The 56,216-nt window shown below is 70.0% G+C and carries 54 protein-coding genes and 1 tRNA gene (1 of these 55 running past the window's edge); 26 read left to right on the top strand and 29 right to left on the bottom strand.

Going from position 1 to position 56,216, the window contains the following annotated elements:
• The 5 genes in view from VFW71_07715 to VFW71_07695 are tightly spaced (at most 39 nt apart) and all read left to right on the top strand, a layout consistent with a single transcriptional unit that may run on beyond the window.
• Nucleotides 1-607 carry the 3' portion of a hypothetical protein gene (locus VFW71_07715; protein ID HEU5002648.1) on the top strand. It extends 212 nt beyond the left edge of the window, so only the last 607 of its 819 coding nucleotides appear in the window; its start codon lies beyond the left edge, outside the window; the stop codon is at nt 605-607.
• On the top strand, nt 570-1,550 hold the full coding sequence (locus tag VFW71_07710; GenBank protein ID HEU5002647.1) for a DUF4129 domain-containing protein: 981 nt from the start codon (nt 570-572) through the stop codon (nt 1,548-1,550). Before VFW71_07715 ends, VFW71_07710 begins: the two co-directional genes overlap by 38 nt.
• On the top strand, nt 1,547-2,650 hold the full coding sequence (locus tag VFW71_07705; protein HEU5002646.1) for a DUF4350 domain-containing protein: 1,104 nt from the start codon (nt 1,547-1,549) through the stop codon (nt 2,648-2,650). Before VFW71_07710 ends, VFW71_07705 begins: the two co-directional genes overlap by 4 nt.
• Nucleotides 2,651-2,689: 39 nt before the next feature.
• Nucleotides 2,690-3,646 (top strand): MoxR family ATPase, encoded by a 957-nt coding sequence (locus VFW71_07700; GenBank protein HEU5002645.1) that lies wholly within the window; start codon nt 2,690-2,692, stop codon nt 3,644-3,646.
• Nucleotides 3,643-5,001, top strand: coding sequence for a DUF58 domain-containing protein (locus VFW71_07695; protein HEU5002644.1), 1,359 nt, complete (start codon nt 3,643-3,645; stop codon nt 4,999-5,001). The genes VFW71_07700 and VFW71_07695 overlap by 4 nt, the downstream gene beginning before the upstream one ends.
• Here VFW71_07695 and VFW71_07690 read toward each other — a convergent pair.
• Complete coding sequence (locus VFW71_07690; protein ID HEU5002643.1) at nt 4,979-5,986, bottom strand: stage II sporulation protein M; 1,008 nt, start codon at nt 5,984-5,986, stop codon at nt 4,979-4,981. The two genes, VFW71_07695 and VFW71_07690, sit on opposite strands and share 23 nt — an antisense overlap.
• A gap of 112 nt (nt 5,987-6,098) precedes the next feature.
• Between VFW71_07690 and VFW71_07685 the strand changes: the two genes are divergently transcribed.
• Complete coding sequence (locus VFW71_07685) at nt 6,099-7,463, top strand: RDD family protein (protein ID HEU5002642.1); 1,365 nt, start codon at nt 6,099-6,101, stop codon at nt 7,461-7,463.
• A gap of 144 nt (nt 7,464-7,607) precedes the next feature.
• On the opposite strand, the gene VFW71_07680 is transcribed toward VFW71_07685, so the two are convergent.
• The 6 genes from VFW71_07680 to VFW71_07655 all read right to left on the bottom strand — a co-directional run bounded on the left by VFW71_07680 (nt 7,608) and on the right by VFW71_07655 (nt 12,149).
• Nucleotides 7,608-7,853, bottom strand: a complete 246-nt coding sequence (locus VFW71_07680) for a zinc ribbon domain-containing protein (protein ID HEU5002641.1) — start codon at nt 7,851-7,853, stop codon at nt 7,608-7,610.
• Nucleotides 7,854-7,865: 12 nt separating this feature from the next.
• The gene (locus tag VFW71_07675; protein HEU5002640.1) at nt 7,866-8,477 is read right to left on the bottom strand and encodes a hypothetical protein; all 612 of its coding nucleotides are present in this window, start codon (nt 8,475-8,477) and stop codon (nt 7,866-7,868) included.
• Nucleotides 8,478-8,570: 93 nt separating this feature from the next.
• The gene (locus tag VFW71_07670) at nt 8,571-9,077 is read right to left on the bottom strand and encodes a DUF4395 domain-containing protein (protein ID HEU5002639.1); all 507 of its coding nucleotides are present in this window, start codon (nt 9,075-9,077) and stop codon (nt 8,571-8,573) included.
• Between the two features lie 99 nt (nt 9,078-9,176).
• Nucleotides 9,177-9,998: a PIG-L family deacetylase gene (locus tag VFW71_07665; GenBank protein ID HEU5002638.1), complete on the bottom strand. Its 822-nt coding sequence runs from the start codon at nt 9,996-9,998 to the stop codon at nt 9,177-9,179.
• Nucleotides 9,999-10,113: 115 nt separating this feature from the next.
• Complete coding sequence (locus VFW71_07660) at nt 10,114-11,700, bottom strand: hypothetical protein (GenBank protein HEU5002637.1); 1,587 nt, start codon at nt 11,698-11,700, stop codon at nt 10,114-10,116.
• Nucleotides 11,697-12,149 (bottom strand): TadE/TadG family type IV pilus assembly protein, encoded by a 453-nt coding sequence (locus VFW71_07655; protein ID HEU5002636.1) that lies wholly within the window; start codon nt 12,147-12,149, stop codon nt 11,697-11,699. Before VFW71_07655 ends, VFW71_07660 begins: the two co-directional genes overlap by 4 nt.
• Before the next feature lie 304 nt (nt 12,150-12,453).
• Here VFW71_07655 and VFW71_07650 point away from each other — a divergent pair, with 304 nt between their 5' ends.
• Both VFW71_07650 and VFW71_07645 read left to right on the top strand, forming a co-directional pair.
• Nucleotides 12,454-12,918 (top strand): nitroreductase family deazaflavin-dependent oxidoreductase, encoded by a 465-nt coding sequence (locus VFW71_07650; protein HEU5002635.1) that lies wholly within the window; start codon nt 12,454-12,456, stop codon nt 12,916-12,918.
• Nucleotides 12,919-12,936: 18 nt separating this feature from the next.
• On the top strand, nt 12,937-13,488 hold the full coding sequence (locus VFW71_07645; protein ID HEU5002634.1) for a TetR family transcriptional regulator: 552 nt from the start codon (nt 12,937-12,939) through the stop codon (nt 13,486-13,488).
• Between the two features lie 169 nt (nt 13,489-13,657).
• Here VFW71_07645 and VFW71_07640 read toward each other — a convergent pair whose 3' ends face one another.
• The gene (locus VFW71_07640; GenBank protein ID HEU5002633.1) at nt 13,658-14,776 is read right to left on the bottom strand and encodes an SEC-C metal-binding domain-containing protein; all 1,119 of its coding nucleotides are present in this window, start codon (nt 14,774-14,776) and stop codon (nt 13,658-13,660) included.
• 1,236 nt (nt 14,777-16,012) lie between these two features.
• Here VFW71_07640 and VFW71_07635 point away from each other — a divergent pair.
• The 3 genes from VFW71_07635 (at nt 16,013) to VFW71_07625 (ending at nt 17,892) form a co-directional block, all read left to right on the top strand.
• Nucleotides 16,013-16,543 carry a septal ring lytic transglycosylase RlpA family protein gene (locus tag VFW71_07635; GenBank protein ID HEU5002632.1) on the top strand — a complete coding sequence of 177 codons (531 nt, stop codon included), beginning with the start codon at nt 16,013-16,015 and terminating at the stop codon, nt 16,541-16,543.
• Nucleotides 16,544-16,720: 177 nt separating this feature from the next.
• A complete protein-coding gene (locus tag VFW71_07630; protein ID HEU5002631.1) occupies nt 16,721-16,897 on the top strand; it encodes a hypothetical protein in 177 nt (58 codons plus the stop codon).
• Complete coding sequence (locus VFW71_07625; protein ID HEU5002630.1) at nt 16,894-17,892, top strand: methyltransferase; 999 nt, start codon at nt 16,894-16,896, stop codon at nt 17,890-17,892. The genes VFW71_07630 and VFW71_07625 overlap by 4 nt, the downstream gene beginning before the upstream one ends.
• Here VFW71_07625 and VFW71_07620 read toward each other — a convergent pair.
• From VFW71_07620 to VFW71_07585, 8 genes are all read right to left on the bottom strand, one after another.
• A complete protein-coding gene (locus tag VFW71_07620; GenBank protein ID HEU5002629.1) occupies nt 17,829-18,944 on the bottom strand; it encodes a PHB depolymerase family esterase in 1,116 nt (371 codons plus the stop codon). The genes VFW71_07625 and VFW71_07620 overlap by 64 nt on opposite strands.
• Before the next feature lie 30 nt (nt 18,945-18,974).
• Nucleotides 18,975-19,385 (bottom strand): VOC family protein, encoded by a 411-nt coding sequence (locus VFW71_07615; protein ID HEU5002628.1) that lies wholly within the window; start codon nt 19,383-19,385, stop codon nt 18,975-18,977.
• 59 nt (nt 19,386-19,444) lie between these two features.
• Entirely contained in the window at nt 19,445-20,215 is a 771-nt protein-coding gene (locus VFW71_07610; protein HEU5002627.1) for a hypothetical protein, read from the bottom strand.
• A gap of 145 nt (nt 20,216-20,360) precedes the next feature.
• Nucleotides 20,361-21,152, bottom strand: coding sequence for an ABC transporter permease (locus tag VFW71_07605; protein ID HEU5002626.1), 792 nt, complete (start codon nt 21,150-21,152; stop codon nt 20,361-20,363).
• On the bottom strand, nt 21,149-22,120 hold the full coding sequence (locus VFW71_07600; protein HEU5002625.1) for an ATP-binding cassette domain-containing protein: 972 nt from the start codon (nt 22,118-22,120) through the stop codon (nt 21,149-21,151). The genes VFW71_07605 and VFW71_07600 overlap by 4 nt, the downstream gene beginning before the upstream one ends.
• A complete protein-coding gene (locus VFW71_07595) occupies nt 22,117-22,989 on the bottom strand; it encodes a DUF4097 family beta strand repeat-containing protein (GenBank protein ID HEU5002624.1) in 873 nt (290 codons plus the stop codon). Before VFW71_07595 ends, VFW71_07600 begins: the two co-directional genes overlap by 4 nt.
• Before the next feature lie 66 nt (nt 22,990-23,055).
• Nucleotides 23,056-23,580, bottom strand: coding sequence for a YlcI/YnfO family protein (locus tag VFW71_07590; GenBank protein ID HEU5002623.1), 525 nt, complete (start codon nt 23,578-23,580; stop codon nt 23,056-23,058).
• A 75-nt stretch (nt 23,581-23,655) separates the two neighbouring features.
• Nucleotides 23,656-25,224: a glycosyltransferase family 39 protein gene (locus tag VFW71_07585; GenBank protein HEU5002622.1), complete on the bottom strand. Its 1,569-nt coding sequence runs from the start codon at nt 25,222-25,224 to the stop codon at nt 23,656-23,658.
• An 18-nt stretch (nt 25,225-25,242) separates the two neighbouring features.
• Between VFW71_07585 and VFW71_07580 the strand changes: the two genes are divergently transcribed.
• Nucleotides 25,243-26,850, top strand: coding sequence for an HD domain-containing phosphohydrolase (locus VFW71_07580; protein HEU5002621.1), 1,608 nt, complete (start codon nt 25,243-25,245; stop codon nt 26,848-26,850).
• A gap of 113 nt (nt 26,851-26,963) precedes the next feature.
• The gene (locus VFW71_07575) at nt 26,964-27,380 is read left to right on the top strand and encodes an ester cyclase (GenBank protein HEU5002620.1); all 417 of its coding nucleotides are present in this window, start codon (nt 26,964-26,966) and stop codon (nt 27,378-27,380) included.
• 119 nt (nt 27,381-27,499) lie between these two features.
• Here VFW71_07575 and VFW71_07570 read toward each other — a convergent pair whose 3' ends face one another.
• The 4 genes from VFW71_07570 to VFW71_07555 all read right to left on the bottom strand — a co-directional run bounded on the left by VFW71_07570 (nt 27,500) and on the right by VFW71_07555 (nt 31,226).
• Complete coding sequence (locus VFW71_07570) at nt 27,500-28,390, bottom strand: hypothetical protein (GenBank protein HEU5002619.1); 891 nt, start codon at nt 28,388-28,390, stop codon at nt 27,500-27,502.
• Nucleotides 28,391-28,814: 424 nt separating this feature from the next.
• On the bottom strand, nt 28,815-29,096 hold the full coding sequence (locus VFW71_07565) for a type II toxin-antitoxin system Phd/YefM family antitoxin (GenBank protein ID HEU5002618.1): 282 nt from the start codon (nt 29,094-29,096) through the stop codon (nt 28,815-28,817).
• 211 nt (nt 29,097-29,307) lie between these two features.
• The gene (locus tag VFW71_07560) at nt 29,308-29,949 is read right to left on the bottom strand and encodes a DUF4276 family protein (protein HEU5002617.1); all 642 of its coding nucleotides are present in this window, start codon (nt 29,947-29,949) and stop codon (nt 29,308-29,310) included.
• Entirely contained in the window at nt 29,946-31,226 is a 1,281-nt protein-coding gene (locus tag VFW71_07555; GenBank protein HEU5002616.1) for an AAA family ATPase, read from the bottom strand. Before VFW71_07555 ends, VFW71_07560 begins: the two co-directional genes overlap by 4 nt.
• Before the next feature lie 411 nt (nt 31,227-31,637).
• Here VFW71_07555 and VFW71_07550 point away from each other — a divergent pair, with 411 nt between their 5' ends.
• Together VFW71_07550 and VFW71_07545 are read left to right on the top strand one after the other, a co-directional pair.
• Nucleotides 31,638-31,862, top strand: a complete 225-nt coding sequence (locus VFW71_07550; GenBank protein HEU5002615.1) for a helix-turn-helix domain-containing protein — start codon at nt 31,638-31,640, stop codon at nt 31,860-31,862.
• Between the two features lie 380 nt (nt 31,863-32,242).
• Nucleotides 32,243-32,389, top strand: coding sequence for a hypothetical protein (locus tag VFW71_07545; GenBank protein ID HEU5002614.1), 147 nt, complete (start codon nt 32,243-32,245; stop codon nt 32,387-32,389).
• A 117-nt stretch (nt 32,390-32,506) separates the two neighbouring features.
• Here the strand turns inward: VFW71_07545 and VFW71_07540 are convergent, their stop codons facing one another.
• Nucleotides 32,507-33,616, bottom strand: a complete 1,110-nt coding sequence (locus VFW71_07540; GenBank protein HEU5002613.1) for an IS630 family transposase — start codon at nt 33,614-33,616, stop codon at nt 32,507-32,509.
• Between the two features lie 47 nt (nt 33,617-33,663).
• On the opposite strand from VFW71_07540, the gene VFW71_07535 reads away from it, so the two are divergent.
• Nucleotides 33,664-34,584 carry a hypothetical protein gene (locus VFW71_07535; GenBank protein ID HEU5002612.1) on the top strand — a complete coding sequence of 307 codons (921 nt, stop codon included), beginning with the start codon at nt 33,664-33,666 and terminating at the stop codon, nt 34,582-34,584.
• Between the two features lie 219 nt (nt 34,585-34,803).
• Nucleotides 34,804-36,504 carry an IS1634 family transposase gene (locus tag VFW71_07530; GenBank protein HEU5002611.1) on the top strand — a complete coding sequence of 567 codons (1,701 nt, stop codon included), beginning with the start codon at nt 34,804-34,806 and terminating at the stop codon, nt 36,502-36,504.
• A 318-nt stretch (nt 36,505-36,822) separates the two neighbouring features.
• On the opposite strand, the gene VFW71_07525 is transcribed toward VFW71_07530, so the two are convergent.
• The 5 genes from VFW71_07525 to VFW71_07505 are packed head-to-tail and all read right to left on the bottom strand — an operon-like array spanning nt 36,823 to nt 41,222.
• Complete coding sequence (locus VFW71_07525) at nt 36,823-37,896, bottom strand: LCP family protein (protein HEU5002610.1); 1,074 nt, start codon at nt 37,894-37,896, stop codon at nt 36,823-36,825.
• On the bottom strand, nt 37,893-38,606 hold the full coding sequence (locus VFW71_07520) for a hypothetical protein (GenBank protein ID HEU5002609.1): 714 nt from the start codon (nt 38,604-38,606) through the stop codon (nt 37,893-37,895). The genes VFW71_07525 and VFW71_07520 overlap by 4 nt, the downstream gene beginning before the upstream one ends.
• 50 nt (nt 38,607-38,656) lie before the next feature.
• Nucleotides 38,657-40,183, bottom strand: coding sequence for a non-homologous end-joining DNA ligase (ligD, locus tag VFW71_07515; protein HEU5002608.1), 1,527 nt, complete (start codon nt 40,181-40,183; stop codon nt 38,657-38,659).
• A complete protein-coding gene (locus VFW71_07510) occupies nt 40,184-40,696 on the bottom strand; it encodes a hypothetical protein (protein HEU5002607.1) in 513 nt (170 codons plus the stop codon).
• A gap of 4 nt (nt 40,697-40,700) precedes the next feature.
• Nucleotides 40,701-41,222, bottom strand: a complete 522-nt coding sequence (locus VFW71_07505) for a cytidine deaminase (GenBank protein ID HEU5002606.1) — start codon at nt 41,220-41,222, stop codon at nt 40,701-40,703.
• 112 nt (nt 41,223-41,334) lie between these two features.
• Here VFW71_07505 and VFW71_07500 point away from each other — a divergent pair, with 112 nt between their 5' ends.
• Both VFW71_07500 and VFW71_07495 read left to right on the top strand, forming a co-directional pair.
• A complete protein-coding gene (locus tag VFW71_07500) occupies nt 41,335-45,666 on the top strand; it encodes a DEAD/DEAH box helicase (protein HEU5002605.1) in 4,332 nt (1,443 codons plus the stop codon).
• A gap of 22 nt (nt 45,667-45,688) precedes the next feature.
• Entirely contained in the window at nt 45,689-46,534 is an 846-nt protein-coding gene (locus VFW71_07495; GenBank protein ID HEU5002604.1) for a DNA-formamidopyrimidine glycosylase family protein, read from the top strand.
• Between the two features lie 629 nt (nt 46,535-47,163).
• Here VFW71_07495 and VFW71_07490 read toward each other — a convergent pair.
• The 3 genes from VFW71_07490 to VFW71_07480 all read right to left on the bottom strand — a co-directional run bounded on the left by VFW71_07490 (nt 47,164) and on the right by VFW71_07480 (nt 51,589).
• Nucleotides 47,164-48,165 (bottom strand): IS110 family transposase, encoded by a 1,002-nt coding sequence (locus VFW71_07490; GenBank protein HEU5002603.1) that lies wholly within the window; start codon nt 48,163-48,165, stop codon nt 47,164-47,166.
• A 129-nt stretch (nt 48,166-48,294) separates the two neighbouring features.
• Nucleotides 48,295-50,637: a penicillin acylase family protein gene (locus tag VFW71_07485; GenBank protein ID HEU5002602.1), complete on the bottom strand. Its 2,343-nt coding sequence runs from the start codon at nt 50,635-50,637 to the stop codon at nt 48,295-48,297.
• Nucleotides 50,638-50,704: 67 nt separating this feature from the next.
• Nucleotides 50,705-51,589 (bottom strand): NAD(P)-dependent oxidoreductase, encoded by an 885-nt coding sequence (locus VFW71_07480; GenBank protein HEU5002601.1) that lies wholly within the window; start codon nt 51,587-51,589, stop codon nt 50,705-50,707.
• 65 nt (nt 51,590-51,654) lie between these two features.
• Between VFW71_07480 and VFW71_07475 the strand changes: the two genes are divergently transcribed.
• The 7 genes from VFW71_07475 to VFW71_07445 all read left to right on the top strand — a co-directional run bounded on the left by VFW71_07475 (nt 51,655) and on the right by VFW71_07445 (nt 56,081).
• Nucleotides 51,655-52,056, top strand: a complete 402-nt coding sequence (locus VFW71_07475) for a response regulator (GenBank protein ID HEU5002600.1) — start codon at nt 51,655-51,657, stop codon at nt 52,054-52,056.
• A gap of 149 nt (nt 52,057-52,205) precedes the next feature.
• Entirely contained in the window at nt 52,206-53,378 is a 1,173-nt protein-coding gene (locus VFW71_07470; protein ID HEU5002599.1) for a hypothetical protein, read from the top strand.
• A gap of 33 nt (nt 53,379-53,411) precedes the next feature.
• Nucleotides 53,412-53,488, top strand: a tRNA-Leu gene (locus tag VFW71_07465).
• Nucleotide 53,489: 1 nt separating this feature from the next.
• Nucleotides 53,490-53,801, top strand: a complete 312-nt coding sequence (locus tag VFW71_07460; protein HEU5002598.1) for a hypothetical protein — start codon at nt 53,490-53,492, stop codon at nt 53,799-53,801.
• 338 nt (nt 53,802-54,139) lie between these two features.
• Complete coding sequence (locus VFW71_07455) at nt 54,140-54,574, top strand: hypothetical protein (protein HEU5002597.1); 435 nt, start codon at nt 54,140-54,142, stop codon at nt 54,572-54,574.
• A 653-nt stretch (nt 54,575-55,227) separates the two neighbouring features.
• Nucleotides 55,228-55,470 (top strand): helix-turn-helix transcriptional regulator, encoded by a 243-nt coding sequence (locus tag VFW71_07450; protein HEU5002596.1) that lies wholly within the window; start codon nt 55,228-55,230, stop codon nt 55,468-55,470.
• A gap of 125 nt (nt 55,471-55,595) precedes the next feature.
• Nucleotides 55,596-56,081, top strand: a complete 486-nt coding sequence (locus VFW71_07445; GenBank protein ID HEU5002595.1) for a helix-turn-helix domain-containing protein — start codon at nt 55,596-55,598, stop codon at nt 56,079-56,081.
• Nucleotides 56,082-56,216: the final 135 nt, after the last annotated feature.

The following is a 56,216-nucleotide window of genomic DNA, read 5'->3' as shown; positions in this document are numbered from 1 at the left end:
CGCCGCCAACCTCGGCCCGGTGCTGAGCATCACGTTCGCGTTCATCCTCATCCAGTACATCGTGGTGACGCCCTTCCTGACCGCAGCGGTGGCGAGGGCGTCGGCCGACCTGTACCTGAACCGCCCGGTCAGCGTGCGCGACATCTACCGGGCGGCGATGAAGCGCTTCTGGCCCATCCTGGGAGCCCTGATCCTGGTGGGCCTGGCGTCGCTGGGAGGGTTCTTCCTCCTCATCGTGCCCGGCATCATCTTCGCCGTGCGCCTGGTCATTGCCCCCGTGCCGGTGATCCTCGAGGGGGCCGGGCCGGGCCGGGCCCTCCGCAGGTCCTGGAACTTGTCCAGAGGCAACTTCTGGCGCATGGTGGGCCTCGGCCTGCTGGTCGGGATCCTGGAGGAGATCGTCGCCGGCATCGTGAGCATCATCCCGGGGATCGTCGCCCACTTCGCAGGCCCGGTCGGGTGGGTGATCAGCGGGGCAGGAGCCGCCGCCGGGGTCATCCTGGTGACGCCCTTCCACACCATCGCCCTCGTCCTGCTCTACTTCGATCTCCGCATCCGCAAGGAAGGCTTTGACCTCACCATCCTCGCCCAGCAGCTCGGCGGTTAAGCCGGCCAGCCGGCGGATCGCCGCCGGCATCGCCGGGCTCCTGTGTGCCCTCGGGGCGCTGCTCGGCGCACCGGCGGCTGCCGCCCCGCCCGTGATCTCGCTGGCCACGTGGACGCTACGGCTGGATTCCGCCCGCCAGCAGGCAGATGCCGCCGCCGCCCACCCCTCCCGGGGAGCGATGGACGCGGTGCGGGACACGCTGGGGCTGCCGCTGCAGGTGGCCACCGGAGGCCACAGGGTGGGCGTCGCCGGGGACCCCGAGCTGAAGAACCTCTCGGGGCGCACCGCCCAGGACTTCCGGGATGCCTCGGACCAGCTGGCGGCCATGGAGGACGCCGCCCGCCAGGCGGCCACCGCCCAGCAGCCCAACCCGAAAGTACTCAGCCGGGAGTTGGCGCTCGCCTACCGGGGCATCGCCACCCGCCCCAGCTTCTGGGCCCGGGTCCGCCACGACGTCTGGGTGGTACTGCTCACCATCTTCGAGCGCATCGGGTCGCTGGTGTCGGCTATCCCGCTGCCCTCCTGGCTGCTCGCGCTGATCGCCGTGCTGGTCGCCGGGCTGGTCGTGGTGATCCTGATCCGGCGGGCACGCATGGTGGTCCCGGAACGGGCGGTACCGCTCCCGGGCACCCGGCGCAGCAAGCAGCCGGACTGGGACCGCATGGCCGACGAGGCGCTCGCCCGGGGGGACCTGGAGGCGGCCGTCCGGGCGCGCTACCGGGCGTTGCTGGCGGCGCTGGCCGCCCGGGGCGTCGTCCCGGCTGCCCAGAGCCTGACCGCCGGGGAGTGCCGGCGGGCGGTGTCCAGCGGCATGCCCGACCTGTTCCCGGCGGTGGCCCGCGCCACCCAGGTCTTCGAGTCGGCGATCTACGGGCACACCCCCGTCGAACGGTCGGAGGTCGAGGCCCTCCGGGAGGCCACCCAGCAGGTGCGCGCGGCATGAGCCTGACCAGGAACGGGGCGCGGCGCTGGGGGTGGTGGGTGGCGGTCGCCGCCGTCGTGGTGGGGGCCGTGGTGCTGGCCGGGCCCGGCCCCTCGGCGGACTCGGGACCCCAGGGCACGCTGGCCCTGCGCCGGCTCCTGGCGGGCATGGGCCTGACCGTGCGCACCGCCAATCGCCCGCCCGCGGGGGGCGGGATCTTCGTGCTGCTCGCCGACCTCCGCACCGGCGCCCAGGCCCACAATCTTCTCGGCTGGGTGCAGGACGGCGGGACCCTGGTGGTCGCCGACCCGGGGTCCACGACCCTCGGCCAGGCCGGCCTCGGGCCCACCGCCCGGGTGGGCCACTACTCGTTCGGGCCACCCAAGGTGGCCCCCGGCTGCATCACGCCGGAGACCGCCGGGATCCGGTCGATCGCCGTCGACCCAGCCGATTTCGCCCTGGAAGCAGCACCCGGGGCCGTGGCCTGCTTCCCGATCAGCGGGGGCGCCTTCGAGCTGGCCCAGCCCCTCGGCCAGGGCCGCCTGATCGCCCTGGGCGGGTTCTCGCCCTTCACCAACGCCCTGCTCGACAACGCCAGCAACGCCGCCTTCGCCGTCGAGCTCTTCGGATCGGCTCCCGGGCCGGTCGTGTTCGGGCCGCCCTTCCCGCCGGGCGCCCCGCCGCCGCCCAGCCTCTGGCACCTGCTCCCGCTGTGGGCCAAGGCGCTGGTGTTCCAGGTGGTGCTGGCGCTCGTCGCCTTCGCCGCGGTGTCCTCCCGACGCTTCGGGGCGCCGGCGGTGGAGCGGCTGCCCTCGCCGGTGCCCGCCAGTGAGCTGGTGGAGGCGGTGGGGCGCCTGTACCGCTCCTCCCGGGCGGTCGGCTTCGCGGGCGACACCCTCAGGTCCTTCACGGTGCGCCGTATCCAGCGCCGGTTCGGGGCCGGGCGGGGGGCGCCCGACGTCGAGGCGCTCGCCGCCCAGGTGAGCGGGGCCGCCGGGATGGATCTCGACACGGTGCGCCGGTTACTCGGCGGCCCGCCGCCGTCCGACGACGCCGAGCTGATTGCCCTGGGGCGGGACCTCGAGGAGCTGGGGCGCCGGGTCGAGGAGTCGGTGCTGTGAAGATGCACCCGAGGCTGTGACTATGCGGGACAAGGAGGCGTGACAGTGGCGGATGCCCGGGAGGCGCTCAACGCAGTGCGGGCCGAGGTGGCCAAGGCGGTGAAAGGCCAGGACTCGGTGACGGTCGGGGTGCTGGCCGCCCTGCTCGCCCGCGGGCACGTGGTGCTCGAGGGCGTGCCGGGCGTGGCGAAGACCTTGCTGGTCAAGGCCCTCGGCCGATCCCTGGACCTGGACGTGCGCCGCATCCAGTTCACGCCCGACCTCATGCCCTCCGATGTCACCGGCAACACGGTGTACGAGGCACAGACCGCCACCTTCCGCTTCCGGGCCGGGCCGATCTTCGCCAACCTCGTCTTGGCCGACGAGATCAACCGCACCCCGCCCAAGACCCAGGCCGCCCTGCTGGAGGCGATGGAGGAGCGCCAGGTGTCGATCGAGGGCGAGTCGCACGCCCTGCCCAGCCCGTTCCTGGTGGTGGCCACGCAGAACCCGGTCGAGTTCGAGGGCACCTACCCGCTGCCCGAGGCCCAGCTGGACCGCTTCCTGCTCAAGCTGCGGGTGGGCTACCCCGCCCCCGAGGCCGAGAAGCAGGTGCTGCGCATGCACGACCAGGGCCGGGACCCCCACGACCTGGCCGCCCTGGGCGTGCGGCCGGTGGCCGGCGCCGCCGAGCTCGCCGCCGCCGCCCGGGCGGCCATCGGCGTGACGGTGTCCGACGAGATCGTCGAGTACATCTGGGCCCTGGCCGACCAGACCCGCCGGAGCCCGTCGCTGGCCCTCGGGGTCAGCCCCCGGGGCGCCGCCATGCTGCTCTCGGTGACCAAGTCCTGGGCCTACCTGGCGGGCCGGGTGTTCGTCACCCCGGACGACGTCAAGGCCCTCCTCAAGCCTGCCTGGCGCCACCGGATCATGGTGCGGCCCGAGGTGGAGATCGAGGGTACGACGCCGGACGCGGTGCTCGACGGCGTCGCCCAGCGGGTGCCGGTCCCGAAGTGAGCACTCCCGCACCAGAGCGGCCCCGGCGGCCCCGGCGGTTCCGGCGGGGGATGTACGCCAGCCGCTGGGTGCCGGTCGTGGTGCTCGCCGCCTCCGCCCTCGTGGTGGTGCTGCCCGGGCCGCGCTGGGCGGACCTGGTGGTGGTCAATGGCCTCGTGCTGGTGGCGCTGGGCGTGGACGTGTGGCTCGCCCCCGCCACCGGCGCCCTGCAGGCTTCCCGCACAGTGCCCCCGGTGGTCTCCCTCGACCGGCCCGGCACGGCCCAGATCCGCCTCCACAATCCCGCCACCCGGCCAGTGCGCATCGCCACCCGGGAAGGGGCGGGAGCCTCGGCCGGGGTGCGCCCGGCACGCCAGACGCTGGAGGTGGAACCCGGCTCGTGGGCGGAGATCGACGAGGAGATCGCCCCGACCCGCCGGGGGGTGATCCCCATCGGCCCCTTGACCGTCCGCACCGCGGGACCACTCGGCCTGGGGGGTCGGCAGCAGACGCTGGCTCTGGTGGACGAGGTCAAGTGCTATCCGGCGCTGCCCGGCCGCAGGCAGGTGGAGCTGCGCCTGGACCGTGCCCGGATGCTGCAGTCTGGGGAGCGGTCGTCGGCGATGCGCGGGGGCGGCGGGGAGTTCGACGCCCTGCGCGAATACCACCCCGACGACGAGTTCCGCCGCATCAACTGGCGGGCCACCGCCCGGGCGCCGAAGCCGATCTCCAACACCTACCGGGAGGAGCGCAACCAGCAGGTGCTGCTGTTGGTGGACACCAGCCGGATGATGGCCGGCACCGTCGGCGGGGCCCCCCGCTTCGAGCACGCCCTGGACGCCGGCATCGCCCTGGCCGAGCTGGCGGGCCGGGTGGGCGACCACGTGGGCATGACCGCCTTCGCCGGCGACGTGCGGGTGACCGTCGGGCCCCGGAGCGGGCGCAGCCAGGCCCGCCGCATCCTCGACGTGCTGTTCAACATCCACCCGACGCTCGACGCCCCGAACTATTCCCGGGCGTTCGGCCTCCTGCTGGCCCGCTACCGGCGGCGGGCGCTGCTGGTGCTGCTGACCGAGCTCGCCGACCCGGCCGCCATGGAAGGGCTCGTTGCCGCGCTCCCGATGCTGCTGGCCCGCCACCTGGTGGTGGTGGCGGCGGTATCCGACCCGGCGGTCGAGGCCGACGCCACCTCTGTCCCCACCGGCAGCGAGGAGGCCTACGCCAAGGCAGCCGCTGCCGGGGCGCTGGCAGCCCGGGCGGCGAGCGCCACCCGCCTGGGGATGTTGGGGGTCACGGTGGTGGACGAGCCGCCCGGTGAGCTGGCCGGGGCGCTGGCCGACCAGTACCTGACCATCAAAAGCCGGGGCCGGCTGTAGCCGTAGCCACCGCGGGCACCTTCTCGCTGGCCGGGGGCCGGATCTTGTGGCGCCGGGTCCCGAACAGCAGGGTGAGGTAGCCGGTCGCCACCACCACGCCGAGCGTGATCGAGATCGCCGGGTTGATGCCCGAGGGGGTGACGAAACCTTCGATGAGCGCCGCCAGGGCGAAGGCGGGCACGACGCCCAGCACCACGAGGACGGCGTCGAGCGCCTCGGCGGTGAGGGCATCGGCCCGGGTACGGTCCCCGGGGGCGATGATCGCCCACCCCATGCGCAGGCCGGCCCCCGCAGCGATGCAGATGGCGGAGAGCTCGAGGAGCCCGTGGGGCAGGATCAGGGACCAGAACCGCCCCGAGTAGCCCAGCGCCTGGAAGGTCCCGCTCAGCGTGCCCAGGTTCACCGCCTGCAGGGCCACGAGGTAGAGCGTGACGCCGCACAGGGCGATGCCCACGATGAACGAGAGCACCGCGACCTGGACGTTGTGCACGAAGATGAAGCCCGAGATGTCGGGGGCCGGGGCGCCGAGATTCACGGCGTGGTGGCCGTGCTGGAGGGCCTGGCGGGAGACCCCGGGCAGGATGCCCGCCCGCACCGAGCGGGACCCCGCCACCCAGAGCTGGGTGGCCGCCGCGAGCACAACGGTGATCACCGCGCACACCACGATGTAGGGCAGCGTGCGCCGGGCAGCCTCCTGGTAGCGGACGCCCAAGAGCCGGAGGGCGTCCCGCACGCTGGTCACCCTGCTCCCGTAGAGCGCGTTGTGCGCCGTGGTCACCAGCCGGTTGAGGTAGGCCTCGAGGCGCGGGTCCCGGTGGCGGGTGCGGACCTCGGCGAGCTGGGCCGATGCCCGGAGGTAGAGGCGCACGACATCGTCGATCTCCGGGCCGCTCAGCCGGGAGAGCCCGGCCCGTCCCTTGGCGCACGCCTGCTCAAGCCGGTCCCACTCGGGCCGATAATGCTGGATGAAGGAATCGATGTCCAAGGGTGGGCCCTTGTGGGTAGGTAAGGCGTTCCAGTGCGGTGCGATTCAGTTGCGATTCGGTGGCGATTGCGCAGGTGCGAGTTCAGTGTAGGGGACCCCATATGAGCACGGGATGAGCACGGACGCCAATTCCATCGTCACGCCCGAGGCGGTGGCGCTCGACCTCGACCTCGCCGAGCTCGGCTCCCGGGTGGGGGCCTACGCCATCGATTTCCTGGTGCAGATCGGCATCTGGGTGGCCCTCGCCATCCTGACCGGGATCGGCTCGGCGTTCGGCCTGCTGGGCAGCAGTGCCACCGGGCAGGCAATCGTCTTCGCCATCGGCTTCATCGTGGTGTTCTGGGGCTACTTCCCGCTGTTCGAGGAGATCTGGAACGGCCGGACGATCGGCAAGCGGGCGCTCGGCCTGCGGGTGGTGCGGGTGAGCGGGCAGCCCTCGGGCTTCGTCTCCATCCTCGTGCGCAACCTGCTGCGGCCCATCGACATGGCACTGCTGGGCCCGATCTTCATGGTCCTCACCCGGCGGCACCAGCGCATCGGCGACCTGGCGGCCGGCACGGTGGTCATCCGGGAGGCGAAGAAGGCGCAGCCGGTGCCGGTCATGCTCACCTACGGTCCGGCCCCCGACTTGCCGCTGGACACGTCGGGCCTAACCGACCAGGAGTACGGCCTGATCCGGTCCTTCCTGGAGCGGCGCTACACCCTCGACCCGGGCGCCCGGGGGGCGCTGTCCGCCCAGCTGGCGGGCATGGTGCGGGGCAAGGTGCCGGGCTCGATGGCGTACGGGTGGGGCGACGAGATCCTCCTGGAAGCGGTGCTGGCGACGGTGCGCCAGCGCTACCTGCAGGCCCCGGCCTACGCCGGCACCTGGGCGCCGCCCCCGGTGACGCTGCCGGTGGACCTCGTGGCCCCGGCGCTGGCGGACGGGGCTTTGGGGACTGACGAGGCGATCGGGGCCAGGGCGGACGGCGAGTTGGGGGACGAGGCGTTGGCGGACGAGCTGGACTTGAAGCCGTTCGTGTTGGAGCCGCCCGCGGCCGAGACCGAGGCGCCGCCGGAGGCGGGGCCGGTCGAGGCTGTGCCGGAGCCCGAGGTCGAGGCGCCGCCGCAGGCGGGGCCGGTCGAGGTTTTGCCTGAACCCGAGCCCGAGGTCGAGGCGCCGCCGGAGGCGGGGCCGGTCGAGGCTGTGCCTGAGCCCGAGGCCGACGCCGAGGCGCCGCCGGAGGCGGGGCCGGTCGAGGCTTTGCCTGAGCCCGAGGCCGAGGCCGAGGCGCCGCCGGAGGCGGGGCCGGTCGAGGTTTTGCCTGAGCCCGAGGCCGAGGCAGGCGACATTGGGATCGAGCCCTCGCTCAATTCGGCCCTGGACGTAACTGCGGTGCAGCCCGAACCTGGCGCAGAGGTCGAACTGGAGGCGGTGCCGCTCGAGCAGATCACGCCCGCCGCGATAGCAGAGCCAACGGGGGTTATTTCCGACTAAGAATCACGCAGGCCCGCGCGATCGTGAGTCAACGTCCCTGTCCAGGCGTCGGGAAGGCCCGATCGTGATTCTGCGTACATCGGGGTGTTCTATGTGGCTCCCCATGTACGCAGAGCTCAACCCGCCCAGCCGAAGCGGAAATCCCTAGTGGCCGCAGGCACAGCCCCCGGCACCGCCGCAGCAGCCGCCTCCTCCCCCGGAGGAGGTCGATCCTGCGTAGGCCCCGTAGCTGTCCCCCGCCCGCCCGCCGACGCCGGCGATCACCGAGATGAGGCGCCGGGTGGTGGCGCTGGTGCAGCTGGGGCAGGCGACCTGGTCCGCCTTGGCGGAGGTCGTCAGAGCTTCGAAGCGCTGGTTGCAGTCCTGGCAGAGGTAATCGTGAATAGGCATGACACCACTATCTCACGAGGAGGTCACCACCACCGTCAGGGCGTACATGCGGAAGGCCTGGGGATTGCCGCTCGCCATCTCCTCGAGGGCGAAGCTGGTGGTCCCGGGGGCGACAGCGGTGAGCGTCAGGCGGAAGTCCGTGGCGGTCGCCGTGCTCGACGGCGGGGCGGGGCTGGACGACGGGGCCGGGCTCGGCGTGAACACCCTGGTGCCCGACACGGCCAGCACCGAGGCGTCGGGCTGGATGGTGACCTGCCAGGCGTAGCTGGGCTCGACCGCCAGAGTCAGGTTAAGGACGGTCCCGGCCTTCACCGTCATGGTCGAGCCGCTTGCCTGCGTGACCTGCACAGTCGGTGTCACCGAGGGGGTCGCCGACGGGGTGGCATGGGTCGGTGACGGCTTCGGTTTCGGGCTGGGCGACGGCGACGGCGACGCTGTGGGCGAGGGCGTAGCGGTGGCCGTCAGGCCGGGCACCGAGGCGGTGATCGCCGGAGCGGGCTCGGAGCTACTGGGCGTCGGTCCGTTGGAGTTGTTCTTCGATTTCCCACACCCGGCCGCCAGCAGGGCGACCCCCAGTGCCACCAGCACCACCCGGCCTGTGCGGCCCCACCCCGGCATTGCCATTGCAGCAGCCTCCTCCCCGGCCAACACCTGCGGCGATCCCTCCAACCGCCGGGGTGAGTTTCCGGCGCGGGGGGTGGGAAACGCAAGAAGGAGTCAGGCGGTGGGGCGCACGCGCAGGGCGAGGTTGTTGCACTCCTCGCACACGCTGGTCGGGATGATGCCCGCCCGCATCAAGAGGTTGAAGATCTTGCAGCCCATGCAGTAGGCGAAGACGGACTCCAGGGTCGCCGCCCCGATGAGGAGAGCGAGGACAATTTCGGCGGCTCCCCACTGCTTGAAGCCGACCGCCAGGACGGCGGCCGTGACCGAGAAGCCCACACCCATGGCCTGGGCGAAGCGCTTGGGGGGGCCGGGCACGGGCTTGGCCGCGAAGGGCAGCCGGGGTGTCACCACCCGGGTGACCAGCTGGCCGAGCGGGCTCAATGAAGGCCCGGTCAGCACCCGGGCGATGAATCCGTAGGCGATGACCAGGGTGATCCACTTCTGGTCGAAGACGATGGCCGAGAGGCTCATGAGGACGACCCCGCCCGCCACCAGGCGCGCGGAGACCTCATTCACCGGGTTCGGGAAGCTGAAGATCTGGTGGAGCCGCTCGTCCATCACCACCCTCCCCTTTTTTGTACCGTCTTAATAGGGAGAATGATAGCGCCGCCGCCGGAGACGGGCAAACTCTGGGAAGGAGGGTCCTACCGGCGGGTCCTACCGGAGGCCGGCGAAGAGGTCGACCTCGGGCACGGGGACCCCAGTGGTGTCCGATGCCCGGATGAAAGTCTCCTCGCCGAAAGCGAAGTCGAACAGGTCCGGGGGGAGCTTGTTGAAGAACGACTCGTCCATCTGGCTGGCGTGGGCCTGGACGGCTGCCCGCTTGGCCTGGGCGTAGGCCTTGACGTCCACCGCGGTCGTGATCTTGGCCTCGCTCGCCTGGAGGCGCTCCACCCACGCCGGATCGGGGTCTGAGAACGGGGACTCGATCCCGCGCTCCTGCATCATCGTGGCCAGCTTCTGCCAGTTCTTGAGGCTCAGCGCCGTCAGGTAGAGCTTGCGGGGGATCCCGGTGGCCTTCGCCGTGGCGAGCGTCACCCGGGCGGTCTGGACGTGGTCAGGGTGGTCGTAGGCGGACTCCTCCTCATAGGTGACCACCACATCGGGGCGGTAGTGCTCGAAGAGGGCGGCCAGGCGCTGGGTGGCCTCCTCCAGGGGGACCCGGGCGAAGACCCCCTGGTTGGCCTTGTACTCCCAGTCCACCATCCCGGAGTCGTGGTAGCCGAGCATCTCGAGGTGGGTGACGTTGAGTGCCCGGCAGGCGGCTTCAAGCTCGGCCTTGCGCACCTTGGCGACCGCCTCGGGGTCGTGGCCCTCCTGGCCGGGCTTGACGCCGCCGGGGCCGTCGCCGTACTCACCGTTGGTGCAGGTGACCACGACGGTGCGGATCCCCTCGGCCGCCGCCCGGGCGAGGATGCCACCGGTGCCGATGGCCTCATCGTCGGGGTGGGCGTGGACCGCCATAAGGGTCAGTGCCATGGCTCCAGGCTACACGCAGCGCCCCGAGGCGCCGGGGTTGCTCGGGAGTGGAGTCGGGGGGTGGGGACCCCGCCAGGCCCCCACCCCCTCGACAGGTGTTGCCCTTCCTGCGCTCCTACTTGACCAAAGAGGGAGCCGAGCAGGAAGCCTTGTTGCCGAGGTAGTCGGCGGTGTCGACGTTGGCGCCGATCGAGGCCCCAAGGGCCGGCCCGATGGCGTTGACCACGTTGCTGACCAGCGTGCCCACCAGTGGGTCCAGCACCGCTGTGGTCAGCGCGATCGGCAGCCCGAGGGGTGTAATGGTCAGCGCCACAGTGGGTGTCCCCAGCGTCGAGCTGACCGAGACCGGCGTCGGCAGGGACGGGTTCGGCGTGTTGCCCGGCGGAATGAAGTTGAAGTTCGTGGGCTCGTTGACCTGGGTGCCGGAGGTCGAGCTGTTGGGGATGGCAACGGTCCCGCCCGTGGTGGCCACGTTCAGGCCCAGGAGCTTGATGGTGCCCCCGCTGATCGTGGTGTTGACCGGCAGGAACCAGGTGCCCAGCTTGATGTCCGTAGGGTTGGCGCTGGTGCAATCAATGGCCGTCAGGGTGCCGGTGGCTCCGCCGAGCGTCAGGTTGATCGGCAGCGTGACGCTGAAGAGCGAGAGTCCCACAGAAACGTTGAAGCCGATGGTGAGGCTGACCGTGGCCTGCGTGTTGGTGGCGGAGATGCCCACGGGGCCGTAGGCACTCATGGTGGGGGGAACGATTGCGGTCACGTTGGTGCTGATGCTCGTCAACCCAAGCAGAGAGGCGTTGAGACCAAGTGCGATCCCAGCATTCTGGTTGGCGAGCTGCACCCCTCCCTCGATCAGCTGCAGCAGGTTGACGCCGGTGCCCAGGCCCACGCCATTGCCCTGCTGGAGGTTGAGGACCTTACCGAGGTTGACGGTGGAGCTCCCGTGGGAGGCGAGGTTCACAGCGGTGGCGAGCAACGAGAGCTGCGCTGCCGCCGTCGGGTTGCCCGAAGCGTTGAGCAGGCCGGAGGAGGCACTGAGGAGCTGGCCCACGGTGACGTTCTGGGCCAGGACCTGATCGGGCGAGAGCGCCCCGAATCCCAGCTGGGTGGCGAGGGCGCCGAGTGTGATGTTGCCCGACGCCAGGCCCTGGTAGCCCACCAGGCCCAGGCTCCCACTCGTCCCCAGGGCGTTCAGGCCGACGTTGACATCGACCAGCGTGGTGCCGACCGAGAACTGCGCCTTCCCGGAGTTGGTGGCGCACGCGTAGCGGGTCAACTCGGAGTGGCTCGCACCGAAGAAGTCGTCGTAGGGGGTGGTGACCGCGACCTGGACGGCGTTCGGGCTCACCCCGCCGACGGTGCAGTTGCCGTTGGCGTAGGTGGCGAGCTGGGCGCTGACTGTGGTGCGGGACTTCGTGTGGTCGACGCCGTTGCGCAGGGCGCTGGCATAGGCAAGGGTCTGGTAGGTGCCGGCCTGGATGCCCCAGGAGGCGTCGAGGGCGCCGAGGTCGGCGGCCGCCTGGTCCCGGCGCAGCTCCATGACCCGGCCGGTGATGTCCACGGCGAATGCGGTGCCCAGGATCATCACGGTCAGGAGCATGGCGGCGAGGATGGCAATGACGCCCCGCTCACCGTCGGGGCCTCGCAGTGCGTAGCGGAACCGGCGGGCGAGCCAGGCACCGGCGCAGGACATGCGGGTGCTCATGACACCCCGACCGAGTACTGCACGTTGAGGCTGGATGGCATGACGAGCCCGAGCCCGGGAGCATTGGGGATGCTCGGGTGGGCGCTGTACGGGAAGGAGACGGCAACGGTGACGGTGACGCCGGCGGTGTAGCTGGCGTTGCACGGCACCGCGGTGGCGGTGATCTGCGCGAAGGAGTTCTGGCTCATCGACTTGATCGCGTTCTGGGCGGCTGCCTTGGCGGTGTTCTGGTAGCCGAAGCACTGGTTGCCGCTGGCGTCCGGCGCCGCACCCACCGCGGCGCGGGCACCCTCGGCGGCGGACTCGGTCATGACACCCTTGGCGGCCATCGCCAGGCCGAAGGACAAGCCCCCGTACACGAGCAGCAGAAAGACGGGAACGATCAGAGCGAACTCGAGGGCGACTGTCCCCCGGTCGTTTTTACGAAGTTGGAGCCGTCGCAACCTCATCCTCACCCCTCCTTGAAACCTGATCCGGTCGTTGTGCGAAGACACAGGCGCCCAGACGCCGCTGGCCCCGCCGCGTCTGGTCCTCCTGCAGTTATGTGATCGGCACCCGCATGGGGGCGGCCAATGGCTAGAACGGGCTATTTCCTGGGCACCAACTGGCGTATGGGCTAGTCCCAGTCGGGGGTGTCCGGTAGCCCACAGTGGGGGGCCCTGGCCCCCCCCGGCCCCCCGAAGGCGCTTGACAAGCTAACGTCGTTAGCCTACAGTGATGGCTAACGTAGTTAGCCTCTCGAGGGGAGCCGTCATGGCGCAGACCGAGCCGGTGCACTACCAGGAGCCCGGGTTCTTCACCAAGCACGTGTTCAACGGCATCGTTGCGCTGTCCACCCGGCTCGGGCTGAGCGTCTGGGGCAGCCGGGTCCTGGAGGTGCGCGGGCGCACAACTGGGGAGCCCCGACGGACCCCGGTGAACCTCCTGAAGCTCGACGGACGGGAGTACCTGGTGGCCCCCCGGGGCGAGACCCAGTGGGTACGCAACGTGCGGGCCGACGGCGGCCGTCTGGTGCTGCTCCTCGGCAAGCGGCGGGAAGCCCGGCAGGCCCAGGAGCTAGCCGACGACGAGAAGGTGCGGGTGCTGCGGGCTTACCTGCGGCGCTGGAAGGCCGAGGTGGGCGTGTTCTTCGGCGGCGTCGGGGCCGACTCGACCGACGAGCAGCTGGCCGCGATAGCCCCCCGCCACCCGGTGTTTGTGCTCGAGCGGCCGCAGTGAATGCTTGGTGAATAACGGATGCAGGAGACCCTGACCCCCCGGGCGGCGGAGGTGGTGGCCGCCGCCCGCCGGCTACTGGAGGCCGAAGGGCCGGCCGTGCCGACGATGCGGCGGGTGGCCGGGGAGCTCGGGATCCGGGCTCCCTCCCTCTACAAGCACCTGCGCGGCAAGCAGGCCATCGAGGTGGCGCTCATCGAGGCCGGGCTGGAGGAGATGGGCGGTGCCCTGCACGACGAGCTGCGGGCGGCCCCGCCGTCCGAGGCCATCCCCCGGCTGCTGGCCCGCTACCGGGCCCTGAGCCGGGCCCAGCCGAACCTCAACCGCCTGGCGACCGCCGGACAGCTCCCCCGGGACCTGCTGCGGCCCGGGCTCGAGGACTGGGCGGCGGAACCCTTCGTGATGGTCACCGGTGAGGAGAACCTCGCCCGGGCCTTGTGGGCCTTCGCCCACGGGTTGATGATTCTGGAGATCGACGGGCGGAGCCGGCCGGGAGCCGACCTGGACGGCACCTGGGCGGCCGGGGCGGCGGCCTTCCGGGCAGCAGTGGCGGCGCGGCGGGGGCTTACCTAATCCTAAAGGGGAGGTTCTCGCCGCGGCCTCTCGGCCAGGCCAGGGATTGAGGTCGATTGGCACGCAAAAAGCGGCAAAGTGCCCTCATCGCAAATCGACGGGCCGCGGCGGCCAGCCAGGTCGTACACGACGAGTTCAGCGCTAACAGTCCCAGTCTAGGTCCGGGCCACTAGACAAGTGCAACGGGTGAGCCACAGCACACCTTGTATTTCTTCCCCGAGCCGCACCAGCACACATCGTTGCGCTCCGGAGGCCACTCCCGGCCGTGGCCGTCGGCGAGGAGTGAGGCGGCGTAGTCGGCCCGCGCCCGGCCGCTGCCCGGGTCGAGGCCAGGCTGCTCGGCACAGTAGGCCAGGAGGCCACCCATCGAGAGTGGCACCATGATCAGCCGGGCGCCGAGTCCGGTGGCCACCTGGGAGACCCGGGACTCGATCTCGCGCAGGTAGGCGGTGTGGTCGGCGGGCATGTCCTCCAGGAGCGATGGCCACTGGGCGGTGGCCCGGGGCCATTCCTCAGCGGTGAACCAGGCGACGCCCATCGAGACCGACCCGGCGGTGGGAACCCGGGCCCCGGGCGCGTCCTCCATCTCCTCGGCGGTGGGCGGCGGGCGCCAACCGCAGTGCAGGCACGGGCCGGGGGGCGGTGGCTCGGTGGCAAGGTCCTCGGGCCACTCGGGGAGTTGCCAGCTGCCGGGCGGCGGCGGCTCCCAGGTGCGCAGGAAGGCATCGACCCGCTCGTCGAGGTCCCCGCCACTGGCGTCCATGTGCTTCAGTGCCTCCCGGCGGCCCTCCTGCAACGCCCGGACCAAGCCCTCGGGGTCGCCGGCGGCCATGGCCACCTCCACCCCGTCGCTGAACCACTGCAGGGCAGCGCCGTAGTCACCCACCGAGAGGTAGCCGTCGCCGGCCGAGCGGAAGAGCCAGGGGTCATCCGGGGTCCGGTCGCGGAGTGAGGCGAACAGGGCGTCGGCCTGCTCCCGCCGGCCGGCCATCAGGTGGAGGCGGGCGACATCGGCGTCGGGATGGGGCCATGCCCGGTGCCCGGCGGCCATGGCGTGCTCCAGGGCACCGATGGCGTCGTCGTAGCGCTCCTGCAGGGCGAAGGCCTCGGCGAGGCCGGTCCAGAGGTCGGGCAGGTAGAAGGCGTGTGGGGAGCACGGGTGTGCGATGGCGTCCTGGCAGGCATTGGCCACTGCCCGCCAGTCCCGCTCCCGGGCGGCGGCGTCGATGGCGCCCATGAGGGCGTGGGCCTCCCGGACCGAATCCTGGGGCGTGATGGCGGGGCTCACAGGCGAAGTATAGGGAGAGCCATCCGTGCGCCGTCATGGCCGCCTCCCATCCCCGCATCGGGCGCCGGGAATCCTCCCCGCTTGCGGGCCGCCGGGGAGCTGCACCGGGCACCGGCGCGATGCCGCATGCGGCCCACCTGGCTGCTGGAGGGTTCGAGGGGGGCTACGCCGCGCACATCATCCGGGGGACATTTGAACCGCTGGCCGGGACAGAAGTCCCCCACTTCAGCCGAGGGGCCGGCATGCGTGGACCCCGAACGCGTCGGAGCCCGGACCCGGCCCCAACTGGACACGCTCCGCCCGCCCCTGCCGTTTGTGACGAGATTGTGAACGCCAGGCGACGGCTCCCTGACCTTCGGCTGAACACTCACCCAGTTGTCCACATGCTGTGGATGAAGGTGCGCCTCGAGGGAGGGTCTTTGTCGGTTTCGTCGGGCCAGCTTGGTGCCATTCGACTGATAACCGGCGCCCTAAATGCCTCGCGGGCTCCAGATCACGAAACCATACCGAAACGAAGACTTGCACGAGAGATTTGTCTGTCGTGCGGCCTGATTTCGAGCCAATCTGCATATTAATAAACCGTAACCATCTCGCTAGAGTTCCACCTGAGTTTGACGAATGACAGGCGTGTATGTGTAAACTCCCAACCCTGCAGAGATGAGCGGCACCCACCGTAGCCGACAGCCGGAACTTGGGGGGGTGAGGCGAGCAACAGGCACTGCGGATGCTGCACATCGCGCTGGCGCGCCGGGCGCGCAGGCGGCGGGAGAGGGATTGCCGGGCTTGCCCAGGGCCGACCGTTGTGGGGGAACGGCCCCGAGATGGGCGTCTGGCGCATCGGACAGGCACGGTCTGGGGCGTGTTTTCGCGCCCCCAGTGGGGAGCAGGTGGGGCGGTCTGCGATGACGGCCGCCGGCTCCCGGGCAGACGTGCCACGAGCAGGGAGGGTAAATGGCAGGACCCTTTGGTGGCTTCAACGCGCCCCCGTCTGGACCGAGGTCAGCACCCCGGTCAGCGCCTTGGTCAAGGGGACAGCGAACCCAGCCAATGCACGAGCGCAATCCACCTGCGCGGCACTCACTACAAGCGCACAAGGCCGCCGGAACGCGGCTTCGGCCATGGGCATCAACGCTGGGATCATCGCCAGTTCTGCACGGGTCGAAGCCACGCCGCCGGGTTCCCCTTCATCTGCACCGAATCATCCTCGCCTCCGCTGGTCTGCTCGCGCTGATTGTCGTGCCGCTCGTCCTGCTGCCTGCCCTGCAGGCGAACCGGAGCACCCGCCGGGACGAGCGGGGACCACCTGCTGGTGCCCTGGGGGCAGCAGGGCCCGCGGTCCAGCTGGCGGATGCCTCCAGCCCGCGCCCCGCCCCGTCGATCTCGCCGCTGATTGCCATCCCGAAGGCATTGACGGGTAACGAAACCCCCGAAGCTACGGACCTGAGCGGGAAACATATCCCGCTGGGACCGGGCAGCACCATCGCCTCGTGGTATCCGGGGCGGCCCATCGCCTGCTTCCAGAACGGTGCCCGGCATGCCCTGCCCACCGGCTTGGTCATGTGGGCCGCCGACAAGTCCCTGCCGTGCGGGACGACGATCCAAGTCACTGGACCCGCCGGCACCGCCACCCTCCTGATCGAGGACCACGGCCCCTACCTGACCCCGGACCGCGGCCTCGACCTCTCCCCCGCCGCATTCAAGAAGGTCGTGGGTCCGCTGCCCGTCGGCATCGCGGTCGTCACGTTTAAGGTCACGCACGTAGGCTGAGGTGGTTTCCTCCGGCATGAACAAGGCGTAAACGGACCGGGAACTTTCAGCGTATTTTTTGGCCGACTGGCCCGTTATCGGCCGCCCAGGGACCCGGACATTGGTATCCTCGAATAGTTCAAGGATCTTTTGTCGGTATCTACTGGCGACCGGCTGGCGCTGGGCAGGGAGCGGTTCATGCGGCAGCGCAGGGCACGGTTGAGGGTCGCCACCGCCACGGTCGCGGGTGCCGCCGCCATCACCGAAACCCACCAGATCAACGGCAAATTCCAGAAGGGGACACCCACGGCCTACATCTACACGACGCGCTATACCCTGTGGTGCATCCCGCCGGTGGGTCATCACCGCCCGTGACGGAGCCCGCCCAGCCGGCGGTTGACCTGCGCCGGCTGACGGACCTGTGCACGCCGTGGTGCATCCACGTGGCGGCAACCCTGCGGATCGCCGACCACATCGCCTGCCGGGAGGACGCCGGGCCGGTGCCGGTGGAGGACCTGGCGGCCGCCGCCGGGTGCGATCCCCGGGCGCTGCATGCGGTGCTGGGCCACCTGGTGGGCGCAGGCATCTTCCTGGAGCCCGAACCCGGATGCTTCGCCCGCAACGCCGCCGCCCGCGAGCTGCAGGCGCAGTCCCCTTTCCTCGACCTCAACGGCATCGGGGGGCGCATGGCCGGGGCCTGGGGCACGTTGCTGACCTACGTGCGGACCGGCCAGCCCGGCTACCGGGAGGCGTTCGGGCTCCCGTTCTGGGAGGATCTCGCCGCCCACCCGACCGTGGCGGCCAGCTTCGACGCCCTCATGGGGCCGTCGGGCCACGGGGAGCCGAGCGCCGACGTTGCCATCGCGGGCGGCTGGGAGGCCGTGCGGAGCGTGATCGACGTCGGGGGCGGCACCGGGAGCTTCCTGGCGGCGCTGCTGCGCGCCCACCCGCACCTGCACGGGACGCTGGTCGATCTCCCCGGGACGGTCGCCCGGGCCTCCGATGCCCTGCGGGATCCCGCGCTCGCCGGCCGGGTGGCCGTATGCGGCCAGAGCTTCTTCGACCGCCTGCCCCCCGGAGCCGATGTCTACCTGCTGCGCAAGGTGCTGAACGACTGGCCGGACGCCGAAACGGTCCGGATCCTGCAAAGCTGTGCCGCGGCGGGCGGGCCGGACGGTCGGGTGGTGGTGACGGGCGGCGTCGTGCCCGATGACGCGCCCCGCGGCCTGTCCATCGAGATGGTTCTGCTGGGCGCCACGCACAACACCCTGGCCGAGTTCCGGAACCTGGCCGCCCGGGCAGGCCTTCAGGTGGTGGGGGCTGGCGCGCAGTCCTCCGGGCCGTTCGTCGTGGAGTGCCGGATCTTCTGAGCAGCCCCGGGTGAGCCGGGTGTGGGGCCGCACGGCCCGGCTTCGGTGAAGGCCGCCACATTGGGCAGGGGATGGGCCATAAAGAAGGCCCACATGGCGTCGTTGGCGTTGACAGCATTCGACTGGGGCCCCAGCGAGTTGGTCCAGGACCGGGGCATCAGCGGCCCGGCGGGCCATTCGTGACCCTCGCCGTTGAGGGTGAACAGCTCGACCATCGCCCCGTCGGAGCAACCGGAGTAACGGATGAGGCTGAGGTCGGGCATCGGCCGAGAGCGGGTCCCAGGCATCCGGCAACCGTCCTGGCCGCCCCAGTCCTCGGCCGCCTGGGTCACCGAGTAGGTCCAGCTGGGCTGCCCGTGGCCGAGGTACGGGTTGACGGGGTCGGCGGTGCCATGGAACGAGATGACCGGCACGGCCCGGGTCGTCGGGCATGGGAAGGGGCGGCGCAGCCCGCTCACTGCGGCGATGGCGGCGAAGGTCGCCGACGATTCGCAGGCCAGCGAGCTCACCATGCGGGCTCCCCCGGAGAACCCGGCGGCGTACACCCGCCGGGCGTCGATGCAGTAGCGGCCGCCGAGGATACGGACGAGGCCGGTGAGGAAATCGACGTCACTGGGCGCGCTGCGGGGGACCTGGTGGGTGCCGTAGAGCGGCACGCCGGGCACGTTCCAGTCATAGCCCTGCCCCGCCGGGAGGGCGGCCTGCGGGTAGGCGATCAGGAAGTTTTGGTCGTTGGCGGTGACGTCCATCCCGGAGAGCACCTCCTGGCCGGCGGCGGTGCCGTTGCTGCCGTGCAGGTTGAGCACCAGGGGAACCGGGGCCATACCGGTGTACTCCTCGGGCACATGGACAATGACCGTGCGGCTGACTCCGTCCACCATCAGCGCCAGGGTGGTCGACCCGGACCGGGCGCCGGCGCCGCACCCGGGTCCGGCGAGGACCGGTGTGGCGGGGGTGGGGGACGGCGGCGGCGCCTTGGGGCGAGGCGCGGTACGGCGCGCAGCACCGCCGCACCCCGCCAGCATCAGGGCGAGCACCAGCAGGGTGGCCATCCGGGATCTCGTCATGGGCGCCCGCAGGGCTCAGCGCGTTCCGTGCGACACGATGCCAACGACGTTGCCCGCGGGGTCGGCGACGGTGGCGAGCCACCGCACCGGTCCGTCAGGCTCGGGCGGCGAGACCACCGTCCCGCCGTGGTCCTCGACGGCACGCAGGGCGGGGTCCATGCCGGCGACGAAGATCCATCCCAGCGGGCCGGCCGCCGGGGAGGGCGGCCGGTCGGTCACCCACTGCCCGATGATGCCGGGGGCCTCGAAGCCGGTGTCGGGCGGCGAGACGTGCCAGCTGAAGACCGCCCGGTAGAAGCCCGCCGACCGGGCGACGTCGAGGGCCGGGATCTGGAGGTAGCAGAGCTGGCCATGGGCGATGGGGCCGATCGACTCCCCGTCGTGGTCGTAGCGATCGTCACTCCCCTCTGCCATGGCGGCACCCATGTTGCACCCGTCGGGCCATTTTGTCTCCCGCATCCCGGGGGTGCCGGGGCGGGTCCGCGCTACCACGCCTCCTGCGCCTGGGGCCGCTGCACGTCCCGCCCGGTGGCGGCCAGGTAGGCCACCAGGATTACGATCAGGGCGGCCAGGACGAGGCTGACCCGGCCGGCACCGAGGCCCAGCCCGCCGGTCGACGTGGGCTTGCCCAGCCAGTCGGCCACCGAGGCGCCGAGTGGCCGGGTGACCACGTAGGCGAACCAGAACGAGAAGGTGGCGCCCCGCCGGAAGCGGGCGTACCCGATGGCGGGGATGGCGATCAGCACGGCGAACGCCAGCGCCGACCGGACATAGCCGAGGTGGAGGCTGAACGCCGTCAGGTCGCCGGTCGCCGTGCCGAGGGCGAACGTGGCGCACACCGCCGCCCAGTAGAAGAGCTCCCGGGAGGGGCGGTCGATGCTGTGGATCGAGAGGGTGTGCTCGGTCCGGTCCCAGGTGATGAACACCGCGGCGAGGCTGAGGCCGTAGAGGATGGTCGAGGCGACGTAGGGGACATGGAAGCCCACGTGGAGGACATCGGCCGCCATGGTGCCGAAGATGCCCACCATGACCACGGCCAACCAGTAGTTCCAGGCCTGGTAGCCCCGGGTGCGGAACTGCCGGGCGAGAGCGAAGCAGAAGGCGGCGAAGCCCAGCAGCACCGCCAGGACGGGGGCCATGGCGTGGACGAGGTAGTCGGAGGTGGACTCGCCCAGGGCAGTGGAAAGCCCCTTGATGATCCAGAAGAAGGCGGTGATCTCGGGCACCCGGAGGCGCCGGTGGGCCTGCTGGCTCATTATCGTCCTGGCTCCGTCCGGTGGGTGGCCGTCGTGCAGCCGCCGCAGTAGGTTCGGTTTATCCCGGGCGGTCTAAGGCGGGCGTAGGAGATGAGCCGACGTCAGGGGGCTGCAGGCCCAACAGGGCTCTGGTGCGCAATCGCCCTCACCGCACCGGCAGGTGGTCGTAGCGGGCACGGGCCCACAGGTACCCCACCACGCCGATCGCCCCGCACCAGATCACGGCGATGACGGCGGCGTGGCCGATCGGCGACCCGGTGAGCAGGCCGCGCAGGGCCTGGATCACCGGGGTGAACGGCTGGTTCTGGGCGAACCACCGCACCCCGGCGGGCATCGACGCCGTGGGCACGAAGGCGCTGCTGATGAAGGGCAGGACCACCAGGATCAGCGCCAGGGAGTTGGCCCCGGCGGGCGTCTTGGCGAAGAGGCCGAAGGCGATCGCCAGCCAGGTGACGGCCAGCGTCAGCAGGGCGAACAGGCCGGTGGCGGCGAGCCATCCGACCGGGCTGGCGGTGGGCCGGAACCCCAGGGCGATGGCCACGCCCACCACGAGGGCGCTGCTGGCGAGGGTGCGGAGGGCGCTGCCGAGCACCTGCCCGGTCAGCACGGACGCCCGGCTGATGGCCATGGTGCGGAACCGCTGGACGATCCCCTCGGTCATGTCGGTGGAGACGCCCACTGCGGTGGTCTCGGCCGCCGAGCACGCGGTCATCAGCAGGATCCCCGGGACGAGGTAGTCGATGTAGTGCCCGCCCGCCAGAGCGGCGGTGCTCAGCCCGGCCCGCAGGGTGTGGCCGAAGACCCCGGCGAAGAGCAGCAGGAACAGGAGGGGGACGGCGAGCCCGCTGATGGCCATCATCGGGTAGCTGAGTGCATGGCGCAGGTCCCGGCGCAGCATCGTGCGGGAGTCCCGCAGGGCGTAGGCGGCGGTGCTCATGCGAGAGCCTCCTCGGATTCGTGTGCGGTGGCGGGGGTGCTGCCGGTCAGGGCGAAGAAGACGTCGTCGAGGTCGGGCGTGTGCACGGTGATGCGCTCCACGCTGGGGGCCAGGTCGCCCAGGGCCTGGTGCAGGGCGGTGAGCGCCCCCAGGCTCTGGTCGATGGGGACCCGCAGGACGAGGGCCTCGTCGTCCCGGGACCCCTCGCCCAAAGCATCGGCGGCGGCGGCAAGCTGGGCCTTGGTGCGGAACTCCAGCTGGGCGTGGCCGCCTGGGATGCGGGCCTTCAGCTCGGCCGGGGTCCCCTCGGCCACCAGGTGGCCGCGGTCCAGGAAGGCGATCCGGTCGGCCAGCTCGTCGGCCTCGTCGAGGTCCTGGGTGGTCAGCAGGATGGTGATGCCCCCGGCCACCAGCTCCCGGATGATCGCCCACATCGTGCGCCGGCTCCGGGGGTCCAGGCCAGTGGTCGGCTCGTCGAGGAAGATGATCCCCGGGTCGCCGATCAGCGTCATCGCCAGGTCCAGCCGCCGGCGCATGCCGCCCGAGTAGGCGGCGACCGGCTTGCGGGCGGCGTCGGCCAGGTCGAAGCGCCCCAGCAGTTCCGTGGTCCGGCGCTGGCCTTCCGCCTTGCCCAGGTGGTTGAGCTCAGCCATCAGCCTGAGGTTCTGCTCGCCGGTGAAGATGCTGTCCACGGCGGAGAACTGCCCGGTGACGCCGATCGACCTGCGGACCCCCTCGGGCTGGCGGGCGAGGTCGAAGCCGCCGACCATCACGTCGCCCGCGTCCGGGGCCAGCAGCGTTGCCAGGATCTGCACGGTGGTGGTCTTGCCCGCCCCGTTGGGGCCCAGGAGGGCGAAGACGGTGCCCCAGGCGATTTCCAGATCGATCCCATCGAGCACGACCTGGTCCTTGAAGCTCTTGCGCAGGCCGGTGACCTTCACGGCGGGGCCGGTCGCGTGCCCCCTCATGACGCCGCCGTCCCGCTGCGGGCCGGGGTGCGGTGGATGGTGATGTCGCCGTAGGCGGTACGGGCCTTGATGTCTACCGAGCCCTCGCCCGCCCCGGGCTCGCCGCCGGCCCGGAGGTCGTTGCGCACCGTGCCGAAGCTGGTGTGGACATCGAGCCAGGCGGCGACCCCCTCCAGGACGCCGATCTCCACCGAACCGGCGGCGGTCTCGGCGACCACCGCCCCGTGCGCTGCGCCCCCGATCTCGATATCGCCGTTGGCAGTCTTGGCGGTGACCGTCTCCCGGGCCTCGCCGACCGTGATGCGGCCGTTGGCCGAGACCACCCGCAGGTCCCCGGTCACGGTGCCGACCCAGCAGTTGCCGTTGGCGTTCTTGATGACGCCGGGACCGTTCACCGCGCCGACGTGGATCTGCCCGGAGCCGGTCGAGATCTGCAGGGCACCGACGGACCCGGCGGTGATGTCGCCGAACCCGGTGCGCAGGTGGACCGGGCCGGAGTCCTCCATCTGGATGTCGCCGGCGCCCACGGTGGCATTGACGTCGCCCAGCACCCCGGTCGTCTTCAGGGTCCCGGTGCCCAGCTCGCTGGTGAGGTGCGAACCGGCGGGCAGCTCGATGCGGACATCGACCGACTCCTTGGGGCCCCAGAACGTGTACTTGCCCCAGCCCTTGGACGTCCGCACGACGAGGCGGCCGTCGGCGAATTCGACCCGGGCCTGCTCGGCGGCGGTGACGTCGCCCTTCTTGGAAGCGTTGGAGGGGCGCACCTCAACGGCAGTGTCGGTCCGGTCGGTGGCGGCGATCTCGATGCGGCCCATCGCAACCTGGACGGTGACGGCGATGGGGCCGGGCGTGGCGAACACAGGCATGGCGAAGACCTCCTCTGGTGAAGTGGGTGGTGCGGGTGTGGAATTGGTGGTGCGGGCGGGTGGGCGCTAGCGGACCCAGCCGGTGTAGCGCTGCGGCCCCCGGGGGACATGTCGTTCCCGCCGGCGGGCGTGCTCGGTGCGGTCGATGGCTGATCCTGCGGCACGGACCAGCCAGGCGTTCACGGAGAGGCCCTCCCGGGCGGCTGCCTCTTCGATCCGGGCCTTGAGCTGGTCGGGTAGGCGGAGGTTGATCCGGGAGACCGCGCCATCCTCGCTGTCGGCATACGCCGCCGGGGCGGGGTCCGGCTCGTCGCCGTCTTCGGCCTCCTGGGTGTCCGCCGGGATGGAGGGGGGCAGCGTGACGACGAACTCCGGGCCGCTGCCCCGCAGGCGCAGCTCGACCGAGCCCGGGGCCAGCTCGAGGGTGATCTCCTCGGCGGCCAGGGCGAGCACGTCCTGGAGTGTCAGGCGAACGGCGGCGTCGAGCGGGGCGGCGAGGCGCTCGGCGAGCGTCTGGGCCTCCTCGTCCCCAGCCGCGGCGGCCACAGCCAGCTGCTGGTGGATGTTCTCGACGTACGGTCGCAAGTCCATGGCGCCATTGTGGCACCATTGTGGTGCCACGTCAAGTGCCTTTCTGATGCCACCCGGGTGCCGAGTCGGGCGGGGTCAGCCGTAGTGGCGGAAGGTCGGCCAGAGGGCCGTCCAGGGGGTCGTCTGGCCGCGGCAGAGCCAGACCGGGGCGCCCTCCTCGTCGTTGTCGACGCCTGCCTGGTTGTGCACGGTGCCCGCCAGGGTGATGGCGGCGAAGGCGTTGGCCGGGAGCTGGTCGCGGTCGAAGCCCACCAGGAGGGCAGGGCCGCCGGAGGGATGCGGGGTGCCCCAGAACCAGTAGTTGTTGTGGCCGCTGTAGGCCCGCGGGAGGCCGAGGCGGGGGCCGAACCAGGCGATGGCGCTGGCCTCGCCGTAGTTGGAGGTGACGATGACCGCCGTGCGCCGGTCGGCGGCCGGCAGGGAGTCGTACGCCCGGGCGACCGCCCCGACGAAGCTGGGCCAGCCGATCTGCTCACCGAGGTCATAGTTCGCCTTGTTGAGTTTGAGGGTGCCCACCGCCGAGGCCGGGAGCACGGGCAGCGTGGGGATGAGGCCGATGGCGCCCACGACGACGATCCACACCACGACGGCTCGGGGACTGCGCCATATCCAGGGTTTTCTGCGGGCGGTGCTGCGGAAGAGGGCGTGCCTGCCGGCGAGGGCGCCCTCGAGGACGCAGGCCCCGGCGGCCAGCGCCAGGGTGTAGATGCCGGAGAGGTAGTAGGGGCGGTCGCCGATGACGATGGCGTTGGCCACGAACATGACGGCGTAGGCGACGGCTGCCCACCGGTAGGGCCGGAAGGCGGTGTCCCGCCACAGTGCCCAGAGACCGGCCAGCCAGAGGAGGATCACCCACCAGCCGGGCAGCAGGACCTGGTTGAGGACGAACGTGATGGTGCTCCCGAGGCCCGAGTGCTCGCGGCGCAGGCTCCGGGACATCGCCAGCGACGGCCAGTGGTGGCGGGTCTCCCAGATCAGGTTCGGTGACCAGATGACCAGCGCCAGCACCGCGCCCGCCCAGAGCCACGGGCTGGCCAGCAGGCGGCCCTGCCGGTTGACCAGGACGCCCACCGCGACGCCGGCGACCAACAGCAGGATGGTCTCGTTGTTGAGCAGGGCCAGGCCGGTGACGGCGCCGATGGCGAGCCACAGGCGGCCGTCGCCGGTGCGGATCAGGCGGACGAGGAAGAAGAGGATGGCCGCCCAGGCCAGGAGGTCGAAGGGCGTCGTGTTGGCCGTGTGGCTCCCGGCGAGGAAGATTGGGGCGCTGGCGACCGAGATGGCGGCCACCACCTGGGCCACCCTCCGGCCGCCCAGCTCCCGGGCGATGAGCCCGGTGAGGACGATTGCGGCCGCGTCGCACAGGGCGGGCAGCAGGCGCAGCCCGGCGAGCGAGCCCCCGAAGAGCTCCCGGGCCAGCCAGGCCCACCCGACTGCCAGTGGGGGCTGGTCGACGTATCCCCACGCCATGTGCTTGGAGGCCTCGAGGAAGTAGAGCTCGTCACGGTGGTAGCCGAAGCGGGTGCTGACCGCCATGAGGAGCACGAAGGCGGCGAGGGCGACCACCGCCACGCCCGTGAGCTCCCGGGGGGGCGCCGGCGACTCCGGCCGGACCAGAATCCTGGCAGCGTTGTCCTGGATCACAGTCGTAGGCTTACCCGCATGGAGAGGGCGGCTCCAGACCCGGGTCCCGGCGCCCCCGGCGCACAGCCCACCGGCGTGCGGCTGTGCGAGCTCATGGGAGTCATGTCGCTCGCGACCGATCTCGGGACCGGAGCGCCCCTGGAGTGCGGGTTGGCGGTGTGTCGCATGGCACTGGCCATCGGAGACCGCATGGGCCTGGCCGAGGAGGACCTGCGCCGGGTCTACTACCTGGCGCTGCTGCGCCACATCGGCTGCACGGTCAAGTCCGAGGCCATGGCGATGGTGATGGGCGACGACCTCACCCTCGGGGGGAAGCTGGCGCCGCTGGACCTGGCGGACAACCGGGCGGTGGCGCCGGTGGTGCTGGGCGAGATCCGGCACAACTTCCCCACCTGGCAGTTCCCCGTGCGGGCAGTCCGGGCGGCCATGTTCGGCGCCCGGGTCCAGGAGGGGTTCATCGCCATCTGCGAGGTGGCCCAGATCATGGCCGACCGCATGGGCTTCGACGCCCGGTTCCAGGCCGACATCGCCCTCACGGGCGAGCGATGGGACGGCAAGGGCGGCACCGGCCGGGTCCGGGGAGAGGACCTCCCGCCGACGGTGCGGGCGGTCTACCTGGCGGAGGGCGTCGACTGGCTGCGGCGCTCGATGGAGCACAGCGCGATCGGGGAGGTGGTGCGGGGCCGCCGGGAGACCATGTACGCCCCGGATGCCGTGGACGCCTTCCTGCCGGCGGCAGACGAGATCGTCACCTCGGTATCCAAGCCGGGGTCGATCTGGGATGACGTCATGGCCGAGGAGCCGGGGGCCGAGGAGGGGTTGTCATCGGAGCGGCTGGCGGAGGCGCTCCGGGCGATGGGTGACTTCGCCGACCTGAAGAGCCACTACCTGCTGGGCCACTCGTCGGGAGTGGCGGCGCTGGCGTCGGCGGCAGCCCGGGGGGCGGGGATGGGCGGCGATGCCGAGATGCTGTACCGGGCGGGGTTGGTCCACGACATCGGGCGGGTTGGGGTCAACTCCCGGATCTGGTCCACCGACCGGCCCCTGTCGGCCGACGACTGGGAGCAGGTGCGGCTGCATGCCTACTACACCGACCGGGTGGTCGGCCGGCCGGCGGCGCTCAAGGGCGTGTCGCAGGTGGCCTCCATGCACCATGAGCGGCTGGACGGGTCAGGCTACTTCCGGGCGCTGCCCGGGGGTGCGCTGGGGGCACCGGCCCGCCTCCTGGCCGCCGCCGACGCCTTCCGGGCAATGCAGGAGCCCCGGCCCCATCGGCCGGCCATGGACGCCGATCAGGCCGCCCGGGTCCTGCGGGACGAGGTGCGGGCGGGCCGGATCGACGGTGACGCCGCCGACGCCGTCCTGGCGGCGGCTGGGCAGCGCCCGCGCAAGCGCCGGGAGCAGGTGGCCGGCCTGACCGAGCGGGAGGTGGAGGTCCTGCGCTTGCTGGCCCGGGGAGCCACGAAGCGGGAGATCGCCCGGCAGCTGGTGATCTCGCCCAAGACCGCCGACGCCCACGTGCAGCACATCTACACCAAGGCCGGGGTCTCGACCCGCCCGGCGGCCACGATGTTCGCCCTGCGCCACGGCCTCCTGGACGCATCGGACTCCTCCGCCTCGGAGTAGCGCCGCCGGGGGCGCAAAGATCGGGTGATCGCCCGATGTGGCCGTGTGCCCCGCCGCCGTACCGTTCTCCCAGTCCGCAACACCGTGGGCGGTGCGACCGAAGGGAGAGGGCAATGGCCGAGGTGGGTAAGGAACTGGTGGAGGACATTTTCACGGCGATTTCGGCGGGGGACTTCGATGCGCTGAACGACCTGGTGCACCCGGACTACCAGGAGATCGGTCCATTCCCGGTTGCCCCCGGGCGGGAGGGATTCGTCCAGCTGTTGCAGATGTGGCGGGCGGCCTTCCCGGACTTTGTCCTTACGCCGGGCGAGATCCTCGTCGAGGGTGACCGGGCGGCGTGGAAGGTGGTCGGCACCGGCACGCACCTGGGCGAGCTGGCGGGCATCCCGGCCACCGGGAAGAAGATCAGCTTCAGCTCCATCGACATCGGCGAGATGCGCGACGGCAAGGCCTACCGGCACTGGTCGAGCCCGGACATGCTGGGCCTGTTCACCCAGCTCGGGGTCATCCCGCCGCTGGGGGGCTGATGGGGCTGATGGCCCCCCGGCGAGGGCCGGGGGGCGGGCCCGGTGCCCGGGGCGTACTGCCAGGCGATCGAGGCCTGGCTGCCCAAGGTGACACCGGACGGGTAGATGCCGATCCACGCCTACCCTTTGGGGTGACGGAAATAGACCGTTATGGCGTCCCGCTTCTTGTTGGGTTCCGTCTCCTCCAGGTTGGCCTGCCGACCCCCGGGCGTAGCATGGAACTTGGCCCCGAGGTCGTCAGTCTCTTTCTTCAGGCGCTTACCGATCTCGGCCGGCGTCCCGCCCATCGAGGCGTAGAACGCCTTCTCGGCGGCGGACCGGTCGGCGCCGGTGAAGGTGGCGCTCATTCCCTTGGCCGTGGCGATCATCTGGTCCCACGGGCCCAGGATGTCGTTGAACGCCCCACGGTGGTCTTCTACGTGCACGTCCTCATGCACCTCGACCCCGGCGGCGAACTTGCTGTCACTCGGCCGCCCCTTCACCGTCAGATCGAACGCCGCTCGCTGTTTGAAATCGTCGAGCGCGAATCCGAGGTTGCCGAGCATCTCGATGTTGCCCGCCACGGGCCCAGGCACGGACGCCTTCCACGGTGGGCTGGTGGGCAACTCCATGCGATAGCCGACTCGATTGATGGACTCGCGCCCCACTCTAAGCCGCACTCCTCCGCCCCCGTCGGGCCCGACGCTGAAAACGGGGCCGTGGACCACCTGTTCCTTGTTCTGGTCATCGACCACCACGCCGTTGACCATCGGTGGGGTCACGCCGAAGTCCTCGAAGTCGGTGACCGACCGCGTGAGGTCCCGGGTCTTCGGGCGCTGGCCGTCCACCCACTGGACCAGGCGCTGCAGGGGGAGTGTCGCCGATGGCCCCGTGGAGGGCCTCGACGAAGCGAGGAGGGAGCAGACGGCACTGTTTCCGGCCAAGCGCTGCAACGCCACGATGTCGGTCGCCTGCCGGGTCGCACCTAAAATCTTTGGAGCGGCTGTTCGACCTCGGCGCTCGGCGTCCACGGACGAGACGGTGCCCGAAGTGCGGAGTAGGTGCGGTCTCACATCGCCATAGTGCTGCCGGGTGGCCGACCTCGGTAGGGACCTTCGGGCAACCTTTGGGGCAGATTCGCCCGGTACGGCCTCTACAAAGCGGGGCGCCGAGCGGGGGCACGGCGCAGACTCGCTAGCGCGGATCAGTGCGGTAGGCAACAGAGCGATGGCGAACGGTTACAACGCGCAGGACCTTCTTCTGCCCATCGGTTTGGTAGATGACCCGGTACGTCCCAAGCCGCAACGATCGTAAGGCGCGGAGGCGCCCTCGCAGCTCGTAGCCGGCCTCAGGAACTCGCTCCAGCAAGCCGAGTGCCTCTGCGACGGCGTCCGCCAGGCGAAAGTCAAGATCGAGGATCTCCCGCCGAGCTCGCCGGACGAGCTCGACCTTCACCTACGACCGTGCCCGCCCGGCCAGGTCACGGCGAAACTCGCCCAGAGTCACCGTCTCGCCCCTCGCCGCCTCCTCGAGCCCGGCCTGAATGGCAGCCAACGTTTGGGGATCGGAGAGAATCTCGGCCGTTTCCTCGAGGGCCTCGTACTCGTCCACAGGGACCATCGCCGCGGCCGGGCGGCCGCGACGGGTGATGATGACGTGCTCGCGCAAGTCGGCGACCTGGTCGATGACCTGGCTCAACGCATTGCGAAGCTCCCTCACGGGCACGGTCTTACTCACGACATGCAGTGTACCTTACTGCGTACACATCCGGTGAGGCGTCGGAAAGCCAGACAAGACGCCGCCTGTTGTCCATGCAGTACCCAGATGCTGCCCGGCCACTTGAAGCAGTGCCAGTACGAGGTCACGAGGTCAGGGGTTGGCGATTTTCCTCCGCAGCAGACGCCACTGCGGGTCGAAGGCGTTCTCCGCCGCCTCATAGCCAATTGGTCTATCGGCGCCGGGGCCCGGCTGGGGCGACAGGCACTCGGCTCTGTGTCTCATACTGAGCATGCTGCAACACCCTCAAAAAACGGCGAAAGCTCCGCGAGTGCGCTGCCATCTGCAAGTGATCTGCCCGTCTCAGGGTTTGGACGCCATCTTGAACTTTCGAGTAAGGCCTGCGCAATGTGGCTTGCTCTAGTATCGACTCCGCATCCAGGCCGTCAACCTGACCGCTTAGTGTGCGGGCGACTTGATTACCGATACGAAAGCGGGCCGGCTGGCTCCTTAGGGCAGCCAAATCGGCAATCACCCAGTTTTCGAATTTACGGTCCTTGACCACAACTTCGCCGACGCATACAGGGGCCAATATCGCGAGCTGCTGTCGGATCGCGGTTGCCAACTCGCCGGGACACTCCGGGCGAGTCTCTCGATCCAGCAACACGACGACACAATCTGCTCCCTTAGCCTCCAACTGGACCAACCGGCTTTTGCACGCCCGCGCTATAACAGCCGGATTGCTGTAAGGCTGAATATTAGCCTTCAATGGCTGAGTCATTAGCACCGCATCACACAATTCCTTCAGCTGCTCAAGGACAGCCGGCAGCCCGAGATATTCCGTATTCCCATCCACCACGATGCCGATCTTCAATCCGCAACGCCCGGCACGGCCTGCGGAACGAGCCCGCTGTCGAGCAGCTCAAACAGCGTCACTTTCCCCTCCCCCCACATTGTGGGGATATCAGCGTCCAGCGACGGCAATTGCTCGACACGGGTCCGTCCATCTTGTCGCCAGACGACTACCAACTCCTCCGGTTTCACATTCTCTACCATCACAGGGGAGTGCGTCGTCAAGAAGACCTGCTTCTGTGCGCTTCGACACGCTTCAACAAAGGTCCGCAAGATCCACGGATGCGTCGCGTTCTCAGGCTCCTCCACTAAAACAACTGGCGTACGAGGGTCGAGGATGGCGACAAATAAAGCCAAGCTCCGTATGGTGCCGTCGCTGACGTCCTCAGAAGACCAGTGACGCCCAACTCCCCGTTCGAAGAATTGGAGAGCCAACCGACGGTCCGGTGTGAACTCCGTACGGACGTCGTCAAGCCCTGGGACAATGCGTCGCATGGCATCGAGCACCTGAGCCCAAGCCCGAGGATCATTCTTTCGCATGTAGTCAACAACAGCGGGGAGGTTCCGGCCATGCCGATCGAGTTCGGCATTCGGCGTGGGGACGCCTGCGGCTCTGCATTCGAGTGGTTCCAGTTGAAATTCGCGGGTCGACCCCGTGGTTTCGGCAAACTGGCCGATAATGGGGTTCATGCGCTCGAAGATGCTTACCGCAAGCTCAGTCGGTCTTGTGCTCTCAACAACCGCAGTCAAGAGGTCACGATTCTCGAACGGCATTCTCCATAATAGTGGTCCCAACTCCGTCTCATCTTCCAAAGAGAAGGGCGCCGGGTCATCCGGGAAGCGTTGCCACCTTATTGAGCTGCTTTTGGATGCCCCCTGGGCTCGGGCGGCCATGTGCAATGACTCTTGCGTGACAACATAGTCTTCTCTTGCCCTTTGACTTCTCGTCGCCAAAGCAAACCGGTGCACCGCAGAGACCTCTACCACGGATGCTCGCCCCGGCGATCGATTACCAGGCCCTGGAACAATACCTTGGGCATCGAATGTGGCTTTTAATTCAAAGGATAAGGGGCGCTTAGTCCGTCGCATCCGGCGAAAGGCGATATTCTCAATACCGCCTTTCCGACTAACGGCAACCTCGAGGCCAAGCCGATAAACTTCAGCCAGGAAATCGATGGCCTCGATGAGGTTGCTCTTGCCGCCATTGTTGGGTCCGACGAGCACAGTCAGAGGTTGGGGCACCAACGTAATGTCGTATAGCGAGCGGTAACCCTGGACTTTGACATGATCAATTTTCATGGGTCTGACCCCCGACTCCCTCACCTTGGGGAGCTTTAATTAAGGCATCCCAGATTGAATGAAGACGCCCATCTCCAAGGTTTTGGTATTGAGCTGTGACCCAGCCGCTCTGCAGCATTTCACCCGGAATTTGGAGGAGAGCACTGCGTCCGACAGCGTGGAGATCTGGCAGTTCCCGACTCCCAGGAGATCGCTCGAGTGCTTCCAGGATCCGACCTTTGATCTCATCGGGCGAAGGAGGTGTAGTCATTGGGACATTTTGGCATAGGCGGGGGCCGAGGACGGGACGAGGGAGGAGGCCCGCCCGTCCCAGTCCGCTTGATTGGTTAGACCGCACCTCCAAATGACGGGCCGACAGTCCCGTCCGGGTGTTGACTCCTCGCACTGTCCATCGCCGATGAGGAGTCGCCCATGCTCATGCAGCTGAGCGTCATGGAACAGCCGTACCGGGCGGTTATGGAAGTGCGGGTGGCAGGGTTGACGGTCACCGAAGTGGCCGAGATGCACGAGGTGTCCCGCAAGACGGTCCACGAGTGGATCAACCGATACCGGGCAGGCGGAATGCCGGCGTTCGCCACGGTTCCCACCGCCCAAAGCGTCATCCGGCGCAGCTGGACGACCAGCCTCAGGCTCTGATCTGCGAGCTGGGCCAGGCCCACCGCAGTGGGGCCCGAAGCGGCTGGTCTACTTCTTGGCCAAGAGCAACGTCGATCCGGTTCCCTCGCTGTCCAGCGTGTACCGCACACTGGTGCGCAACAACCTGGTCCCCGACCGGCAACACAAGGAGGGCCGGGAGGACTGGCAGCGCTTCGAGCGGGAGCAACCGATGGAGCTCTGGCAGCATGACTTTGTCGAAGACGCCATGTTCGACGACAGCTCCACCGGCTTCATCTTGACCGGCATCGACGACCACTCCCGGTTCTGCGTCGAGGCCACGGCAGTTCGCCGGGCCAATACCCGGGCGGCGTGCGCCGGCTTCGGGGCCGCGCTGCGGGACCTACGACTGCCCGGAGGAGGTGCTCACCGACAACGGCAAGGTCTTCACCGGCCCCCCCTGGCCTGCCGAGGTGCTCTTCGAGCGCATCTGCCGGGAGAAGGGGATCGCCACCATCCACGGCCAGGATCTACAAGCCGACCACTCAGGGCAAGGGTGGAGCGCTTGAACGAGACGATGCGGGCGGAGCTGCTGTGCCTGGGTCCCTTTCGCCGACCTGGCCGCCGCACAGGGTGCCACCGACACCTGGCGCCACGAGTACAACTTCAACCGGCCCCCACCAGCCCTAGTGGTGCGTCGCGGATTTGACTTGGTCCAGTGTGGCCCGCCCTCGCCTCACCTTCTCCAGGATCTCCTCCGCGCTCTTGCGCCACAGGAAAGGCTTCGGGTCCTCATTCCAAAGCTCGACCCACAGCTTCATGGCGGCGATCAGGTCAGGGACGCTGGTGAAGGCGCCGCGGCGCAGCCGACGGTCGGTCAGCTCCCGGAACCAGCGCTCCACCAGGTTGAGCCACGACGAGGCGGTCGGGGTGTAGTGCAGGTGCCAGCGTGCCCGGCGGGGATCGGCCAGCCATTCGGTCACCTCCGGTCCCTTGCGGGCGGAGAGGTTGTCCAGCACCAGGTGGACCTCCAGCCCGGCGGGGACCGCGGCGTCGATCTGCTTGAAGAAGGCCAGGACATCGGCGCCGGTGTGGCGCTTGCGGTAGTCGGCCAGCACTTCGCCAGTGGCCACGTTCAAGGCGGCGAAGAGGTCGGTGGTGCCGTTGCGCTTGTAGTCGTGGGTCATGGTCTTGGCCCGGCCCGGCTTCACCGGCAGCGAGGGCTGGGTGCGATCAAGGGCTTGGCACTGGGTCTTCTCGTCAAAGCTGAACAACACCGCCGCCTCGGGAGGGTCGATGTACAGGCCGACGACGTCGACCAGCTTGGCCTCGAAGTCGGGGTCATTGGAGACCTTGAAGGTGTCGATCCTCCAGGGCTGCAGCTCATGGTTGCGCCAGATCCGGGCAACGGTGTCCTTGCCGACGCCCACCCGCTCGGCCAGCGCCCTGGTGCTCCAGTGGGTGGAGGTGTCGCCGGGCAGCTCGGTGCGGGTGATGTGGACCACCTTGGCGACGGTGCCCTCGGGCAGCCAGGAGCGCCGTCCCCGGCCCTTGGCGATGGCACCGACGCCGCCGACTCCCTGCTCGGTGAAGCGTTTGCGCCAGGCCGCAACCGAGTTGGTGCTCACGGCGCTGCGCCGGGCGATCTCAACGTTGGCCACTCCTTCGATGGCCCACAGCAGCGCCTGCGCCTGACGGACCTTCCGGTACGGCAACGATGTGGACCGCGCCAGGCACTCCAGGGCAGTCCGCTGTTCCTCTGTGGCGGCCACCGGGGCCGCGGTGGCATGGGGCATGGCCCGACCTTATGTCACGAAGTTATTTCAGCGACGGATCACTAGATATGGCCACGCCGGCTTCGAGGTTCCGCAGCCGCCCCGCCGCCGAGCGGGAGACGCTGCCCCTCAAGGTGTCCCCGATGCTCGAGCAGGCGCCCGCTGCGCCTCCGATGCCCGAGGCGACCATGGAGCGGACCTCGTCGCTCATCCCCGCGGCGTCGAGGACACTGCCCGTGGCCCCGGTCGACACCGACGCCATCGAGATCGACCGGGTGATCCCGGCGTCGGGGAACGTGGCGGTGCAGCGCCAGCAGATCTGGCTGGGGCCGGCCCGGGCCGAGCAGGTGGTGACACTGTGGATCGATACCACGACCATCCACGTAAGCATCGAGGGCCGACGCCTGAAGACGCTGCCTTCCCGGTTGACCGTGAGCGACCTGACCAAGCTGGGGGCGATGGGTGCCCGTCCGGCGGGGTCGCCGCCCACCGCCCCGTCTGCAGTCGAGGTGGCCCACGGGGTCGTAGTCGAGGCCGACCGGACGGTCAATGCCTGTGGGCTTGTCGGTCTCGGTCGGCATCAGTTCAACGTTGGCCATCCGCTCGCTGGCCAGCGCGTCACGTTGCGGGTACAAGCAGAGCTGATGCAGGTGATCGCCGACGGCGTGCTGTTCCGCACCATGGCGTCGCCCCTCCCCCCCGCCGACACGGTCAAAGTTTGCGGGGCGCCGCTCGGAGGGCCGCCACCGCAGCTGCGCGAGGGCCCGCTCACCGTGCAGCGCAGGGTGGCCGCCCGGGGGGCGATCATGGTCTCGAAGCAGCCGATCCAGGTCGGGATGACGCACGCCGGCCAGCTGGTGAGCGTCGAGGTCGACGACCACACCTTCACAGTGAAGAGCGAGGAGGGCGACGTCCTCAAGATCGTGGCCAGGACCACAGACAAGGAGGTGCTGCGCTTCAAGGCTTCCGGCAAGAGCCGGGTCAGCTAGAAAAGTGTCACCCATCAACTGAAGCTCTTGTGTCACCCATCATGAGGCTCAGACACTTGGGGGCGCCTAGACCGGAGTTGCTCGCCCCCGGAGCCCAACTTTGGTTCTGACAAACAGAAATTGGCCTCTAGCGGTCTGAGAATGTAGACACTAAATCCGGCTGGTCGTACCCCGGCCGTGAGAGAATGGGCCATGCCCACAAGGGATGGTCCCGTGCACGTGGCGACGACCCGTCGCCAGTACAAGGGCAAGGTCTACGAGACCCACCTCCTGCGGCGCTCCTACCGGGAGGGCGGCAAGGTGAAAAACGAGACCGTCGGCAACCTCTCCCACCTGCCCGCCGAGGCCATCGAGCTCATCCGGGGCCAGCTGGCGGGCAAGACCTACGTCGAGGCGGATGCTGCCTTCCAGGTCACCCGCTCGCTGCCCCACGGCCACGTGGCGGCGGTGTGGTCGCGTGCCCGCTCGCTCGGCCTGCCCGGGCTGCTCGGCCCGGCGGGGCCCGAGCGGGACCTGGCCATGGCGCTGATCGTGGCCCGGGTGTGCGCCCCGGCCTCCAAGCTGGCCACCACCCGGTGGTGGGTGGACACCACCCTGGCCCCGGACCTCGGCATCGAGACCGCCTCGACCGACCGCCTGTACCGGGCGATGGACTGGCTGGTCGCCCGCCAGGGGTCGATCGAGTCGGCGCTCGCCGCCCGCCACCTGGCCCCGGGAGCGCTGGTGTACTACGACCTGTCCTCGTCGTGGCTGGAGGGATCGCACTGCCCCCTGGCCGCCCGGGGCTACTCCCGCGACGGCAAAGCCGGCCGGACCCAGATCGAGTACGGCCTGCTGACCAACGACGCCGGCTGCCCGGTGGCGGTCGAGGTCTTCCCGGGCAACACCGCCGATCCCACCGCCTTCGTCTCGGCGGTGGAGACGGTGCGCTCCCGCCTCAGCCTGGAGCGGGTGGTGATGGTGGGCGACCGGGGCATGATCACCTCCGCCCGCATCGCCGCCCTCCGGGAGCTGGGCGGCATGGGCTGGGTCAGCTCGCTGCGCTCCCCGGTGATCAAGAAGCTCGCCCGGGCGGGGGCGGTGCAGATCTCGCTGTTCGACGAGGCCAACCTGGCTGAGATCGCCCACCCCGACTTCCCCGACGAGCGCCTGGTGGCGTGCCGCAACCCGGCGCTGGCCTCCGAGCGGGCCCGCAAGCGGGAGGAGCTGCTGGCCGCCACCGAGGCCGCCCTGGAGCGCATCGCCACCTCCGTGGCCGCCGGCCGGCTGGTGGGAGCCGACCGCATCGGCATTGCCGTGGGCAAGGTCGTCGGCCGCCACAAGGTCGCCAAGCACTTCCAGCTCAGCATCGGCGAGGATCACTTCAGCTACGCCCGCAGGGCTGAGGAGATCGCCGCCGAGGCCGCCCTGGACGGCATCTACGTGGTGCGTACCAGCGTGGACGCCGCCACCCTGTCCGCTGCCCAGGTGGTGGCCGCCTACAAGGCACTGGCCAACGTGGAGCAGGACTTCCGCAGCCTGAAGGCGGTCGACATCGACCTGCGACCGATCTTCCACCGCCTGGATGAGCGGGTGCGCGCCCACGTGCTCATCTGCATGCTGGCCGGCTACCTGGTGTGGCACCTGCGCCAGGACTGGGCGCCGCTGTGCTTCACCGACGAGGAGCCCTCCACCCCCGCCGACCCGGTCGCCCCGGCGCAGCGCTCGGCCGCCGCCGGGCGCAAGGCCTCCTCCCAGCGCATCGCCGGCGGCGAGCCCGCCCACAGCTTCGCCACCCTGCTCACCCACCTGGCCACGCTCACCCGCAACCGGATCGCGCTGGCGGGCGGGGTGGAATTCGACAAGCTCGCCATCCCGACCGCCACCCAGCGCCAGGCCTTCGACCTCATCGGCTCGGCCATCCCCACGGTGCTCAAATGAGCTGTAGACAGAACGCTCGGCCCTTCAAAAGACAAACCCCCTGCTCAGCAAGGGGTTTGTTCACGTTCCGCCGAGCAACTCCGGCCTAGCGGACGGACCTGATTCCGCGTGAAAGCGGCCCGATGGCCGCTCTTTTATAAGCGTTCATGGACCCACGTGGGGTGAAGTTCGGAGGTGGGGCACAAAAGCCGTGCCCAGGGCGGCTTTTGTTGCGTGCTTCGAGGTCTCACGCACGTTTGCGGTGCGGGGCTGATCAGGCGGTTTCCGCGTGATCCCCGAGGCGATCTTCTCGCCCGCCGGCGGCCCGAAAAACCCCGCCTACTCGTTGGGCGGGATCTCCCAGTTCACCCCCATGAAGCACTGCGCCCCCGGGGGCAGGGTGCCGTCCTTCACCACCTGGCCGAAGATCGCCTGGTTGGAGGCCGCCGGGATCTCGACATCGGCCCCCCCGATCATCTGGCCGTTGCCGAGCAGGGTGCAGGACTGCAGGTCGGCCGGCTTGAGCTGGCGAGCGATCAGGCCCCACTGGATCAGCGTGGGCAGGGGCACGTTGAACTGGACATGCTGGCGGCCGTACTTGATGAGCGCCAGCAGGTAGCTCAGGTCCGACCCGGCCGACCCGAAGTGGTTGAAGCCCGACAAGATGATCTGGGCCTGGTCGGTCGTGCGGCCGAAGTCCCCGCCCGGGGCGCTGTCGCGTTCCCGGGCGAAGGCGAGCAGGTCGCCGCCCAGCATGTGGTAGTCGCCCGGGTTGAAGTTGGCCCCGGTGTCGGCCGGGTTGTAGAGCCGGGTGTACACGTGGACGTCGAGGCCGCCGATCTCGTCGATCACCTGCACGAACTGGTTGAAGTTGGTGTCGGCGAAGTACTGCACCGGGATGCCGGTATAGGAGCGGAGCACGGCGAGGCCCTGGGCGAAGCCGTTGGCCCGGCAGATGTCGGTGATCTTGTGGCCCTGCAGGTAGGTGTCCCGGGGGACGTTGATGATGGTGCCGTGCATCGTCCCGGGGTTGAGCACCACGATATGGATGGCGTCGCACCCGCCGCCCGCCCCGGGGGCGCCCCGGCGCACGTCGCTGCCCATGACGGCGAAGTAGATGAGGCCGTTGGCCGGCGTCGGGTACAGGGCGTGCCCGTTGGCCACCGAGCCGGCGGTGAAGGTGGGGGAGGGGACCGGTGCCTGCGAGTGGGCGGCCTGCTCGATACCCGCCCCGAGTCCCCAGAACAGCACGGTGGAGGCCGCCAGCATGGCGAGCGCCGGCCGCAGGGTGAGGCGCCGGCGGGGTCGTGGGGTGGGTCGGGGGGCGGCGGTCAGGCTGGCAGCCGGGGGCACCCCGGCAAGCAGCGACCGGTCCGGGCGGGGTGCCGGGCGGGCTCCCCGGGTGCGCGTCATGCCGTTGCCCCGATCGGGCCGTTGTAGCTGGCTGAGCCGGCGACCCCGGCGTAGGAGCTGGTGATGTCGTAGCCGGCGATCTGGGCGGTGCTGCCCGAGATCTGGACCATGAACTGGGCGCTCTGCAGGATCTGGACCGCCGGCCCGCCGCCCGAGGGCTTGCCGGTGCCCTCGAACCGGGTCGTGACGGTGGCGAAACTCGCCGACCCGTCGGGCTCGATCAGCACCGACACTTCCCCGGCGCTCTGCTTGGTGGGGTCCACCCGGGAGATCTGGTTGGCCAGCCCCCCGAGCGTCAGGACCGGCAGGTTGGCGGCCACGCTCCCGGCGGCGTCCTGGGTGAAGAGGCCGGACAGCGAGGGGAATGTCCCGCCGCCCCACTGGGCGGGCTGGAGGAAGGCATCGTTGTAGTAGGTGTCCATCAGGTTGATCACCTGCTTCGCGGCGGCATTGGCAGCCTCGTTGGCCGAGGACCGGTCCTGGGCGTCCACCGGCTTCACGCCCGAGGCGGAGAAGTTGGCCTGGGGCGGCGCGGTGGAGGAAGGGGAGGGCTTGGCAGAGGCCTTCCCCGGGGGCGTGCGCGAGGTAGCCGAGCCCGAAGCCGCTGGCTTCTTGCTGCTGGAACAGGCGGCCAGGAGCAGGCCAACGAGCAGGAGGGCAAGCGCGGTGCCCGCGCCCCGGCGGGCGGCAAAGGGGAGGGAGAAGGGCATGTGAGGGCTCATTCTGCTCACATCGGGAGTGCTTGATTCAACTGCAGGCCTCATCGCTGCCCAGCCGGGCGGGCGGCCGCCTGCAGCTCGGCGAAGGTGCACTCGGCGGGGGTCTTGTCCTCCCGGAGGCCCTTGAACGACGGGGCGCGGAACTTGCCCGCCGAGGTGAGCTCCCGGAACTCGACCATCGCCACCAGCTCGGGGCGCACCCAGGACGCACCCGGGGCGTGGGAGCGCAGCTCGGCGGTGGAGGCCGTCGAGAACGGCGAGGTGTCGGAGCGGAGCTCCTGGAGCCGGGCGAGCAGGCTGGCCAGGGTCCGCTCGGTGAAACCGGTGCCCACCGAGCCGACGAAGCGCAGCGCATCGCCCTCATAGGTGCCGACCAGGAGGGCGCCGATCGAGGCGTCGCGGTTGCCCTGCCCCGGGCTCCACCCGCCGATGACGACGTCGGCGTCGTAGGTCGTCTTGACCTTCAGCCAGTTCTGGCTGCGCCGCCCGAGCTCGTAGGGGGACTGCCGGCGCTTGGCGACGATCCCCTCCAGCCCGAGGCGCTCGGCGGCGGCGTACAGGGCCACACCGTTGCCGGGCACCGAGGTGGAGAGCTGCAGGACGTCGTTGGCGACGACGGTCTCCTCCAGGAGGCGGCGGCGCTCGTCGAAGGGGAGGGCCACCAGGCTGCGGCCGTCGAGGTACAGCAGGTCGAAGACGACGTAGGACACCGGGATGGCCTTGGACAGGCGGGCGATGTCGTGCTCGTTGCGGACATGCATCCGGCGCTGCAGGCGTTCGAAGCTGGGCCGGCCCTGCTCCATCGCCACGATCTCGCCGTCGAGGATGGCGTCCAGGGCCACCAGGCGCTCGTGCACCTTGTGGAGCTCGGGATAGGCGACGGTGATGTCGGCGGTGTTGCGGGACAGCAGCTGGGTGGTCTCGCCGCACACCCCCAGCGCCCGGACGCCGTCGAGCTTGGGCTCGAAGGACCACGCCTCGTCGTCGAAGGCCTGGGCGGTGAGGGTGGCGAGCATGGGCTTGGGCGGGGGGGCAGGTTCGGGGGCCGGGCGGTGCCATTCCCGCAGCATCGCCAGCCACTGCTCCTTGCCGGCGTTGGCTCCCGAGTTCGGTTTGGTGCGCACCAGGTGGTAGGTGGCCTGCAGGCGGCGGCCCCGGAGGCGGAAGGTGAGCTTGCCCTCCTTCTGCTCGAGGAGGTCGTAGGGGCCGGCGTCGAAGATGCGCACCTCGCCGGCGCCGTAGTTCCCCGCCGGGATGGTGCCCGAGAAACCGCCGTAGTCGAAGGGGTGGTCCTCGACCTTGACGGCCAGGTGCTTCTCACCTGGGTGCAGGGGCAGGTTCTTGGGGACCGCCCAGGAGACCAGCACCGGCGTGGCCCCGTTGCGCATCTCGAGGCGCAGGTCGAAGTGCAGCCGGGTGGCGAAGTGCTGGTGGATGACGAAGGTCTCGCCCGGGGGCGCCGTGGCCGGGTCGACGTTGCCGGCAACCTCGGGGGGCGGCTCGGGCGTGGCGTCGAACGAGCGCTTGCCGGCGTAATCGCGCTCGCCGGCGCCTGTCTCGCCCGCCATCTACTGCACCACGATCGAGACGATGAGAAAGACGGCGTACAGGGCGAACGACAGCGAGGTGAACAGGCGGGCGGCCGCCAGCATCTTCACCCGGGCGATGGTGACCGTGAGGAAGTCGTCCAGGTAGGTCGCCTCCGGGTGCGTGGCCGTGACGTGGTCGAACTGCAGGCGCGAGGTGGCGAGGGCCAGCAGGATGGCGAGCGATCCGGTGACGACCGCCGCCAGTGCCGGGATCTTGATGAGCGGGTGGGCCTTGACGCCCACCTTCTGGCTGACCGTGGCGATGAAGGTCACGATGCCGAGTGACAGCACGTTGACCGCCAGCAGGGTGTTGGCCTTGGCATCCACGATGCTCAGCCGGTTGTAGAGGTACATCAGGGCATCCAGGTGGTTCTCCCCGGACTTCGATTGGATGTAGCCGAGGTGCTGGGTGTCCTCCACGAGGGCCGGGGAGCCGGGACCGGCGAACCACCGGACCATGTGGCCTTCGAACCAGCCGAAAGGTGACCGCACGGCGTCACTCCGGCATGCCCGGCGTCGATGCGGGGCCGGCATCGGGCGTTGCTTCGAAGTCGAAGGCCTTGGGCAGCAGCTCGGGTGCCCGGGCGGTGACTACGGTGAGCGGGGACCCCCAGAGGAAGGACACCTCGCTCCCCGGGCCGAGTTCGAGGATGGCCTGCCGGCACGCCCCGCACGGGCTGCAGGCGACCGGCTTGGGGCCTTCCGGACCGTCCTGGATGGCCACCAGGGTGAGCGTCTCGATCTGCTCCCCGGTGTCCCGCCCCAGCACGTAGGCGGCGAGGGCATCCCGCTCGGCACACGTCCCCAGCGGGTAGGAGACGTTCTCCACGTTGCACCCGGCGAAATGGCGCCCGGCATCGGTCACGACCACCGCCCCGACCTGGAACCGGGAGTACGGGGCATAGGCCTGCCGGGCGGCCGCGAGGGCCTCGGCGACGAGCGGTCCGAGGTCTTCCCGGCCGCTGCGCACCAGGACCGCGCCGGCGGACCCCTCGAGATCGGTACCCGCGGTGCTCACCGGCACATTCTCCCGGAACCGGTGGGCGCCCGCGCGCCGGGAGGCCGCGCCCGGCGCAGCATCACGAACCGGCCGGCTGGCTCCCACCCCGGTGGTAGCGTGGTTCGCAGGTATGGCCCTCCCGGAGTTCCACCCCCTGGTCGCTCGCTGGTTCGCCGAGACCTTCGGCCAGCCCACGCCCGCCCAGGACGCCGGGTGGGGGGCCATCGCCGCCGGGCAGGACACCCTCATCGCCGCCCCCACCGGGTCGGGCAAGACGCTGGCCGCCTTCCTGTGGGCGATCAACGGTCTCGTCGCCCGGGCAGCCGAGGGCACGCTGACCGACGCCACCCAGGTGGTCTACGTCTCGCCCCTCAAGGCCCTGGGCAATGACATCCACAAGAACCTCACCCAGCCCCTGGCGGCCATCCGCCACCTCGCCGAGGAGGCGGGCACCCCGCTGCCCGAGATCCGGGTGGCGGTGCGCTCGGGCGACACCCCGGCCGCCGAGCGCAACCTCATGGTCCGCCGTCCGCCGCACATCCTCATCACCACGCCGGAGTCGTTCTACATCCTCCTGACCGCCGAGCGGAGCCGGGCGATCCTCGCCTCGGCGACCACGGTGATCGTAGACGAGATCCACGCGGTGGCGGGCGACAAGCGGGGCGCCCACCTGGCCCTCAGCCTGGAGCGCCTCGACCTCCTCCCGGGGGGCCGGCGCCAGCGCATCGGGCTCAGCGCCACCCAGAAGCCCATCGATGAGGTCGCCCGCCTGCTGATCGGCAGCGACCGCACGAAAAAAGATGGGACCCCGGACTGCGCCATCATCGACGTCGGCCACCGCCGGGACTGGGAGTTGCACATCCACGTGCCCAGCGACCCGCTCGGACCCATCGCCAGCCACGAGCTGTGGGCCGAGGTCTACGACGCCATGGTCTCGCTGGTCGACCAGCACCGCAGCACCCTCATCTTCGTGAACACCCGCAAGCTGGTCGAGCGGGTGACCCACCAGCTCTCGGCCCGCCTCGGCGAAGGGAAGGTCGCCGCCCACCACGGCAGCCTCTCCCGCACGCTGCGCCTGCAGGCCGAGGAAGGTCTCAAAACCGGCTCGCTCAAGGCGGTGGTGGCCACCGCCTCGCTGGAGCTGGGTATCGATATCGGCCACGTCGACCTCGTCTGCCATGTGGGCGCCCCCCGGGCGCTGGCGACGCTGCTGCAGCGGATCGGCCGCTCGGGGCACTGGCTGGGCGGGACGCCCAAGGGTGTCCTGTTCCCCCTGACCCGGGACGACCTGGTGCAGTGCGGGGCCTCGATCATGGCTGCCCGGGCGGGGGAGCTGGACCACGTGATCATGCCCGCCAAGCCGTTGGACATCCTCGCCCAGCAGATCGTCGCCACCGCGGCCACGGGGTCGGTGCCGGAGGAGTCGCTGTGGGCGATGGCCAAGCGGGCGTACCCCTACCGGGACCTGACCCGGCGGGAGTTCGACGAGATCGTCGAGATGCTCTCCGAGGGCTTCTCGACCCGCCGGGGGCGGGCCAGCGCCCACCTGCACCGGGACCAGGTCAACGGTGTGGTGTCCGGCCGGCGGGGTGCCCGGCTGGCGGCCATCACCAGCGGGGGAGCCATCCCGGACACCGCCGACTACGACGTCATCGCCGAGCCCGAGGAGGTGTTCATCGGCAAGCTCAACGAGGACTTCGCCATCGAGAGCTCGGCGGGCGACGTGTTCCTGTTGGGCAACACCTCGTGGCGGATCCGGCGGGTGGAGTCCGGCAAGGTGCGGGTGATCGATGCCCAGGGGGCGCCGCCCACCATCCCGTTCTGGATCGGCGAGGCGCCCGCCCGCACCGCCGAGCTGTCCAAAGCGGTGGCCGATCTGCGGGCCGGGGTGGCCGCCCGCCTGCCAGACCCGGCGGAGGCCAGGGCCTGGCTGTGGGAGGCCGCCTCGGTGCCCGAGGCCGGCGCCCGCCAGATCATCGACTACATCGCCGAGACCGTCGCCGCCCTGGGGGTCGTGCCGACCCAGGACACCATCGTCGCCGAGCGCTTCTTCGACGAGGGCGGCGGGATGCAGCTGGTGCTCCACACCCCGTTCGGAGGCCGAGTCAACCGGGCCTGGGGCCTGGCGCTGCGCAAGCGCTTCTGCGTCAACTTCGACTTCGAGCTGCAGGCGGCGGCGACCGACGACGGCCTCGTGCTGTCGCTCGGCGAGCAGCACAGCTTCCCGCTTGATTCGGTCTTCGCCTTCCTCCGCCCGGCCACCCTGCGGGACACCCTGATCCAGGCGGTGCTGCCCTCGCCGATGTTCGGCAACCGGTGGCGCTGGAACGCCACCCGGGCGTTGGCGCTCCTGCGCCGCACCGGCGGCCGCAAGGTGCCCCCCGCCATCCTGCGGATGCGCTCCGACGACCTGCTGGCGGCGGTGTTCCCCGACCAGGTCGCCTGCCAGGAGAACCGGGCCGGGCCGATCATCCCGCCCGACCACCCGCTGGTGAACGAGACCATCCGCAACTGCCTGCAGGAGGCGATGGACCTCGAGGCGCTGACCGAGCTGGTGCGGGCCATGGAGCGGGGCGACGTGAAGGCGGTGGCGGTGGAGACGCCCGCCCCCTCGCCGATGAGCCACGAGATCCTCAACGCCAACCCCTACGCCTTCCTGGACGACGCCCCGCTGGAGGAGCGCCGGGCCCGGGCGGTGGCGCTGCGCCGCACCGATCCCGAGCTGGGCCAGGGGGCGGGGGCGCTGTCCCCGTCGGCGATCCAAGAGGTCCGGGAGGACGCCTGGCCCGACGTCCGGGATCCCAACGAGCTGCACGACGTCCTCTTGTCGGTGGGGCTGTTGACCGACGGCATGACGGATGGGATGGGGGCCTCGTGGGCAGAATTTGTCACCGACCTGGCCGCCACCGGGCGGGTGCGGCGGGCCACCTGGGCGCTCGACGGTGCCGCACGGTCCGGCGCGGTGGCCACTGAACGGGTGGCGCTGCTCCAGGCCGCCATTCCAGGCGTCGAGATCGACGGGCCCGGGCTCGAAGTCGCCGGGAAGGTCTGGGACCGGGACGGTGCCACCGCCAGCATCGTGAACGGCTGGCTGCAGCTGCTGGGGCCGGTGACTGCCGCCGACCTGGCTGGCCGCCTGGGCCTGGCGGTGGCCGAGGTGGACCGGGCCCTCTTGGCCATCGAAGGCACCGGTGCCATCCTGCGGGGCCACTTCACGCAAGAAACCGGCGAAGCCTTGGCGGAGCGCCGGGGAGACACCTCGGTCGAGTGGTGCGACCGCCGGCTCCTGTCCCGCATCCACCGCCTGACCCTGCGCCGCCTGCGGGCCGAGATCGAGCCGGTCACCCCGGCGGTCTTCCTCAAGTTCCTGCTGCGCTGGGGCCACGTCGCCCCGGGCACCCAGCTCCACGGCAAGGATGGCCTGACCCGGGTCCTGGAGCAGCTCCAGGGCCTGGAGCTGCCCGCCCCGGCGTGGGAGGAGCGGGTGCTGCCCGCCCGGATCAAGCGCTACGACCCCGCCGACCTCGAGCACCTCTGCCTTTCGGGCGTCGTTGCCTGGGGCCGGCTGAACCCTTCCTGCGATGAGGAGCCCGCCGACGATCCCGGCGCCGGCGCCCCGCGGGCCCGGCGGGCCGGGCCGGTGCGCAACAGCCCGCTCGCCTTCGTCCTGCGGGAGGATCTCGAGGCGTTCCTGGCCCCCGCCGACGAGCACGCGCTGGCGGGCCGGCTGGACGCTGCCGCCCGGGAGGTGGCCGAGTGGCTGGCGGCCCGGGGTGCCTCCTTCCTCACCGACATCGCCAAGGGGACCGGCCGGATGCTGTCCGAGGTGGAGGACGCCCTCTGGGACCTGGTGGCGGTCGGGCTGGTCAGCGGCGACGGGGTCGCCGGGCTCCGTCTCCTGCTCGGGCGCAACAAGCCGGCACCCCGCCACACCCGGCTGCGGTCGGTGCCCGGCGCGATGGGCGGCCGCAGCCGGCCCCTGCCGGTGGGCCGATGGTCCCTCTGGCGGGGCGAGACTGCCGAGATGTCGCCGGACGAGCGCACCGACCGGGCGGCCCGCCAGCTGCTCCGGCGCTACGGGGTCGTCTTCCGGGACGTCCTGGCCCGGGAGCGCACCGTGCCGCCCTGGCGGGACCTGCTGCCGGTGTACCGGCGCATGGAGGCCCGGGGCGAGATCCGGGGGGGCCGCTTCGTCACCGGCTTCATCGGCGAGCAGTTCGCCCTGCCCGAGGCGGTGGACTCCCTCCGGGCGGTGCGCCGTGCGGGCGACGACAACGAGACGCTCATCCTCCCCGCCTCCGACCCGCTCAACCTGGCGGGCATCCTCGTGCCCGGCACCCGGCTATCGCCCTTCTCGACGCTGGCGGTGGCCTACCGCAACGGGTCGGCGGTCGACGTGGGGCCGCTCGGGACCCTGCGTGCCCGCCTGTGGGGGGCGCCGGAGTCGGCCTCGACCTCGTAGAAACCCGACCCAACGGGCCACGATGCCGGAGCTCCCCGAGGTCGAGATCATGGTGCGCCGGCTCACCTCGCTGGTCGGGGGCGTCGCCGTGGACTCGTCCCTGGTGCGGGGCATCGGCACGCTCAAATCCTTCGACCCGCCGCTGAGCGACCTCCACGGGCGGGAGATCCTCGGCTTTAGCCGGCGCTCCAAGTTGTTGATCGCCGGCTTCGAGGGCGACCTCTCGCTGATCGTGCACCTGATGTCCGCCGGGCGCTGGCAGGTGTTCGACGCCCCGGCGACCCCCCGGGACAAGACCCTCCGGCTTTCCCTGCGCCTGGCGGACGGCCGGGACCTGCGCCTCCGGGAGTTCGGGACCAAGCAGTCGTCCTGGGCCAAGCTGGTCCGCACCCCTGCGCTGCTGGAGGAACCTGCGGTCGCCAAGCTCGGCCCCGAGGCCTGGCCCGACCCGCCCTCGCTGGGTCCGCTGCTGGCCGACGCCCGCCCGCTGCACTCGGCGCTGCGCGACCAGCACATCCTGGCCGGGATCGGGCGCTCGTGGGCGGATGAGATCCTGCACACCGCCCGGCTCTCGCCCTTCAAGCGGGGCAACACCCTCACCGACGAGGAGCTCGAGATCCTGCGGTCGGCGATCATCGGGCGCCTGGGGGCCGCCCTGGACCACTACGAGGCGGTGGTGGGACCGACGATCCCCGACAAGTTGCCGATGCCGCTGACGGTCCACGGCCGCCAGGGCCAGCCCTGCCCGCGATGCGGCACGACCCTGGAGGCGGTGTTCTTCGAGGACTACGTGGTGGCCTACTGCCCGGCGTGCCAGACCGGCGGGCGCCAGCTCAAGGACCGGCGGCTGTCGAAGCTGCTGAAGTAGGCGCGGCCGGCGGCCGGGAACAGCTCTTCGCGCACGGACCCACCCCCATCGTTCGGGTCCACGCATGCGGCCCCTCGGCTCAAGTCGGGGACTTTCGTCCCGGGTAGTGGGACACCTATGAGGGTCGGGCTGTCAAGCGGCGGTTTGCTTCGCCTTTGCCTTTCCCCTCCCGGACCAACCGAGGGCCGTCTGCGAAGCAGACCGAAGGCCCTTGACGGGTGAGAAGGCCCCCTGGCAAGCTGTCGGCGTCCGGCGGCGGGCACCTATGGTGACCGGAGACGGCGAATTTGGGGGGTCCAGGGGGGCGGAGGCTCGCCGGTCAAGGGCGGCCCGTCCTCTCGGCGGCGGACACCGGGGCGCGGTTGGCCTGGCCGTTTCGGGCGCGCCGGCGATGCCCCTATGGGCTCGCTATGGAGTTGTCGGTCGAAGGCGCTTCACTCAGCGGGACGCTCCAGCCCCGTTCTACGGAGCTGGTCTCGCACACACCTATTCGGGCCTCGCTGTCGCCGGCGAGGGTGCGCATGACGATGGATCCGGGCCTGGCTGCTCACTCAAATGTCGGGCCGTTTCTCAGGCCATGTCCCGTTTCGAGCTCGCCAGGTCGGAGGCCTTCTCCGAGATCGTTTGGGTCACCTGTCGGCCCCCGACGCCTCCAGGTCCTTCAGGATGTGGAAGCTGCTGGCGAGCAGCTTGCGGCTGAGGGCGACGGTCGCCACCGCCTTGCCCCGCCGCTGCTTGATCGCCTCGAAGCTGGCGGCGAAGGGCGGGAAGCGCCGGGCCTGGTAGCTGGCCTCGGTCAGTACGCAGCGCACCGAGCCCGGACCGGCCTTGGTGATGTGGCCGTGGCGCACCTTGCGGTCAGAGTTGCGCACAGCCGGGGTGAGCCCCGCCCAGGCACAGAGCTTGCGGGCGGTGGGGAAGCGGGAGATGTCGCCGATCTCCGACAGCAGGGTGACCGCCACGATCGGCCCCACCCCGGGCTGGGCACAGAGGGCCTTCACCCGGGGATCGGACTTGGCCCGGGCGTTAATCTCCGCCTCAAGCTCGGCGATCGGCCCGGCCAAGGAGGCGAGGATCGCCCGGTAGTGGTCGACCGCTTGGCGGTGCGCCGGGCGCAGGGGGACCGTCCCCAGCCACACCTCTCCCTGCTGGCTCCACAGCGACTCCTCCTCGGCCTTCAGGCCCTCGTCGGCCAGCACGCCGTGGATGCGGTTCTTCAGGCCGGTGCGGATCTTCACCAGGGCGGACCGGTGGCGCACCAGCACGCGCAGCTCACGAACTGCGATGGGGGCGATCCAGGCCTCGGGCAGGAAGTCGGTGCGCAGTAGCTGGGCGATGGTGCGGGCGTCGACCTTGTCGTTCTTCAGGCGGGCCGAGGCGATCGCCTTGCATTGCGAGGGGTTGACCATGTGGACGTCGAGCTCGCGCTCCTCGAGCAGGTCGGCCAGCCATCCCCAGCCGTAGGCTGCCTCGAAGGCGACCGGGGTGCCGGGATCCAGCTCGTCGAGGGCGTCCCGGAACTCCGGCGAGGCATTGTCGTAGTTGCGGTTGGACACTTCGATGCCCTGCTCATCAACTATGGCCACCTGGCTGCGGTAGCGGTGGACATCGATGCCGGTGTAAACCTTCATCTGGGCCTCCTCCCCCGAGCTCGAGCTGCGTACAACCGTGGAGCCTACGAAGCTCCCTGAGCAGGGGGTCGAGGCCCGACCCTCATATCCTCAAATGTCCACTACTTGCGCCCCGGGCCCGGACTACGGCTACGGCGTCAGGCGCAACGTCGCCACGGTCGCCGCCTCCACCGCGCCCCGCGAGAACGGGAGCACGTGGTACTCCCCCCGGCCCCACATGGGCAGGAGATCGTTGTAGTGCGGGCTCTCGGGGTTCTCGGACTGCCCCCCGGGCAGGGCCCCCAGCGACGCATCCCAGTTCGACAGGTCCAGGATCTGGCGCCACGACGGCACGATGGACACCTTGTAGCTCAGGTCGGGCTCGTGCAGCGACTGGCACACCGTCTGCTCGTTGCCCCCCATCTCCACGACGCCCGCGGTCAGCAGCTCCTCCAGGCCCGGCACCATGCCCAGCTGCCCGGCGAAGGTCGCCTTGTGCACCGCCCCCCAGCGCCACTGCGACATGTCCGGCCCCAGGCGCTCGGTGAGCTCGTCCAGGGCGTCGTCCAGCGCCGAGCACAGCACGGCATCCCGCCCTGCCACCCCGTCGGACCCGAACCAACGGGCGGTCGGGCTCGCCAGCATGTTCGGCAGGGCCAGGAACTCGAAGGCGTTCGACCACTGCCGCCGGGCGTGGAAGTGCGTGTACAGGTCCTTGCCCAGCCGGGGCAGCAGCACCCGCCGGGCGACGTGGTACAGCCAGGCCTCGTAGATGGCGGCGGACGCCGAGTCGACGGCCAGGTCGTGGTTCCACACCCGGAGCATCGCCAGTGCCCCCTGCTGGCGGGCCGAACTCGGCTCCACGGTCATGAGGTGCGGCATCACCTCGCGCACCGCGGGCGAGAGGGTGTCCATCTGGATGGCAGCGAACGAGGCTGCGGTGTGCTTGGGCGTGGCGCACAGCAGCTCGCCGATGCGCATCACCCGGAATGGCGGCAGGAAGTCCTTGGTGAGCAGGTGCGGGTACGAGTCGTGGTGCGCCTTGTTGTTGGCGTTGCACAGGAAGCCCTCGACCGGGTTGTACGCCCACGGCAACTCGTCATTGGGCACGTCGCCGACCCACTCGAACTGGTCGGTCCACCCCGGCACCGGCACCGTGCCGTCCCCGGAGCGCCGCACCGGGTGCCGCCCCCAGAGCTGGTAGCCGATGTTGCCGTCGACATCGCCGTACACCCAGTTGAGGGCCGGGCACTCCCAGCCCTGCAGCGCCGCCCGGAAGGAGGACCAGTCCCCGGCCTGGTTGACCCCGATGATGCATGACGGCCGCACGGTGGCCTGCTGGGCCACCCAGCGCAGGGCGTAGCTCTTCGTGATGCCCCCCTCGATGGAGGCCGGGTCGGCGATGCCGATCAGGTACGAGTCCAGGAGCGGCCCGTGGCGGGTCTCCTTCACCCGCAACACGTCGGGCTCGCCGTCCCGGATCTCGATGATCTCGTCCCGGACCGTCACCGGCTCCCAGCTGCCTTCGTATTCGACCGACCTGCCGTCGGGCGACAGGTGCTCCAGGTACAGGTCCGAGACGTCGGACTCGGTGTCGGTCACCCCCCAGGCGATGCGATCGTTGTGGCCGATGACGATCCCGGGCGTGAAGGGGAGCGACGCCCCGGCGGCGTGGAAGCCGGGCGCCGAGAGGTGGCACTGGTACCACATGACCGGGCACAGGATCGCCAGGTGGGGATCGTTGGCCAGCAACGGTTTCCCGGTGGCGCTGCGCTCCCCGGTCACCACCCAGTTGTTGGACCCCTGCCCGGAGGTCGGCAAGAAGGCCTGGGCGAGGAGTTCCGCCCGGGCCGGGTGGGTGCTCTTGCCCGCCTGGATGAGGGCGGGGATGTTCACGCAGTCAGGGAACAGGTCGAGCATGGCGTCGAGGCCCACCTTCTCCGCGATCTCCGCCCGGAGGAGCTCCGCATCCCAGTTCCGGGTGAGGGTGTAGCCCAGCAGCAGGGCGAACCCGGCAGTGGCCACCATGCCCTGCTCGGGGGTCGGGATCCACGGGTCGGCCTCCAGGATGGCGTACTCCACCGGCGGGGCCGGCATCTGCGAGCCCCAGGCGGCCACTCCCTCCCAGAAGGCACCGACGTACTCCAGGGAGGCGTCATCCCAGGCCGCCACGTGGCGGGCGGCGATGCCCGGCCAGCCGAGGGTGCGGATGAAGCGGTCGAGGGGCAGGGTGAGGGCCCCGATCATCGCCGAGAGCTGGCCGGTCGAGTAGCGCATGAGCAGCTCGATCTGGAAGTAGCGGTCGGAACCGGCCACGAAGCCCTGGGCGACGCACAGGTCCCGCATCGACGAGGCGTAGATGTGGGGCACGCCCCAGCGGTCCCGGTGGACCTCGACTGCTCCCTCCAGCCCGCCGATGCTGAGTTCGCCCTCGAGCGGGGGCAGGGCCTCCCGGGCCGCCTCCCGGAGCATCTCGACCACCTCGTCCGCCATCAACGCCTCCTCATGAATGGTCTCCGGCCGCCAACACTAGTGGGTTGGCGGGCCCCAGCGGCGTTCTCTACGGGAGGGAGGCGGGGCTACCGGTGATGCGGGCGACGACCGCCGAATAGTCCATCTCGCCGAGGCCCGCCGCCAGGGCGTCCTCGAACCAGGACCGGGCGGCCTCGACCAGGCGGAGGTCCAGGCCCGCAGCCGTTGCCGCGGCGCTGACCAGGGCGGCGTCCTTTACCGCCAGGGCGAGCTTGAAGTTGGGCGGGTAGCTCCCGCGCTCCACCAGCGCCCGCTTGCTGGCGGCGGTCACCCGGATCGGCGAGTCCACCAGCACGTCGAAAACCTGGTGGCGGTCCAGGCCGAGGCTCCCCGCCAGGGCGAGGGCCTCGCCCAGGGCCGACATGAGCGAGACCAGCGTGGAGTTGGCCACGAGCTTCATCGCCGCCCCCGACCCCAGCGGGCCGAAATGGGTGACCGTGCCCACGCACTCCAGGAGGGGCCGCCACCGCTCCACCTGGTCCGCCGGACCGCCGGCGAACACCTTCAGCGTGCCTTCCCGGGCCTGCGGCAGGCTCCCCAGCACCGGGGCGTCGATGACGTGGATGCCCCGCTGATCCAGGACCGCCGCTACCCGCTCGACGGCGTCCCGCCCCACGGTTGACATCTCGATCAAGGTCGTTCCCGGCGCCATCCCGCCGGCCAACCCGCCGTCCCCCAGGACGACGGCCTCCAGGGCGTCGGGATCGGCGAGCATCGTGATGGCGACTTCGGTGCCGTGGGCGGCATCGGCGGGCGTCCGGGCACGCTTCGCCCCCCGGGCCACGAGCGGATCGGTCCGCGCTTGCGTCCGGTTCCACACCGTCAGGGTGTGGCCCGCCTCCAGCATCCGCCCGGCCATCGCCGAGCCCATCTGGCCCAGGCCGCAGAACGTCACCCGATGGCTGGTGCTCACCGCCTCAGGCTACCCAGCCGGACCGCTGGACGTCGCGGACTAAGCAGTCCACACTAGTTCGGCCCATGCCTGCCGACGCCGGCGAGATCGGCCTCCCGGCCGGAGCCCGTGCCCTTGTGGTCGAGGACGACGAGCAGGTCGCCCTCATGCTGTGCTACCTGCTCGAGGAGCAGGGCCTGCACTGCACCGAGGTGGCCACCGCCGAGGAGGGCTGGCGCATCGTTGCGCAGGAGGCCCCCGACCTGGCCATCGTCGATCTCCGCCTCCCGGGCCGGGACGGCTGGTGGCTCGTCGAGCGCCTCCGGGAAGCGCCCGCCACCCGCCGCCTCCCCATCGTGGTGATCACCGGCTTCCTGGACCACGACGTCGAGGTCCGGGCGCAGCAGGACCGGTGCGAGTGCCTCGGCAAGCCCTTCGACTTCGCCGCACTTGCCGCTCGCATCCGGGCTGCGGCGGGCGCTCGATGAGAAAACCGTCACCTGCCTCGATTTGTTCTCCGTTCGGCCCCTCAATACCACGTGGCGGCTGTACAATCCGGCGTCCTCTCAGCCCGGTCGAGGCACGCCGGGTTCAGGGGTGCGTGGGGGGCAGAGCAATTTCACCGAATCAACAACCGTTGGACCAGCAACACGCACGGAAGGACCGGTCCCGCGCGGGGATCGCGGCCGAGCGCAGCTGGCTGGGTCTGCAAGCCATCACCCGGGCGGTGATCGCGGGCGGCACCATCGTGGTGCTCATGGGCGCATTCCTGGTCTTCGCCCGGGCGCACTCAGGCGTCAGCGCGGTGCGGGACGTGGCAGCGGGGGCGGGCGGATCGATCCTTGCCCCCCCTGCGATCACCGAGACCGCCTCGCCGCCGGCCGCCTCGGGCGCCCCCCAGGCCGCCGCTCCGAGCGCCGCCCCCGCCCCGGCCGCCCCCGCCCCGGCCGCCCCGCCGGCACCGGCCCCGCCGGACCGCCTGGTGGCCTACCGGGGCCTCGGCGCCTGGGTCAGCCTCTACGACTACGCCCTGGGCAACGCCTCGCTCAACCCTGCGCAGGCGGTCGATGCCATGGTGAGCCGCGGCGTCCAGACCCTGTACCTGCAGACCAGCCGCTGGAACCTTTCCCCGGCGGTCTATGACACCAAGGACGTCGGGGCCTTCATCGACGACGCCCACGCCCATGGCATCCAGGTGGTCGGCTGGTACCTCCCCGGCTTCGCCCCGGTGTCGGCCGACCTGGCCAACGCCCTGACCGACCTCCACTTCACGAGCCCCAAGGGGGGCCACTTTGACGGCCTGTCCCTCGACATCGAGGACTTCAGCGGCGTGGACAACAACCTCGGCGCCTTCGACTCGGGGATCGTCAGCCTCTCCCGCCAGCTGCGGGCGGCGGTGGGGCCCGACCAGGCGCTGGGAGCCATCGTCCCCGATGCGGTCAACGACCGGCGGGCTCCGGCCACCTGGGCGGGCTTCCCGTGGCCGGAGATCGGCCGGGACTACGACGTCGTGCTCCCCATGGGGTACTGGACGGTGACAAAGCCTTCCAGCAAGTGCGGCATCCAGTACGACGCCGGCGGCTACACCAAGGACATCTACCAGACCACCACGGCGTTGATGGGCGCCACCAAGGCCATGGTGATCGTGGGGGGGATCGGCGACTGCGACACCCTGGCCGAGGTGCAGGCCTACGCCCAGGCGGCGAAGAGCATCGGGCTGCTGGGGGCGAGCATCTACAGCTTCCAGACGGTGCAGCGCAACGCCCAGGCCGGGCCGATGTGGGAGGCGCTGCAGGCGGACCGGCGCTGAGTTAGCGCACGGGTCTGGCATTCTGGGGGCTCGGCCCCCGTACCCCAACGGTCAGAGGGGGGGAACTTAAAATTCCCTCAGTGTGGGTTCGAATCCCACCGGGGGCACCAGATGTTGCTCTTTCGAACCGACCGTAGACAAGACCTCGTCACCCCGGTCGCCTCCTTCGCTGCCGGGCTTTTGGGTATTATCTCGCATTCTGGCGATGAACTCTTTCGCTGCCAAGGTGGCGTAGGGCTCGGCCATCACGGCGTCAGCAACGCCATCGCTGGTGAGCAGGAGCTTGTTGAAGAAGTACTGATTCGAGCGGCGCCGGGCTTGGGGCCCGCCGCGAAGGTAGACAGCGTCGCAGTCACGCACCAGGGCCAGGGCGGCGTTGAGGTTGTCCTCGATGTGGGCGAAGATCGTCCGGGCAGCCTGTAGCACCCGTTCCGCCTCATCTAACTCCCGGTCGATGCGTTGGTGCTCCTCACGAGCCAGATCGCCTGGGATACTGCCGTCGACCACCCCGCGACCTAACCGCTTGCGCTGCGCCATCAGCTCCTCGACCTGGCGGCGGGCCCGGCCAAGCTCGGGCTCCGCCTGCGCTTGCTGGCGGCTGAGTTCGATCCGCAGACCCTCCCGGATAGTCGCCTGGACTTCCGGGCTCAAACGGACGGTGGCATAGAACCGCTCGACAGCCCGCTCGACGTCGGCCGCTGGGAGGTAAGGGAGACGACAGTCGGTCGGCGTTGGTGTCGGCCGAGACAGAAGAAGTAGTCATGCGCCCTGCCATCGCGCTGGGCTCTCGTGAAGCAAAGCCGTTGACCGCGGTGGGCGCACCAAATGGTGCCCTTGAGATGCTGGTTGTGAACACGTTGTGTTTCTCCCGCCTGGTAGCGGAGGTGCAACAAGTCTTGGACGGTGTCGAACAGGTTCTGGTCCACCAGCGCCTGGTGGCGACCCGGGTACTCCACGCCATTGAAGCTGATATAGCCGAGGTAGTACCGGTTGGAGAGCACGTGGCCAACTCGGCTTTTCCCGATCGGGTTGCCGCCACGCTTGCCGTGCGGCAGGGCGCGGTGGGTGACGGCGATGGAATGATGGGGCTAGGTGACAGCACCGGACTCGGCGATGGAGAAGGGCTAGGCGGTAGCGGACGCCGAGTTGGGCGCGGCGAAGGGCTTGGGCTGGGTGCTGGGGATCCACAAGGGTGATTAGCAATCACCATGTGAATTTGTGTCATCGCCTGCCCCCCCACAGTTCCCTGTGCACCAGTCGAGCACAAAATCGGAACCGGCTTAGCCGTCCCAAACGTGGCATCTACCTCTTGAATCGTCCAGCCAGATTCACCCGACCATTGCGCCGAAATAAAATTCGAGGCAATAAAAACGTGGGAAACCTCCACTCCTTGCTCCGTAAGAGCAAAGTTGCCGCAGTTACCCCCACAACCAATGGCGGCCGCTAGGCAAAACACCGACATCGCCGGACGAGTTGCCCGTATGAGTCCAGTCCCACTCGAAGCTGGAGGCGGACTGCCGAGGCAACGCCAGCGCAGGGGTGCTTAGTGACAACAGTGTGGCCAAAACGGCGGCGACAGCGATTGGCGGCCCAAACCCCTCGCGACGATATGGCCCCTGTACCTGGCTTCGGCCGAAGCTTCTCAGGTGCCTTCGATCGACTCGTCTCGTCTGGTTCATCTCTGGCCGCACCTAACCGAGCTGTGGAGGAACCGGGTTCGCCCTAAATACGCCGTTCCACCCCTATGGGGGAGCGAGGATACCAGAAGTAGGACGCAAAGGATTGGGACTTAGTTCCATAGGATACAGACGCTCTGGACGCATAGAGACGAGACGTATGGGGTTGGGCCATGCCCGAACCCTTGTCCCCGGCCACCCGAGTCCTCGGCCAGCGCGTCCGGGAACGACGCCAAGCGCTCGGACTCAGTCAGGAGGCGTTAGCGGACCGCGTTGGCGTTCACTGGACCTTCCTTGGCCAGGTCGAGCGGGGACGCCGGAACGTCAGTCTGCACAACCTGTTGAAGCTGGCGGTGGGTCTTGATGTTGACCCGGCGGAGCTAGTGCAGGGGCTGAAATCGCCGATGAAGGGTTAGGTGAGCCTGCTGCCTCCGCCACTAAGGCTTCCCTCGTACGTACCTGAGTCCCCTTCACAAACCCAGGCGCCACGAAGTATCGAAGGGCTGTTCTGGAGCCCTTGACAAGGAGCCAAACTGAGAGGGTGACCGATCAAGTCGACGCGGATGATGGCTGGGTATCAGCCACCACGGCCAGCCGTATCCTGCATGTGACCCCAAAGACCATCCGCCGGTACGCCGCCGCCGGCAAACTTCCGTACTTGAGGACCCTTGGTGGCTGGATCAAGGTGCGCAGCTCCGATCTCCGGATACTGTACGAAGCCTTGACAGAGACAGAGGGCCAGGACTTCGAGGCTCTGTTAGTTGATTCGCCGCGGTCGCCCCCGAAGAGTGATCGGCCCCGCGACTCGTCTGGACACGTGCGGCCCCAGCCTGTCTTGGGGCGAACCATGCCGAAACTGCGCTGGCGAGAAGACTCCTCAGGCCAATCCGTCGCAAGCAGTGGCCCCGGCTGGTCGGCCACTATCACCAGGGTGAATGGCGGATTCCGAGCGACGGTACGACTCGAGGGTGGCGAGCAGCTTCACTGGCCTAACCAACCGACGATTCCTCACGCACAGCTGTGTTAGCGGCCATGAAAAACTGCCCGTAGACGGCCACGAACCTGCCCGCTGGCGGCCACGAAAACTGCCCAGCGGTGGCCAGCAGATCTGCCCAACCGTCTGAGGTCCGTCCGAAATCCACCTTGAGGTCCCCTCCCGGGG

The sequence above is a fragment of the Actinomycetota bacterium genome, assembly GCA_035765775.1.
In the GTDB taxonomy this organism is placed as follows: domain Bacteria; phylum Actinomycetota; class CADDZG01; order JAHWKV01; family JAOPZY01; genus DASTWV01.
Note: the sequence above shows the minus strand (reverse complement) of the source record. Positions and strands in the feature narration are given on the sequence as shown.

Bases quoted from the DNA above. Each gene is read 5' to 3' on its own strand.
- VFW71_07590 (HEU5002623.1), bottom strand. From the start codon at position 23,580: ATGGACTTGCGACCGTACGTCGAGAACATCCACCAGCAGCTGGCTGTG.
- VFW71_07450 (HEU5002596.1), top strand. From the start codon at position 55,228: ATGCCCGAACCCTTGTCCCCGGCCACCCGAGTCCTCGGCCAGCGCGTC.
- ligD (HEU5002608.1), bottom strand. From the start codon at position 40,183: ATGGCGGGCGAGACAGGCGCCGGCGAGCGCGATTACGCCGGCAAGCGC.
- VFW71_07555 (HEU5002616.1), bottom strand. From the start codon at position 31,226: ATGAAAATTGATCATGTCAAAGTCCAGGGTTACCGCTCGCTATACGAC.
- VFW71_07600 (HEU5002625.1), bottom strand. From the start codon at position 22,120: ATGAGGGGGCACGCGACCGGCCCCGCCGTGAAGGTCACCGGCCTGCGC.
- VFW71_07610 (HEU5002627.1), bottom strand. From the start codon at position 20,215: ATGAGCCAGCAGGCCCACCGGCGCCTCCGGGTGCCCGAGATCACCGCC.
- VFW71_07575 (HEU5002620.1), top strand. From the start codon at position 26,964: ATGGCCGAGGTGGGTAAGGAACTGGTGGAGGACATTTTCACGGCGATT.
- VFW71_07615 (HEU5002628.1), bottom strand. From the start codon at position 19,385: ATGGGTGCCGCCATGGCAGAGGGGAGTGACGATCGCTACGACCACGAC.
- VFW71_07670 (HEU5002639.1), bottom strand. From the start codon at position 9,077: ATGGACGAGCGGCTCCACCAGATCTTCAGCTTCCCGAACCCGGTGAAT.
- VFW71_07685 (HEU5002642.1), top strand. From the start codon at position 6,099: ATGAGCACGGACGCCAATTCCATCGTCACGCCCGAGGCGGTGGCGCTC.
- VFW71_07645 (HEU5002634.1), top strand. From the start codon at position 12,937: ATGCAGGAGACCCTGACCCCCCGGGCGGCGGAGGTGGTGGCCGCCGCC.
- VFW71_07495 (HEU5002604.1), top strand. From the start codon at position 45,689: ATGCCGGAGCTCCCCGAGGTCGAGATCATGGTGCGCCGGCTCACCTCG.
- VFW71_07520 (HEU5002609.1), bottom strand. From the start codon at position 38,606: ATGCCCTTCTCCCTCCCCTTTGCCGCCCGCCGGGGCGCGGGCACCGCG.
- VFW71_07705 (HEU5002646.1), top strand. From the start codon at position 1,547: ATGAGCCTGACCAGGAACGGGGCGCGGCGCTGGGGGTGGTGGGTGGCG.
- VFW71_07535 (HEU5002612.1), top strand. From the start codon at position 33,664: ATGGCCACGCCGGCTTCGAGGTTCCGCAGCCGCCCCGCCGCCGAGCGG.
- VFW71_07460 (HEU5002598.1), top strand. From the start codon at position 53,490: ATGTTGCTCTTTCGAACCGACCGTAGACAAGACCTCGTCACCCCGGTC.
- VFW71_07595 (HEU5002624.1), bottom strand. From the start codon at position 22,989: ATGCCTGTGTTCGCCACGCCCGGCCCCATCGCCGTCACCGTCCAGGTT.
- VFW71_07525 (HEU5002610.1), bottom strand. From the start codon at position 37,896: ATGACGCGCACCCGGGGAGCCCGCCCGGCACCCCGCCCGGACCGGTCG.
- VFW71_07605 (HEU5002626.1), bottom strand. From the start codon at position 21,152: ATGAGCACCGCCGCCTACGCCCTGCGGGACTCCCGCACGATGCTGCGC.
- VFW71_07485 (HEU5002602.1), bottom strand. From the start codon at position 50,637: ATGGCGGACGAGGTGGTCGAGATGCTCCGGGAGGCGGCCCGGGAGGCC.
- VFW71_07680 (HEU5002641.1), bottom strand. From the start codon at position 7,853: ATGCCTATTCACGATTACCTCTGCCAGGACTGCAACCAGCGCTTCGAA.
- VFW71_07455 (HEU5002597.1), top strand. From the start codon at position 54,140: ATGCGCCCTGCCATCGCGCTGGGCTCTCGTGAAGCAAAGCCGTTGACC.
- VFW71_07655 (HEU5002636.1), bottom strand. From the start codon at position 12,149: ATGAGGTTGCGACGGCTCCAACTTCGTAAAAACGACCGGGGGACAGTC.
- VFW71_07675 (HEU5002640.1), bottom strand. From the start codon at position 8,477: ATGGCAATGCCGGGGTGGGGCCGCACAGGCCGGGTGGTGCTGGTGGCA.
- VFW71_07660 (HEU5002637.1), bottom strand. From the start codon at position 11,700: ATGAGCACCCGCATGTCCTGCGCCGGTGCCTGGCTCGCCCGCCGGTTC.
- VFW71_07650 (HEU5002635.1), top strand. From the start codon at position 12,454: ATGGCGCAGACCGAGCCGGTGCACTACCAGGAGCCCGGGTTCTTCACC.
- VFW71_07500 (HEU5002605.1), top strand. From the start codon at position 41,335: ATGGCCCTCCCGGAGTTCCACCCCCTGGTCGCTCGCTGGTTCGCCGAG.
- VFW71_07620 (HEU5002629.1), bottom strand. From the start codon at position 18,944: ATGGCCACCCTGCTGGTGCTCGCCCTGATGCTGGCGGGGTGCGGCGGT.
- VFW71_07665 (HEU5002638.1), bottom strand. From the start codon at position 9,998: ATGGCACTGACCCTTATGGCGGTCCACGCCCACCCCGACGATGAGGCC.
- VFW71_07630 (HEU5002631.1), top strand. From the start codon at position 16,721: ATGCGGCAGCGCAGGGCACGGTTGAGGGTCGCCACCGCCACGGTCGCG.
- VFW71_07550 (HEU5002615.1), top strand. From the start codon at position 31,638: ATGCTCATGCAGCTGAGCGTCATGGAACAGCCGTACCGGGCGGTTATG.
- VFW71_07580 (HEU5002621.1), top strand. From the start codon at position 25,243: ATGGAGAGGGCGGCTCCAGACCCGGGTCCCGGCGCCCCCGGCGCACAG.
- VFW71_07540 (HEU5002613.1), bottom strand. From the start codon at position 33,616: ATGCCCCATGCCACCGCGGCCCCGGTGGCCGCCACAGAGGAACAGCGG.
- VFW71_07490 (HEU5002603.1), bottom strand. From the start codon at position 48,165: ATGAAGGTTTACACCGGCATCGATGTCCACCGCTACCGCAGCCAGGTG.
- VFW71_07475 (HEU5002600.1), top strand. From the start codon at position 51,655: ATGCCTGCCGACGCCGGCGAGATCGGCCTCCCGGCCGGAGCCCGTGCC.